Here is a 57,671-nt window from a genome sequence, read left to right on the forward strand (position 1 = left end):
CACAAAGCATCACAGCTAAGTAATCAGCACCGTTGAATGAGAAGTAAGAAGTACCTACTGTTCTCTTACCAATAGCATCTCCGTTGATGATTGCTAATTGCTCACCATTTGTATTATAGATTGCTGGAGTCATTTCAGCACCATTCACGATGATGTTATCTGATTCTGGCAATTGAATTGCTGCACCATAGTTACCTGCTTTCACAACATCTGATAGCTCAATAACTTCTGGAGTTTGAGAAACAACACCACCTGCAATCGCAAACTTAAATACTTTAGTGTTATTTACTACTGAATTCCATCCAGGGAATTCCATTGCATAAATCGCACCATCACCGTTTACGTCACCTTCTACCTCAAAGTACTCAAAACGAGCTGAAGGATCTGCAGGAGTAGTATAAGTAAGAATTACTTCTGGATCAGCATCTACCGCAGACCATTTGTAAATTTTCCAATCTCCACCATCCCAGCTCATGTTTGAAGCTACAATAGTATTTCCGCTTGCACGCACGTGAGCTAAGCCCCATACACCACCTTCAACACCTACTTTACTTAATGTTGGAGTAGTCTCGTCAAACTCTCCTGCACCACCTGCTGCTGGTAAATAATAAATATTTCCACCATCTTCTTTAGACACTAAGAATACATACTCAGAAGTTTGAGCAGCACTTCTTTGACCATCTGCAGTAAAGATTGCTGGCAACGTACCTGTTTCCTCAGTAAATTCATAAATAAAGCTAGTGTTATTAAAACCGAAAGGTACAGTTGATACCTCAGCCATATATTCTTTAGTTTCGTCACCAAAAGAAACTGTGAATGTAACAGCTCCATTTGAGAAATCTACAGTCTCACCAGAAGCTGGAGAAACAGTAGCACCTTCACTCAACTCAATTGTTGGTACGATTGCAGTCAAATCTGCAGTCTCATACATTTCGATTACAATCTTATTTTCTGCTGTAGGAACGATAGGGTTATTCAAAGCATCTTCTACAGTTACTGTAAGAATAGAACCATCTTCTGGAGCAGCAACATCAACTGTAACAGAATAAGTAGTTTTCACATCACCATTTGTAACGATCAAAGTTACTGGAGAAGAAAAATCCATTTCACCAAGGGCAGGATTCACTACAGCTCCTTCACTTACTGTTACTACAGGAGTCAATTTAGTCACATCAGTACCATAAGGAACTGTTGCTTTAACAGCGCTAGCCTCAATAACTACATCTCCTTCTCCAAGTGTTACACCCTGAAAACCAAATGTAAGAATCTTCGCTTCTTTTACTACCTTATCATCTTCATCTTCTGAACATGAGGTAAAGCCCAAACCCATAGAAAGGGTAATTAAAAAGCTAAATAGAATTGATAAGTTGCGTTTCATAAAATTTGCAATTTGTAAACTGAAAAAAACTAAAACACCTCATCCTATTTTCAGGTAAAACGCCTTCCAACAAAGTGAGTGCTTCAAAAAAGGATGTAGTTATCCACCCCAAAAAACTTCCATTTTTTGATTTTTATCTTTCCAGCAAAAAAACGTGAGTCAATTTTGCCTCTTTTTACAAGTTCAAAAAGCAGATATTCTGCAATTCGGAATAAAGAGTAAAACAGACAATTATTGTACTCATACTTTTCTAAAAAAAATTATGAAGTCAAGCTATCGAACTGATTATAAACAAAAAAAGTCTCAAAATTTGAGACTAAAGCTAGAATAAAAAATAAATAAGAAGATTAAATCTTGCTGAGTACAAACACCCCGACAGCTATTGCACAGGCAATTATAAATCCTATTTTGAGGATTTCAGCCCAATTCAGTTTTGAATTCCTCCTATGTATAACGTTTAAATTTCTTGGTTGATTTTCTAGTTTCGGGGAATTCAAACTTTTATTACTTTTTGCTTTAGACTTGAATTTATCCCACTCAGATTCTACCTCAGCTTGGTACTTCGAAAAGTTAGATGAATCTCTTAAAAGTAAAATTAAATTTTCTGCTTCCTCCATGTCTTTACTCTTTTCTGGATGTTTTACTTTCCATGTAGCCCAAAAAGCGATATCCTTTTGATCTTTCTTAAGGACATACGATTGAAAACTTTCATCTTCAACAAAATCTTCGACTTTGTACTGTTCAAGTATATTATCTTTTTTCATTGCAGAGCTAATTCTACCTCATTCAAACTCTGCATATATTTTTCCAATAGCAAGAGTAAGATTTATCTATTTTGTACCCAAAAGCAAAAATAAGTGTTTTAACAAAGAAAATCAGCTTTTCAGAATAATTTCACAGTCTTTCAAACAAATGAGATAATAAACAGAGTACAAACAATAAAAGGAACTTTCATTTTACTGAAAGTCCCTTGTTTCATAAAATATATTTTTCTTAACCTTCTATATTTTCTTCGACTAAAGCTCCTTCAAACTTAGCTAATTCTTCTTCAAATTTAGCTTTCAAAGCAGTCTCTGTGATCCCTGTTTCATTGAAATTTTGCTGAAATGATGGTAAAGAAAAGCTTCCAGTAACTTTAGCGCCCATATAAGGAAAATATGTATTTGCAGAACCTAAGACTGTCATACCCCCTCTTGCCCCTGGAGATGTTGCTAAAAGAAAAGTAGGTTTAGCTAGCCAAACTGGGCCTTCCAATCTAGATACCCAGTCAAGGATATTTTTGAATGCAGCAGAATAACTTCCATTATGTTCAGCGAAAGAGATGATAATACCATCCGAAAGACTTATTTCTTCTTTGAATGCTTTTGCCTGCGCAGGAACTCCTGATTCAGCTTCTTTATCTACACCAAAAATAGGCATTTCATAGTCATTCAGATCCAAAACTTTCACTTCTACATTTTCTACTTGAGAAGCAGCCCAAGTCGCTAATTTCTGATTGATAGAATTTTTACTGTTACTCGCACCAATAGCAATGATCTTTTTCATAATTAGTTTCCTTTTAGTTTTATAATCAATTCTTTTAAAGTCTCAACCTCTGTTTCAGTCAGATTTTTGGACATTGGTTGATGAAAGTTTTCAACTTCCTTATTTAATTCCTTTAATAGTTTTTCTCCTTTTTGAGTTATTCTTATATCAACTTTTCGTCTATTTGAAGGGCATTCTTCGCGTGTAATTAAAGACTTAGTAAATAACTTATCTATGATTCGGGATACATTACTAGACTTCTGAACCATTTTGATTTGAATGTCCTGAACTGTTACAGGACTACCATTTTGTCCTTTCAATATCCTTAATACATTAAACTGAGGCTCTGTAATATCAAACTTTTTCAAGACCACACTCACCTGATCAGTTATCCAATGTCCTGTTCTAATAATCTGTTCGATCGCTAAATAATATCCCTTACCCATATTTATTTTACTCAACATTTAATGTACATACAATTATAACGAATATTTTTTAATTTAGTTTACATGTAATTGATTTATTTTGGCAGAATGCTATTTGATAGCTAAGAATTTAGAAAGAGTCGCATTGAACTGAAGTCTTTATTGCATTACTTTGTTCATATATTAAATGTGTGAAGGCTAAGTGGCAATACGATATGGAAAATAAAGCATTTGGTAAAAGTATTTTCGGAGGATATAACCGAGATGAAGTTGATCAGTATAGGCAACAAACAGATGATTTAATTAATCGACAAAAACTCAAAATTGCTGATCTAGAAAATAGACTTCAGAAAGCAGAAAACAGAATAGGAAAGCTAGAGGAAATTGAGAATAAATTGATGGATACCATCAAGGATGCTGAAAGTGCTGGCAGTAGAGAGCTTGAGAGAGTTAAAAAGGAAGGTGTAAATATTATCTCACAATCGGAGAAAGATGCTGAATTGACCGTTCATAGTGCTAAAGAAAAAGCATCTAAGATACTTGAAGAAGCCCATTTGACCTATCAGAAAAAAATGGATGCTTTACAGGATGAAATCAAGAAAATGGAACACTTCTATTTATTGGTTGAAAATCATGCATCAAAATTGATTTCAGAGATGAGCTCTACACTAGAACTTACGCAAGATGGTTTAGAGAAAATGAAATCTGCTAGGAAGGTAGCTTACCTTGAACAAGACTTTTTCAAAAGACAAAATCAACGATTGAGTAATCTTATTCAGGAAGACATTAAAAATACAGAAGAAGACAATACTGAAAATTCAAAAAGTTTTTTTGACGAGCTAAATTAGTACTATGGATAAAATTGCACTTGAGGGCATGGAATTCTTCGCCTATCATGGATTTTACGAAGAAGAACAAAAAATCGGGAATAAATATGGGGTTGACATCGAAGTCAAGACAAACTTAGAAAAAGCTGCAGACGAAGATAATCTTGCAGAGACTGTAAATTATGAAAGTCTCTATCAAATCGTTAGTTCTGAAATGAAAATCCAATCTAAGCTTTTAGAACATATTGCTGGTCGAATCATCAAAACTGTCTTTGAAAAACATTCGGATGTAGAAAGCATACTCGTTAAGATTAAAAAGTTTAACCCTCCTATTGGAGGCGTATGTTATGCTTCTGTAATAACTATGGAAAGAAACAGGTCTTAATCATAAAATCTGTATAAAAAGAAAAAGGCAAGCCAAGCGGCTTGCCTTTTATATTTAAGAAGAGTAATAATTACTCAGTCTCGTCCAATTCGTAAGCGAATGGTGAAGCAACAGACTCTGAGAAGTTGATAGTAGAAAGTTTTACGTCTCCGTTGATCAAGTTCTGAAGAGTTACGTTATGGTGGATATCAAATCCTTTCTTGAATCCTTTAGCTACGATGTTCATGAAAGTACCTTTAGCACCTTCTCTGAATCTGATAGCAGTACCTTGACCTCCTGCAGCTGTACCATCTAAAGTAACGTTTTTAACTGTAGCGTTTGAGTAAGGAGCAGCTTCTCTGTTTTTAGAGTTGTTATCGATCTCCATACCTTTATCAGAGCTCTCGTCAGTAGCGATATAAGCACCGTCGATAGTTCCGATATAACCTTTAGCCCAGTCAATTTGGTCATCACCACATCCTGTAACAACAGCACCTGACAAGTTCACAGTACCACCGAAGAACTCGATACCATCATCAGAACCTTTGAAAGCTTGAACGTTTTCAAAAGTAGTTCCTGAACCTACACCATTAAGAGTGATTCCGTTGTGCTCTGATTCTGAATCGATAGCGAAACCAGTGTATTCAACACGAACGTAAGAAACAACACCTGAATTATCTGTAGCATTGCTACCACCGTAAGGAATTTCAGCGTTGATTTCAGTTCCTTTAGAACCGCTAGCATCTCCATCATTGATAGGTGCAAGACCATTCAATACTAGACCACCCCAAGTACTTGGCTCAGCTTCAAATGCTGAAAAAACAATCATGTTATCTGCAGTACCTTCTGCATCGATCATTGCACCTGTCTCAACCATTAGGTAAACATTACCTTTAGCTGACATAATTACTGTACCTGGCTCGATTGTAAGAGTAGCACCAGATTTAACAAAAGTAGCAGCTTCAAGATAAACAACACCACTCCAAGTAGTATCCTCAGTGATATCACCACTTACAGTCATTGTTACACTCTCCATAGTCAAGCCTTGCTCAGCAGCAACACCATTCCAATCGAAACCTTTCGCCCATGAAGGCATTGCATAACCAGTAGCAGAAGCGTCAGCGAAGTTTACATTTTCAAGAGCTGATACTACATCCAATTCAAACTGCTCATCACCTGACAATACAGTTTCATCCTCTTCACATGAAGTCATAGCAACTGAAGCAAAAAGTCCAGCTACGATCGCGAATTTGTTAAATTTCAACATTTTTAAAAAAAGATTTTTGATTTGTTTCTCAACAATAGATTATGATTACAGTGCAATATTAATGCATTTAATTTAGTTGGGTGTAAACTGAATATGAACAATTCACACCCAAATATTAATATTATTAGAAGGTATAAGACAATGATACTGAGAAGTCTAAACCCTTCTTGTATGAAGTTACAGTTTTTCTAGTCTCTCCAATTTTATCAGCCGACTCTACAAAGATTTCATTTGCAACATCATCTAAACGAGTAGCTTTTGTTGGGTCTACACCATAAGTATAATTTGTCTTTGTAGAACCGTCAGTAAATTTCACATTATAGATTCCAAAGTCTTGATAAGTGATAATATCTGGATTCAAAATGTTTCTTACTGCAAGGTTTATACTGAAATTATCTTTGATCTTATTTTTCCAAATCAAGTTTAAAGTACCGTACCCTTTCTCATAAATATCTGGAGCATCATCTGTTGCCAATGAATAGATACGATCTCCAAAAGTGTTATAAGTTAGTGTGAATATTGACTCTACTCCTGAGTTCCAAAGTGCTGAATAGCTAATATCAGCATTGATCAAATATGGAGAAGCCCCTTGAAGTTGGTTTTCAACATTTGTCAAAGTTGTCTGATCTAAGATGTTTGTTGCATCAATGTATGAGTACAAATAAGTACCATTCAAACCAACTGAAGTATTATCTAAAAGCTTGCTATCAATAGGAATAAGTGAGGCAAGTTGTTTCGTAAACTCAAATTCTAAACCTACTACTTGTGCTTCAGTCAAGTTATTATAAGTAAACAAGTTTCCATCTGCAGGAAGAGCAACCATTGCAATAGGATTCTCTAAGATCTTACCAAAAGCTCCTACTGAAATAATCTCTCCACTATTTGGGAAAATTTCGTATTTCAAATCTAGATTTTGAGAGAATGAGTTTTGTAACTCTTCATTACCTAAAATTGTAGCTCCACCAACTGCTTCTTGGTATTGGAATGGAAGTACCTCTCTGAAACCAGGTCTAGTTACTGTTTTACTTGCTGCTACACGAAGATTTGATCTTTCGTTTAACGAGTATTTCAAGTTCAATGAAGGTAAAACTACATTCTTGTCATATTCTGAGCTTAACAATGGAGCATTAGGATCACTTGTTTGAAACTCGTAGTAGAAAATTTCACGAGATTCAGACTCCATTCTAACGCCTACGTTTACTTTCAATTTACTTGGAAGAATGTCAGCATCAACTGAAGCAAAGTAAGAGTTGATATTTTGATTCGCTTCAAATTCAGTGTCATATCTATTCAAAGAAGAGATATAAAGTTCTCCCGATTCTAGCATTCCATTCAGGTCTTGATCTAGGTTAGAAAGATCTACATACTGATTACGTCCACCACTAATGTCTCTGTTGTAGAATACTTGGTAATAATTAAAGTCTCTATTTTTGAAACGACCTTGGTAACCAAGTCTTACATTGTATTGGAAGTCATCTGTTTCAGTTAATCTTTGGCCTATGCCTATTTTTGTACCAAAATTAGCAGCATATTCTACTTCATTTGATTCTGACCAGAATCTGTTGTTAAAATCAGGCTTATCTCCAACGTTCAGACGAATATTTGAAAAGTCTGGCTGCCCAGCAATCTCAGTGATATCTTCGAAGAACAATTGTTTACGATCTGGCTCAGAACCTACTGCAGTATTGTAAGCAACACCCCAATCCAACACAATTCTTTCTTCATTGAATTTATGCTCACCTAACAACTGATTTACAGTAACTGTATTTTGCTTATAAGTATTTCTGATGTTTAATACTTTACCTTCTCCATCATAGTACTTACCATAAAGTTCTTCATATTCATTAGATGTTTCATTGAACATCATGTTATTGAAACGAAGTATATTATTTCTGTTTATCTCGTAATAGAAGTTAGCAAAAGCAGAACTATTTGTATTGTAAGCCCATCTCTTTAGATCGTAATTACTTTGTCTGTAAAAACCTTGTGGGTTATATATAGTCTTAAAATCGCCTTCTCTGTAAGAATAGTCATTTCCAAAGTTAGCTCCTGCTACAAAACCTACAACTCCTTCTTCTCCAACATCATAAGATGTTCCACCAGAAATTTTCAAGTTTACTTGTGGCAATGCTGTCCCTTGGGTTGGTGCTAAGTTTGTTGAAAATAAGTCCAATGCATCCTGCTCATAGAAAGACTGGCTTCTATCTAACATTCCTTCTGGCATCGTTCTTCCGTTGCCTGACACTCCTAAGAATTCCATATCTCCGTCAGAATTCAAGTAGAAATCATTAAAAGTAGCTAACGAATTATACCCACTACCAATACTAATATTGAAGAATGGATCTTCAGCGTAATCTTTTGTTTCTATGTTCGCTGTTGCTCCAGAGAAGTCTCCATAAAGTTCTGGAGAAAATGTTTTAGAAATATTCAAGTTTCTAACGATTACTGAAGGGAACATTGATAAGTCAGCAACTTTTTTATCAGGGTTTGTTGAAGGAACAGGAAGTCCGTTCAAGAATACGTTATTGTAACGATCTCCAAGACCACGAACAAATACGCCTTTAGATCCTACTTTCGAAATACCAGTTACTTTAGTTAAGGCTCCTTCTACGTTTGAGATACCTTTCACTGACATTTCTTCAGCTCCAATACTTTGAATCATAACGTCTGCATTCTGACGTTGTACCATCAATGCTTCAGAACTTTCCCTATTTGCTTTACCTTGTACAACTACTTCATCTAGTTGCTCGGCATCTGCATCAATATCGAAGTTTAAAGTTTGAGCTTGTCCAGCAGTGATTGTAACACTTTTCTCAAGACTTTTATATCCAATATATGAAACTGAAACAGTATAAGTACCAGCGTCTAGATCAATAGTATAGTTACCAAAAATATCTGTTGCTCTACCAGTACCAAGTTCTTTGATCACAACATTTGCTCCGATGATCTCTTCTTGTGTTGAAGCATCTTTAACAGCTCCACTTAGGGTTGCTTTTTGTGCAAATGCAGACAGTCCTGTAAAGACCATCAATAACGAGGTGATAATTAGTTTTCTAAACATTTTGATATACAAGCAAAAAAGAAATAATAATATTTAAACTGTGTTTAAAGCAATTCTTAATTCGCTAGCAAAAGTATGGGAGTAATATGACAACTTGATATCCATCAAGTAAACCTTACATGAACGGAGGGATTTTCTTTTTTAACTTAAAATTAACTGTATTAACCTAAAATTACATAAAGGATAACATTCATTATATATCATATTGAAAATCTGAGCGATATGTTTTAAACATATAAACTATTAACTTTACAGCAGTTTTATAACTAAACCATGACAGAGTATGATAAAAAAGGCTTTTCTATATCCATTATTGGCTGTAAGCATTATTACTTCTTGTAATACAACAAGTGAAAAAAAGACTGTAGAAACCAAAACAGTCTCAAAACCAAAGGTTGTAAAGAAGGAATTTAAGTTTGAAAAGATATCTGATGAAAATGTTGAAATAGTATTAACTGAATACGGTAAGTTCAACAAAGCAAAATATGTAACCTTAAAAACTCGTCTAGGTGATATTAAAATCGAGCTTTATGAAGACACCCCTTTACATCGGGCTAATTTCTTAATGTTATCAGAAAGATATTTTAAAGGCACACAGTTCTATAGAGTTATCAAAGATTTTGTGGTACAAGGCGGAGACACCGATGATTTCTCTTATAAAGGAAAGAAAAGAAAAATTGGTGGATACACAATCCCTCATGAGATCAATAGAGATAAACACATTCATAAACGAGGCGCTTTAGCAGCTGCAAGAGATTACGAAGACAATCCTAGTATGCGCACTTCTCCTTATGACTTCTACTTTGTACAAGGTGTAGTTTATAATGAGGAAATGCTAAAGCATATGGAAAAAGAGGAAAATATAAGAGTCCCTCAGAAAGACCGCAAAACATATACAACTTTAGGAGGTACTCCTCACCTAGATGGTCAACATACTGTTTTTGGTGAAGTAGTTGAAGGACTAGATGTTATAGAAAAGATCTCTAAAGAAAAAGTTAGTGATGATAATTGGCCTATTGAAGAAGTCATTATTGAAGATGTAATTATCCATAAAAAGTAATCTTCTTTTTTAATAGAAATTATTCAAACCAATATAAATAGAGGCTATTGTTATGTGTTCTTCATAACAATAGCCTTTTTAGTTTAGAAAGTTATCTTTTCTAAAAATACCCTCCGAATATAAAAAATTAACAAGTATGTACTTCTTACTTAAAAGCCTCAGTTTAATTTTGAGAATCACCAAAAAGTAATTCATCTAGCAATGAAGCGATCAAATGTATTTTTAGCTCTAGCAATGAGCTTCTTAGTTTTTTCTTGTAAAACAACAACAGATAAAACTACCAAACAAGATGGAAATTCATCAATCAACGATACTTCTATAACATTTACAGAATGGCTTAAAAACCCCAAACCTTTAATTAGTGCACACAGAGGAGGTCCTTACTCCGGATATCCAGAAAATGCGATTGAGACTTTTGATCATGTAAATCAGTTCTCTCCAGTTGTAATAGAAACAGATATTTCTATGACAAAAGATAGTGTTTTGGTTATGATGCATGACAACACTTTAGAAAGAACAACTAATGGTAAAGGAGCTGTAAAAAAGGCTACTTATCAAGAGTTACAAAAACTTTCGCTGGTTGATAATGACGGTAAAGTTACATCATACAAAATTCCAACTTTAGATGAAGTTTTAGCTTGGGGAAAAGGAAAAGTGTTATTTACCCTAGATGTAAAAAGAGGTGTTCCTTTTGAAAAAGTACTAGATGCGGTAGAAAAACATAATGCAGAATCTTATGCTGCAATCATTACTTATCGAATGCAAGATGCTGAAAAAGTATACAAACTAAATGATAAAGCAATGATTTCAATATCATTAGGAGATGATGGAGCAATCAAACAATTCAATAAATCAGGAATTCCAGCAAAGAATGTACTCGCTTTTGTAGGTACAAGAGAACCTCAGAAGTCACATTACGCAAAATTAAAAGAACTAGGAGTTAAAACGATTTTAGGTACATTGGGTAACTTAGATAAAAGTGCGGTAGCTAAAGGAAATGACTCTGTATATTTAAACTATGTACAAAACGGTGCAGATATTATTGCAACGGATAGACCTTTAGAGGTATCAGCCGTTTTAGCAAAGTAGTTTTTATTTTAAGTCACTCAAAATATGAAAGTCTAGGATTGATGATTCAGTCTTAGACTTTTTCTTTACAAAAATTTGAAGACAAAAAAAGGCTTCGGAGTCCCCTCCGAAGCCAGTGATCAATCTAAGTCCGAATCGAAAATTTACTTTTTGATTCGTTTCAAAGCACGGTCAAGAATTACTTCTTGTCCATGTTTTCTTTAAGTTTAGCAAGTGCATCTAGATCTCCTAGAGTTGCTTTTCCTTCGTCCGCTTTCGCGTCTTTCTTAGGAGCAGCAGCTTTTTTCTTAGGAGCAGCGGCAGCTTTCTTCTCTTCTTTGTAAGTACCTGTGTGAGAAAGGATGATTTTCTTATCCTCTTTCGAGAACTCAGCTACTTTGAACTCAAGAGTTTCACCTGCTTCTGGAGTTGCACCGTCTTCTTTCTTCAAGCTTTTGCCCAAGCAGAAACCTTCGATACCATACTGAAGCTCAACAACTGCACCTTTGTCAGTTTTGTTCAAGATAGTACCTTTGTGCACAGAACCTACTTCGAATACAGTTTCGAAGTGCTCCCATGGGTTTTCTTCAAGTTGCTTGTGACCAAGAGCTAAACGTCTTTGTTCTGGATCGATTTCCAAAACAACAACTTCTAGGCTCTCTCCAACTTTAGTGAATTCAGATGGGTGTTTCACCTTCTTAGTCCACGACAAGTCAGAAACGTGTACCAAACCATCGATACCTTCTTCAAGCTCGATGAACAAACCGAAGTTAGTCAAGTTTCTTACAACTCCGTTATGTTTAGTACCTACAGCATATTTTGATGCCAAGTCAGCTTTTGTCCAAGGATCTTCAGTCAATTGCTTGATACCCAAAGACATTTTACGCTCCTCTCTGTCGATAGTCAATACAACCGCTTCTAGCTCATCACCAACTTTGATGAAGTCTTGAGGATTTCTCAAGTGTTGTGACCAAGACATTTCAGAAACGTGGATCAAGCCTTCTACACCTGGCTTGATTTCCAAGAACGCACCGTAGTCAGCTACGTTTACGATCTTACCTTTCACTTTAGAACCTACGTCGATAGTTTCGTCAAGAGATTCCCATGGGTGAGGAGTCAATTGCTTCATACCCAATGAAATTCTTCTCTTATCGTCGTCAAAGTCAAGAACTACTACGTTCACTTTTTGATCTAGGTTCAACACCTCTTCTGGGTGGTTGATACGTCCCCAAGAGATATCAGTGATGTGCAATAGACCGTCAACACCACCAAGATCGATAAACACACCAAAGTTAGTCATGTTCTTGATAACACCTTCAAGTACTTGACCTCTTTCAAGGTTGTTCAAGATCTCAGCTTTTTGCTTCTCAAGATCTTTCTCGATCAATACTTTGTGAGAAACTACTACGTTATCGTTAGCGTAGTTGATTTTCACAACTTTCAACTCCATTTGCTTACCTACGAAAACGTCAAAGTCACGGATAGGCTTAACGTCAATTTGAGAACCTGGCAAGAATGACTCGATACCGAAGATATCAACGATCAATCCACCTTTAGTTCTTCTCTTAACTACACCCTCGATTACTTTGTCATTGTCAAGAGCTCCTTGAATTTCTTCCCAAGCCTTAACAATTTTCGCTTTCTTACGAGAAAGTACAAGTTGTCCGTTAACGTCTTCTTGAGATTCTACAAAAACCTCAACTTCGTCGCCAACTTTCATGTCAGTAAGGTCACGGAATTCGTTCAATGGTACCAAACCATCAGCTTTGTAGCCAACGTTCAATACTACGTCACGATCAGTGATAGATACGATAGTACCTTTTACCACTTCGTTCTCGTTGATCTCACCTAATGTACCTTCGTACATAGCAAGCAGCTGCTCTTTTTCGTCTTTAGAGTAGCCTTGACCAAAGCCTGCTACTTCAAACTCGTCCCAGTTGAATTCGTTTTCCATTATTAAAGTATAGCACTTTAAATACACTCTTTTCTTAGTGCTATCTGAAAAGAGCTTTTGATTAAACATATTATTCAAATAAGAAGCTAAAATAAGACTTCTCCAAATGAACGTGCAAAGATATAAATACCACTTAGATAATCAAACAATTAAAACACAAAAAATGTCTAATAAGTGGGAACTCATTTCTTATTAAACATAAAAAAACTGCGGAAGATTGCTTATCTACCGCAGTTTAAACCAATTAAGTCTTCAATTACTTAATATATCTAAAGTCATGCCCTAACTCCAATTGCTTCAAGAATTCAAACATTAATTTGATACAGTTCTCAATATCATCTTTATGAACTGTTTCAACCGTAGTGTGCATATATTTAAGCGGCAATGAAACCAAAGCAGATGCAACACCACTTCCTGAATAAGCAAAAGCATCAGTATCTGTCCCAGTCTGTGAAGATGCAGCCTCACGTTGGAATGGAATTTCATTAGCTTTAGCCGTATCGATAACCATTTTCAATAAGTTATTCTGAACAGCAGGTCCATAAGTTACTGAAGGACCATTTCCAGATTTCACATCTCCTTGTTTTTGCTTATTGTACATTGGAGATGTTGTATCGTGCGTTACATCAGTAATAATAGCTACATCTGGTTGTAAACGCTCAGCAATCATCTGTGCTCCTCTCAACCCAATTTCTTCTTGGACTGCGTTTACTATATAAAGCGTAAATGGAAGTTCAATATTGTTTTCCTTCAGTCTTCTTGCTACCTCAGCGATCATAAAACCACCAATTCGGTTATCTAAAGCTCTTCCAGAAATATATTTCCCATTAAGCTCTCTTAATTCGTCTTCATAGGTAATCACACAGCCTACGTGTACACCCATTTCCTCAACTTCTTCTTTAGATGAAGCTCCGATATCAATAAAGATATTATCTAAGGTTGGGCTTTTTTCTTTCTCCTCTCCTCTTCTAACGTGAATTGCTGGCCACCCGAAAATACCTTCTACAATTCCGTTTTCAGTATGAATATTTACACGCTTTGAAGGTGCAATCTGATGGTCAGAACCGCCATTACGGATCACATAAATATATCCTTCAGGAGAAATATAGTTTACAAACCATGAGATTTCATCAGCATGTGCTTCAATAGCTACTTTATAGTCTTTACCCGGATTAATGACTCCAACTGCAGTGCCGTAAGTATCTACAAAATGCTCGTCAATATATGGTTTCAGGTATTCCAACCAGATTTTTTGTCCTTCAGCTTCAAAACCTGTTGGAGAAGCATTATTCAAATATTCAAATAAGAACTGCTTTGCGTTATTTTCCATTATAGTTCAAATGTTTTAATGTGATACGACCTAAACACAAAGATAGATGCTTTTTTGAATTCTTACTGATCAGACTTCAATATCAACCCAAAGACAAATTATATATATGAATTATCCTATTTCCAATTTTCAGCACTAGGTCCTTAAAAACATTCTGTTTTGAAGAAACTAGAAGTAGATATTACAGCTTTAAAACACTACTGGTCAAACCACTTTTTAAAGGCTGAAGCTTTTAACCTACTAATGATTGCATCTTCTTTTTGGGAAGGTTTAGTAAACACTGAGAGTTTTCCTCCAAAATAATTCTCAAACTTCACTACGGCATCTATGTGTAGAATTAGGTGTCTGTTTGCTCTAAAGAACTGAATCGGGTCTAATTGATATTCTAATTTTTCTAAGGTTAAATCTAGATGATGCTCTTCTCCATTGAAAAGAATAGCCTTAGTTAATCCATTTTCACTTTTAAAGAATGCAATATCTCCAACATCTATTTTGAAATAAGAATCTACATTAGAAACCATAAATCGCTTACGGTATTCCTGTTTCCCAGACTTGACTAAAGCTAATAACTCATCAAAGTCTGTTTGTTTACGCTCTGTTTCAGAATGATATTCTTCAAACTTTGAAATGGCTAGAACAAGCTTATTTTCATCGATGGGTTTCAATAAATAATCAACACTTTTGACTTCAAAAGCTCTTATTGCAAACTCGTCATAAGCAGTCGTAAAAATAATTGGAGCTTCAGACTTAACCTGCTCAAAAATACTAAAGCTTACTCCATCTTTTAACTGAACATCTACAAAAAATAGGTCTGGTTGAGGGTTTTCTTTGTACCATTCTACTGCAGTTGACACCCGATCAAAGAAATTCGTGCATACCCACGTTGGGCGAACTTTCTTAATCAAAGCTTCAAGCATTAGCCTACTATGCTTCTCATCTTCAATGATACAATATTTCATAAAATGTGCAGTTGGTAATTATTGATAAATTAAAATCAAAACTACTCATCTAACAAAGGAACAGCTACTATAAATTGCCCATTAGTTTGTTCTATGGTTATAGAACGTCCAGAAAGAATCTCGAAACGTCTTTTTAAATTTACTAACCCTAACTGAGTTGAGTATGTCGATTGCTTGAGTTGAATATTATTTGAGACCGTGAGTTGGTCGTTGTCGGAAGTGATAAAGATGTGAAGAACTTGTTTAGCATCGGCTATATTGTGCTTGATTGCATTTTCGACAAGTAACTGTAAAGTCATTGGAGGGATCGTCTTCCAAAGGTCCTCTTCTTTAATATCAAAAGAGACTTCAAGCCCTTCTTCTAACCTTTCTTGATGTAATGAGATATAATGATTTATAAATTTCAGCTCTTCTTCAAGCGTTACGGTTACCACATTACTGTGTTTTAAAACATATCTGTAAATATCTGAGAAGTCTTGTACAAAGTTGAGTGCTTTCTCTTTTTCATCTAGCATTACGAAAGACTTCAAAATACTAAGGTTATTAAAAAGAAAATGAGGATTGATTTGATCTTGTAAAGCTTTAATACTCATTTCCATTTTCTCAACTTTCAGGCTTTCTACTTCATTATTCAGCTTTTTCCATTTGTTCAATAATCGAGCAAAAAGGGTAATGGAAACTTGCAACATCATAGCCCATAAACCAATTCCTAAGAATAGAATTACTTCCTTAAAAAAGTCAAGGTTTTCGGGTTTATCAACGATATGATACATCGCTGAAAAAATGAGAAGAAAAACAATGGTATTCACTCCACCCTGCCATCTCATTCTTTTGAAAACGTTCTCTACCGAGATAGGAAAATAAGATTCGAAGATAAACTCAATGAGAATAACCGATTCATTCAGTACTAGAAACAAGCAGAGTATATTACTCAAGAAATATACTTGTTCTGAAATTGGTGGATTCAAGCCTGAAATAGACTTAATCGCATAAAATGAAACTCCTGTCCAAAATGTAGAAAGTAAAAAGCGTTTTCCTATTTCTTTCAATGAATACAGCTCCTTATAACCAAAATCTTCAACTCTTAACATAGGGGGTATCTTTTATTTGAAAACAAATGTAGCTCTAAAAATAGAGCTACACACTTGCTGAAATAGTTTGTTACTTTAGTAACAATCAAATCATCCGTCAGAATAATAAATCAAAAAGGAGGTGAAAAGAGCCACAAAAGGACCGACCAATGTTAGGTAAGGGATGAAACGCAGGTCAAATCTTTCTGCTTTTCTTTTTCACTTCTCCAATTTTGATTGATTGGTTAAATAACTGCTACAACGTCAGTTGTCCTGTAGCTTTCTTCCATGCTGTTTTCTTTACTTCATAAGCCACCAAAGCTGCTATCAGTTGGAATTGAGCATTTTGCAATTCTGTCTGTGCTGAAAGCAAATCTGAAGTAGTATTTAACTGAGCCTCAAAACTATATTTAGTTTCTTCTAAGCTTTCTTCTGCTTGAGCAACTGATCTTTTCGCTATTTGAACAGCCTTGTAGGCTTCATCTACTTCCAATGACTTTTGAGTGATTTCTAAGCTGATCAAATCTTTTGCTTTGCTATAATCATTCTCCGCCAAACGAGTTTCATGCCTTGCTATTTTTAGTTTTTCTTTCTTTTCTCCCCAATGAAATACAGGAATACTCACTTTTCCCGCTAACATCACTACAGGTGCTAAATCTTCTCCAATATCAGAGGCATACAAATACATATATCCTGCTTGCACGCCAACTTGGGGTTTATAATCTGCTTGAACAATTTTCGTATCCAAGTTTTTGACTTCTATATTTTTTTGAAGAATAGCTAATTCTTTACGGTTACTTATGCCTATTTGGGTACCTTCTGAGGTATCAAATATGACAGATTCTTCCAATTCTTCTGTTGGCAAGGTTGGAGCCTCCAACTCAAAACCAATCAATTGATTTAAGTAAACTGTTGCTACTTTTACACCATTCTCAGCCCTTAACAGTTCTAACTCAGCCTGATTTTTCTGTACACTTACTTTAAGTTTTTCACTTGCTGGAAGTAATCCTACTTCATATATATCATTCATTTGTTCTTCAAATGCAGTCAGGGTAGTCAGATAACTTTTCGCCACCTTTACGCCTTCGTGAGCTGCGGTAAGATTCCAATAGGCTTGGTCTGTTTTCTCGATTACATCTGCATAAGTCAGCTGATACTGTTCCTTGCTGACTTCCTCTCCTATTTTAGCTTGCTTATTTATTGACTTGATTTTCCCTCCTGTATAAACTGGGAGAGTCATTGTAATATCAGCGGTTGCAAGTGTGAATGATTCTTGTGTCATCGTTACAAATCCATCTGCTGGCACTCCCATGTCTGGAGGTAATAAATACCCCGGAATATCTAATTCAGCATTCAAATTAGGAATATAAGACCCAGAAGCTGAAGCATCGATATTTGGTAAATGAGCTTTCTTTGCCAGTTTCATTTGTGCTTCCGCTTTCTCAATGTTAATAGCTGCAGCTTTCAAATCTTTGTTGTAAGCTATTGCCTGTGCTCTGCATTCCTCAAGCGTCAAGTTATTTTGGGCTTGAGTAGCAAGTGCAGACAAGAAAAGTACTGCACCTGCAACATATTTGATCACTTGGTTATACATGGCTAATTTCTTTTTCTTTTTTAGAAGCTTTCAATGGGCTAATGTCAACTTTGTAGAACTGTGCATAGAACACAGGTACAAGAATCAAGATGATGAGTGTCCCGACGAATAGACCAAACATGATCGTGATTGACATGGACTTAAACATGGCATCTGCTAAAAGTGGAGCCATCCCCAAAATGGTAGTCAATGAAGCCATCATTACAGGACGCATACGCGATACGGAAGCGTCAATTGTAGCTTGTAATTGTGTTTTCCCTTCATCAATTCCCAAATTGATTTCATCTAACAGTACTACTGCATTTTTGATCATCATACCGATAAGACCTAGCGTACCGATAATTCCCATAAAGTCATAAGTAGCTCCTGTAGTGATAAAGCCCAAAACAACTCCAATAAAAGCATAGGGGAAAATCAAGAAGATAATCACGGGCTGCTTCAGGTTATTGAAAAGACCAATGATGATTACTAGCATCAATCCTAAGGCAAGTGGTAAATAAGTGGCTAACGCTTTATTCGCTTTCATGGCATTTGCTACTGTACCATCCCAACGTAATGAATAACCATCGGGTAAAGGAATTGCCTCTATATCATCTTTGATACTCGCAAAGAGTTCTTCTGGTGTATGCCCATCTTTTACATCACATTGTACTTTGAGCGCTCGTTTTCCATTGTACCTATAAACAGCTTCATTTTCCCAATCCAACTTCAAGGTATCAATAATATGTGCCAGTGGCGTACTTGCCTGACTTCTTTGCCCCCAAACAGGAATGTTACCGATATTCTCTAAATCTGATGCGAGTGGCGTATTTGTTCGAAGAACGACAGGAACCTGATCTTTACCTTCATAAATAGCTCCTATAGGCATTCCATTGGTCACTACCAAAATAGAATTTGCCATATCATTTCTGGTCAGACCAACTTTTTGAGCTTTCTCTACATCATAAATTGGCTTTAATACTTTCGATTCATTCAACCAGTTATCTGTAATTGATACGGCTAATTCTTCTTTTCGAAGTATTTCTTTTGCCTGTTCTGCCAAGTCTTTCAACACTGCAGGGTCAGGACCTGAAAATTCCATTTCTGTTTCAAAGTCAGTAAATACAGCTCCGTACTGAAGTATTCTCACAAATGATTCTGGAAATTCTTTTTCAAAGTAAGCTTCCAATTCAGGAATTAACTTCGCTACAGTTTCTTTGTCTGTTGTTTCTACAATGAATTCTGCATAGTTATTTCCACCCATTGCCATCGGACGCATCAGCAAATAACGAACAGGTGGTCTCCCAACAGAACCTGTTACTTTCGTCACTTCATCGTAAGTAAGGATATGTTTCTGTGCTTTTTGAATATCTCGTTCAACAGCATCAATATCGCTTCCTTGAGGCAAGGTGTACTCAATTAAGAATTGGTCGTAAGCAATTGATGGAAAAAATCCGAGTTTAATAAACTTGAAACCGCCAAATGAAAGTATCAGTACCAACACACTTGAGGCTACAAATAATCTTTTATGCTTCAATGACCATTTGATTGTTTCTATGAAAGCTTTATAAATGAAACCATTATACAATTCGTCATTTTCTGAATTTGATTTTGATTGTTGCTTCTTGTAAAAGTATTTCGCCATAAATGGAGTTTGAACCATGGCAAATACCCAACTAAGTGCCAGAGAAATTACAAGTACAGAAAACAAAGAACTCATAAACTCACCCGACATATCTGGTGAAAGAGCTAATGGCATAAAGGCAAGAATAGCCACCAAAGTTGACCCTAATAATGGAATGGCTGTTTTCTTGGCTGTATCTACAAAAGCAAATTTAGGCTCAATTCCTTTCTTCAAATCCATCAAGATACCATCGGCAACTACGATCGAGTTATCTACGAGCATCCCCATAGCCAGAATGATTGCAGATAGAGTCACTCGATGCAATGGAAGATCAATTGCCAACATACAAATCAAGGTTGCCAAGATTGTGAAGACTAAACCACTCGAGATCAACAAACCAGATCGCATTCCCATCGCAAATAACAATACTGCGATAACGATACCTACCGACGAAATCAAGTTCCAAATAAAGTTCTGTACAGCAGCATCTACACGCTCAGGTTGAGAGTAAACGGTGTTAATCTCGATACCTGCAGGTAATTCAGCCTTTACTTCCGCTAGTTTCTCATCAATTCTTTCGCCAAGTTCAACTACATTGATACCGGTTTCATTTGATAGCCCCAATGCCAAAGCTTGCTGATCATTGAAGTACATTGCCTCTCTTTTAGGCTCGAAATACGACTTTTGAACTTTGGCAATCTCTCCTAATCGGAATGAACTCCCCTCTTGTGTGGAGATCAAAAGGTTTTCAATATCTTCTATTTTATTGAGTTTATTCCCTACCCCTAAACGGATCGCATCTTTACCCGAAGCAATTTTACCAGAGTTTACAATTGCTCCTTGATTCTGCATTTCCATTGCAATCAGCATAGGGTTTATTCCCAATTTCGCTAGCTCTTCTGTTGAAAAACGAATTTCAATTGATTCATTTTGTTTTCCAAAAATCTGCGATCGTCGAACGCCTTCAACACTCAGTAGCTCTTTCTCAATAAACTCAGTATAATCTGTTAGTTCAGCTTTAGAATAACCATCTGCAGAAACTGCATAGAACATCCCATAGGTATCAGCAAAATCATCATTGACAATAGTCGGATAAGCTCCTTGTGGTAAATGTCCTTGTGCATCGCCTACTTTTCTTCGTAAATGATCCCATAACTGAGGCAACTCATCCGTCTTTACCGTTTGTCGGATATTCACCTCAATCATGGACATTCCAGGAGTTGAATTCGACTCTATAAAATCTATATTTTCAAGTTTTTGGATTGCCTCCTCTAGTACGTCTGTTACTTCCAACTCTACTTCATGTGCCGAAGCTCCAGGGTAAGCCGTTATGACCAAAGCTGTTTTAAAAGGAATCTCAGCATCTTCAAGTTTACCAATCTTCTGATAAGCAAACAGTCCTCCGAATAGCACAGCGATAAGTACCACTGTGATCATCGCTTTCTGATTTAATATTTTCTCTAGCATTATAGTAGCCCTCCTATGTTAGTTGACGATGCTTCTTTAATGGCTTTCACCTCTTGCCCTTCAAACAGGTAATTTACTCCTGCTGCCACAACCTGATCTTGAGTATTCAAACCTGCTTTCACCTCTACGTTACCATCTGATAAAAGCTTTCCTAGCTTCACTTCTTTCTTTTGGAGTTTGCCATCTTTAGCCTTCATAACCCACACATAATTTTTACCATTTTTGGTGAATAATGCGCTGATCGGAATAATGGCACTACTTACATCAGAGGCTTCATTATATAAGCTAATGTCTGCCGACATCCCTGCTCTAATATTTTCTTTGGCATCATTTAAGAAAGTATATCGCACTTCGTATAAGTTATCGCGCCCAGCCTTCTGACTGATGGATTTGAGCTTAACTTCTTTATCATAAATATTTTTATCCTTCAGACTGAGAAGTGCTTTCTCATTTTGCTTTACTATATCTAATTGTTTTGTTGTAGCCTTCACGACAACCTCAAAAGAAGAAATATCAATAATTCCGACAATCGGTTGACCTGGACCCACTGTCTCGAAATTATTCGCCATTGTATGTGTGATATAGCCCGAAAATGGAGTCTTTAATTGGGTATCTTTCAGTTGATTTTGAGCATGTTCATAAGCACTACTTGCCATTTCAAAACCCGATTTTACTTTATCGTAATTATTGGCTGGTAATTTTCCTTTTTCATAAAGCGTTTTCATGCGCTCAAACTCAGCTTCTACTTGTTCAAACTGTGCTTTAGCTTGTCTTACAGCAATCTCATAATCTCGTTTATCTATAGTAGCGATTACTTGTCCTTTTTGTACATAATCGCCTTCACTAACAGATAATTTTGCCAAAGGACCGCCTACTCTAAAAGATAGATTTACAGCATCTTTCTCTAAGACTTGTGCATTAAATGAAATAGCCTTTGGGCTCTGAATAGATTGAATTGTTGTTATCTTGACGAGCTTAGCGCTCTTAATTTCCTTTTCTTGGTCTGGCGAACAACTTGCTAGTAATGCTGAAGCCAAAATGATGTGAAGTACTTTTTGCATGAATTCTGATCTGATTAATGATTTGATGTTTCAAAAGTAGATCAGTGTATCCTCAGAAAGTGTCAAAAAAAATGTTGAATGCTAAAATTAGGTAATGAAATGCATCAAAGTAAAGGTGAAGTGAAAGGGGATGAAATTGTATTATTTATTTTCTACATTAGTAACACCATAAACCATAAATCACACTTTCAATAGATCTATTTTTTTATTTCACGATTAACCAACTACTATGAAACGAATTTACTTTATCCCTATCGGTAAAAAAAGGTGGTTTTGGCTACCACTTATACTCTTATCTGGCATATTTATCATCTCAGGACTCTTTGAACCCATTATTTTTGGTAACCCGAAACTATATAAATACTTTGCTACCATAGGTCACCTTATTCTAATAGGATTTTATAGCCGTATGTTTTGGCATAAAAATTCTGTTCAGTGGAATAAATTAGGAATGCATATTAGACTCAATTCGATCTTTGGAAAATCAATCTCTTTTGCAGATGTAAAGACTGCTGAAATTCGTGAAAGTGAATTAATCATAATTGAAAAAGATAATCGTAAAAGAGTTTTCAATATAAAAGATGTACAAAAAGATGATGTTGTGAAGCTTCATAAAATCATTGAAAAATACTCTTCTGTTGCGTAATTTAAATTCATCAAAATGAAGGTTTCTCAGCTAAATGAACTACATAAAAAACCTTCCTTATAGACAATCTTTAAGGAAGGTTTTTTGAGTTTGGGCAAACTTCAGATTATAGAGCTATTTATCAGATAAGTCAAGTATATTTTTTAATGTAATGATTATCAAGGATTTTAATTTGAATTCAAATATTAATTATTCAAAATATAATACCCCTTTAGATATTGAAACAAGTCATAATTTAGCTATTGGCACTGGATTTCAATACAATAATAAAATTAGTATTGAGTTAAGTTATGAAACTGACAGAAACCTTCTTATTACTTACCAATCGTGGTATACTAATTTTCAGACAACATCTATTAAATTAGGATATAGATTATTCTAATAATAAAACAACTACTATGAAACAAATTCACTTTATCCCTACCGGTAAAAAAAGGTGGTTTTGGTCACCGCTTATACTCTTGTCTTGCATATTTATCATCTCAGGACTCTTTGAACCCATTATTTTTGGTAACCCGAAACTATATAAATACTTTATAACCATAGGTGACCTTATTCTAGTAGGATTTTACAGCCGTATATTTTGGCATAAAAATTCTGTTCAGTGGAATAAATTAGGAATGCATATTAGACTCAATTCGATCTTTGGAAAATCAATCTCTTTTGCAGATGTAAAGACTGCTGAAATTCGTGAAAGTGAATTAATCATAATTGAAAAAGATAATCGTAAAAGAGTTTTCAATATAAAAGATGTACAAAAAGATGATGTTGTGAAGCTTCATAAAATCATTGAAAAATACTCTTCTGTTGCGTAATTTAAATTCATCAAAATGAAGGTTTCTCAGCTAAATGAACTACGTAAAAAACCTTCCTTATAGACAATCTTTAAGGAAGGTTTTTTGAGTTTGGGCAAACTTCAGATTTTAGAACTATTTTTGAATATAGACTTTTGAAGAATAGATCTTATCACCTATAAATACTTGGAAAATATAGAGACCAACTTCTACATCTCTTACATCAACGAGAGTTTGATTATTATCTTCTACCATAGCTTTTCCTTCTTTGATAATTCCTCCACTTAGGTCTCTCAAGAGCCATAATTTAGGAGTAGACGAGTCCAATGTTTGGAACTTTATGTATTTAGTGGCTGGATTTGGAAATACAGTAATTCCATCATTCAGAAGAATATCACTATTTGTCAATACCACAGGAATTGTCGTAAAAGAAACGACTTCTGACCATTCTCCTTTTCCTGCTCCAGAATTTGATGCTGCGACTCTCACATAATACGTTTTATCTTCTTCTGTACCTGAGAAAACATAAGTCGTATCTTTCGCATCATACTTCCAGATATTCTTTAAAGTCTTACTGAAATCTTCCTTTTCAGAAATTTGGATATTATAACTACTAGTATTTTGAGTCTCAGTCCAAGAAACCTCTAAAGCATAACCTGGCTCAACTACTAAATGATGTGTAGGTGACAGAATTTGAGGAGTTTCCGCAGGGTAATGAAGTGTTTTAAAACGGTGAACAACCCAATCTGATTCATATTCACTATTTACAACCTTCACTCTGATGTCATAATATTCTAACTCCTCTAAAGCTTCAGTGATCTGATAACTTTTTTCTGAAGCACTTACAGTCACGTCAACTAAAGGAGTATCATTTTCAAAAGTTGCAGTAGTGCTTTTGATCTGAATTTTGAAAGACTCAGCGGTTTCTAAAGCATCCCAAGTAATTGTCATTAATGGATCTACATCTTTTTCATTATCTGAAGGACTTAGTAAAGAGGGCTTTCTCAAGCGATCAATCTCAAATGAGGCTGTAGATGAATACTCACTTCCTCCTGCTAAATTTAAAGCTTGAATCCTCCAATAGTAAGTAATCTCACCATCTAAATCAATTTGAGAAATATGAAATGAATTTTGAGTAACAGTATCTGTTTCAAATACTAAATCTTGAAAACTTGATGAGGTACTTACTTCTATTCGGTAAGACATTGCTCCTAAAGAATGCTCCCAATCTAACGTTCCCGTTTCGTAAGCCAACACTACATCTGATTCCGAAGTAATAATTGGCGTTTCAGGTACTTCAAGTCCTGACCATACTTCATTTGATTGTACATTCCCGAAACGATCATAAACCCAAATACTGTAGTATTTGTCTTCATTTGTCATTTCAGATCCAGTGGCATCAAATACATTGCCATACGCTATGGCTTTCATGTCTTCAAGGCTAGGTGTTGTGCTAGGGTCTGTGGTTTCTAAAACTATAAATCTATAGTTTTCTGCATCAGGATAATCCCATGTAAGAGTGGCTGTTTCACCTTCATTTTGTTCAAATCGGATATTTGTCACACCATCCCCCGACAACTCTAGTTCTTCATTGATCATGACAGGCAATAGCACCTTTGCTTGATAAACGTCTGTTAGCATGTAATCTGAAAGACCGCTTACACGCCAAAAATCCATAGCCCTAAAGTATACACTCCCTTTCACTCCTTTTGCATCATTTGCACGGTTGATTTTTACTTGTCTTGTAATTTGACTTAACGTCCAAGCATCCGCGGATATTCGGCTATTTGAATTAGAACTTTGATCAAAATATTCCTTTTGTTCGTGTAATACATCAAGATTTGAATCACTCAAATCACTCTTGCGAGTGGCAGGACTATTACTCAATCTATATGTACCTTGACCTGTATAAATATGACTATCAAATTTATCAGACATATCTGCCCACCAATTATTCAGTGTTTCATAATCTTGCCCTCCACCTGTAGGCCAATACTGCTGAGGTGTGATATAGTCGACAGTTCCTTCTTTCATCCAAGCAAGCGCATCACAATAAATCGTATTGTAAGCATCTAAGCCAACAATTCCAGCAGGCAAGTCAACATCATAATCTGCTGCAGCTTGTGCATCCGTACTCCAAATTCCAAATGGACTAATACCAAAACGAACATATTCTTTCTTAGCCTTAATAGCTTGGTATACTTTTCTAACCATACTATTAATACTACCTCTTCTAAACTCGGCTAAACTCTGACCTTCTTCAGCATAAGCATCAAACTGCTCTTGATCTAAAGATGCATGTGTACCTCCGTATGCATAGAAATAATCATCAAAATGTACACCATCAACGTCATAACGATCTACAACATCTTCTACCACTTCCGCTATATAATCTGCCACTTCAGGTATTCCTGGGTTTAAAATCATACTACCATCATCATAAGCTATAGCCCATTCTGGATGTTCTTTGTAAACGTGACCTTCTCCAAAGTAACTATCTGAAGGATTTTTCGCTGAAGATATTCGGTATGGATTCATCCATGCATGAAGCTCCAGTCCTCTTTTATGAGCTTCTTCAATAGCAAAAGTTAGAGGATCATAGCCAGGATCAACTCCTTGACTTCCTGTAAGGAATCGTGACCAAGGCTCTAGGTCAGAAGCATACAGTGCATCACACTCAGGACGAATTTGAAATAAAACTGCATTCATATTCATCGCTTGAAAGTGATCCAACATTTCTATTAAATCTTGCTTTTGAGCTTCTGAATCCCCTTTGTCACTATTCTTTGGCCAATCTAAATTACTCACAGAAGTTAGCCACACTCCTCTAAATTCTTTCTCTGGGCTTTCTTGCGCCCAAGATGTATGTCCGAATCCTAATAGAAAGGATGATAAAATAAAAAGTAAAAATTGATTTCTCATAACATAACTCTTACACATTGACACTATAAGACTACAATTGTAAAAAATTTCAGATGGCGATATTGTGGAAAAGCCCCATGTGCAACAGTGTTACAATGGGGCTTTAATTGAGTACTAATATTTATTATTTCAAGTTGCTATCTAATGCTAGACCATAAGCCTCAACACCTTCGATATACATCTCAACTTCATCTTTATCAGTAGTACCATCCAATTTGAAACGCTTGATACCAGAAACGTTTTCTTCATCTTCTGCAGCAGCTCTATAAGCCCAGTATACATAACCTGTATGAGCATCTACTGCAATACCAGTGATACCAACATTCTCGTTATCACCACCTTCAATTTGGAATGGAGCATCATCAATAACCTCTACGTTTGAACCATCAAGATTAGCTCTGTAAAGTACACCTACACCTACACCATCTACTTTGTTTGCAGAGAAGTAGATTTTTTGATTCGCTTTATCAACAGCAAAAGCCTTTACAGTGTGATCTCTCAACAATGCACCCGCAGCTGGTACTGAAGTAGGAGGATTATCTCCATTTGCACCAGGAACGATATCGCCTTCTTCAAACTTCCAAAGGCCTCTGTGGTTTGATGCTTTTGACCACCAGAACTCTCCGCCTTCCATTACTTGGAAATCACCGTTTAGAGCACCCCATCCGTAACCGTAACCATCAACTAAACCATAAGATGAGTAGTAACCTAGTTCAGCATTTTTTACAAACTGATAGTCAGCCATATTTACAGCTGGATCCAACTCTAATGTTTGATCATTCAAAGGAATAGCATAAACTCCATCTCTACGGTCTGCAAAGTAAATTTTACCATTTTCAACATCAACATCACCAGTAAATGCATCTTTGTAGTGTGCACTTGCAGAAGTGGCTGTCGTCAAGAATTTAGCATGAATTGTTACATTTCCTTCAGCATCAACTGAAGTAATTGAACCTGGTACTTCTTGTGTTGCAGTGGTCTCAGGGTTCACGTAAGTCAAAAGACTACCTGCATCGAAAATATAAACACGATCACCTTTATATCTTACTGTAAGTGGGTGAACTCCTAATGGAATTGATGTGTCAGCCAATTCAGGACCAGCTGCTAGCATTCTTGCAGTATGTAATGTACCTTCTTTTTGAGCAATATATAGTGTTGGAGCTAATTCAGCTTTTACATCTACTTCATACTCATATACCAAAACACCATCACCAGCGGTAGATAATGCTGTATCATTCATCGTTACAGTCAAACGAACAGTTACAATCCCATCGTTTGCAAACTTTACTACTGGAGCAGCGACTGAAGAAGCATTGTTTTCTACATCATCTCCTGTTGCTACAATTGCAGCACCCGATTGAGCTGTCACAAATTCCCAGTTATAAGACTTAACACCTTTAGCATCTGGATCATAAACTGTAGCTGATAGCTCAACACCTTCTTGTGCAACAACCTCTTCTACATCCATGAAAATTTCTGGAAGTGCCTCGCCAATCGTCACATTTTTCGCTATTAGTTTCACGTCCCATCCATCAGGCACAACTGATACATTATACATTCCAGGGTACTTAAATGTATAGCTCAAATTCTTCTCATTTGAAGTATGAATTTCTTGATCATTTTGAGAGATTGTCCATACGAAAGCAGAACCACCTTGTGAGATATTTTCAAATGTAATAGCTTGACCTGCTACAGGAGAATCAACTGATAAATTGAACCCCACATCATATACTGGAGCTTGCTCTTCGTCTTCAGAACATCCGACAAAAATTGAAAGCGCCAAGATTGCAGCAAGAAAGTTCTTGCCAAATTTTAGATAATTCATAGTGTAAACGATTAAATAAAAAAATTATGTGTCTTAGTTTTACTTAAATCACATTGATGTTTGACTCTTCTGAAAAATTACTCACACCAAAAGAACTGATCCCTTCAAACTTAGAAGTGATACTGTGCTTCTTGCCATAGTTGTAAGAATCTATAAGAGTCGATATACCAATTGTTGTGTATTTATTGATTAACCATGTTTTGCCCTCCGCTGTCAGTATCCCATCTTCATTGAAAGTTTGCATAACTTCCTCTTCAGTGGCTACAGCTAATACTTCAACCAATAACTTTTTATGGTTTGCAGAAGTAGCCGATACTGCTAAATGTTCGTACATAGCGGTTTCAACTTCTGCTGGAACTACAGATATAAAATCGGCTGTAGCTACTTGAGATGGTCTTTGAGTATAAGTCTTAAAACTCAGCGGGACATCTATACCAACCTCTTTCCTGTATGTTTTTGATTCTGGATCCCAATCCGAAAAATCATATTCATAAGAAGAAAGAATCTCATAAGCTGTTTTTTCAGCAAAAACACTTGTTTTAAATGAATAAGAAATCGAAGATATTTTTAATTCGTAAGCTTCTTCGGTATCCACTTTCCACCAAAGGTGTAAGCCATTATAAACACGTTCTCCTTTTATCCAATAACTAACCTCAGTTGTCGTCATTTCTCCTGCTTTTGCTACTGGCTGAAAAGGCGAAAGATAGATACTTGGTGCTTGTTTATTTACTGCACCTAACTCTCCCACAGGGTCATTTTCCTCACATGAGGACAGCCCAATAATTGCCAAGCAGATAAATAGTAGTCTCTTCATGTTAGGTATGATTTAAAGTTCTATTTTTTTAGCCCAGAAAACAGGTTGATACATCCATGCAGGGTTTTGGAAAGCATCTCTTTTCAGAAGTTCTCCTCGGTTATAGATTTCCTCCGTTTCAGGATCATACGGAAAACGTTGTAACCAAACATGCTCTCCTGTATTATCTTCCCAGTAATACGCCAAATCCACAGGTCGTTCTAGTCCTTCATAGATATTCGTATCGAAACCATGTCTACGCATATCTGCCCAAACTTCACCCTGTAAATAAAGAGCTACAACTTTTTGCTGCATGATATGTGAAAGCCTTAGTGCTGTTCCATTTTGTGGCATTTTCTCACTTCTTAAAAAAGCTTCAGCCTCATCTGATGGAACACCTGCTCTATTCATATGAACACTTACTCCTTCTTGCAAAGCAGCTAACGACTCATTAAACTGCCCTTTCATAAATAGCACCTCAGACTTTATAAAGTGAAGCTCTTCTTCCATCAAAATGAATTGTGAAGCATCATCTCTTGTCTGATAATTTCCATACATATACGGATAAAGGTCATTATCTTTTGTCCCGTCTATTCCTTCTCCCGAGCGCATTCCGTAATAAGCAGGTTTAGTAGTACCGTCTCCCAAATCAAGTACATCTCTTGATGTCATTAAGTATGGAAGTCTTGGGTCTACATAATCTGCAGTAAGAGGGTCATAGCCCATCAAGTTATGCAAAAAGAAATAAGTTGGTCCACTCGCATCAAGTGCATTTTGCCAATAATCCCATTCGTATTTTGCCTTATTAGGTCCCCACTGACACTGCATTATTTCTAAACTTGTTTCAGCGCCATTAGTATACTCATAAGCTGCTGTTTCAAAGTTTGAAAGTGCCATTTCTACTTCACTCAAAATCTCATCATAAGGAGCACTAACGTTTGGCACATAATGCAATAACATTCTCGCTTTTACGGCATGTGCTAGAGCAATCCACTTATCCAAATCACCACCATAAATAAAATCATTATAAAGTGGCGTATTTTGATCTTCTTGAGTCTTTGCAACTTCTAAAGCTGCTATCGCTCGGTCTAGCTCTTCTCCTACCCAAGTATAGATTTCTTGATGATCATCATATTTTGGGAAAGTGTTTCCAACAAATGCCTCAGATAAAGGCATATCCCCGAATACATCTGAAGTAATGAGCGTAGACAAGGCTAGCACTACACGTCCAATCCCTTCATAATTCTCATTTTCTTCCTCTACAGAGGTTGCAATCAGGTTTGAAGCATTCACCCCAACATCATGATAATGCACTCTCCAATGCCCTATTCTGTTTACATTCAGATAATCCCAACGATCTCTACGGGTATCTCCGCCACCATAAGTTGCCACCTGTTGCGTAATGTAGGCCACAAACTCTCCATGCTCAAAAGATTGTTTTGCCCAATAGCCCAAAACAGGTGCTAATAAGTTCTTACTCGCCGATTGAGATGGCTTGTTTGGATCGTCATTTACTTCATAAAATTCATCACATGAAACAAGCATACTAAGCAAACATGTGACACTGATAATTGTACTTAAAAATCTTCTCATGTCTCAATTGTTTTTTAGAATGTTGCATTCAGATTAAATGAAAAACTACGTATTGAAGGTACACCATAGTAGTCTACACCATTTGTTCCTCCACCTCCAGTTGATGCACTTCCATAAATTGTATTTGGATCTGCTCCTGAATATTTAGTCCAAAGCCCAAGGTTTCTAGCTGTAAAACTTAGTTCTAGGTTCTTCATACCCATCTTTTCGACAAGATTTAAAGGTAATTGATAACCTAATTTGATGTAATCCAACCTCACCCAAGAAGCATCCTCTACAAAGTTTTCCCCTGCCAATAAGAAATTCTGACTGAAGTATTCTCTGTCCATCAAAATCTCTTTTGTATTTTCAGCGAACGTCCCATCTGCTTGCTCAACCACACCATCAATCACAATTCCATGGTTTCTGTATTGTTCTAGATTTTTATGTGTACCATTTGAGTACATACTGCTTGCTGTAGCATTGATTACATCTCCACCTTTTCTGAAATGGAACATAAAACCAAGACTCCAACCTTTGTATTTAAAATCGTTAGTTAAACCAATTTGCCAATCAGGCTCTCTATTTCCTAGATACTGATTGGAGTAATCAACAGCTCTAGAACCATCTTCTTCAAGAACATAGTCCCCATTTTCATCTTTTAGGTAAGCTCCAATTCTCGGATAACCATTTTCGTCAACCACTATTCTACCATCTTCATTTCGGATATAAGTAGAACCTGTAATTCCTTGAACAGGATAACCTGGTTGTGTTGCAGGTTTTGCAGTCCCTAATACTTGGCCAGCTGTCACGATCATTTCAGACATATGTGACGGTAATTCAACTAAAGTAGATTTATTTCTAGAGAAGTTGAGTTGTGTTGACCAATTAAAGTGTGGGGAAAAATCTGTTTTCTGATCAAGAATAATTTCCCATCCTCTGTTTTTGATAGACCCTGCATTAAAAGTCTGCATAATCCAACCTGAAGCTGGTGTAACTCTAGTACGCATGATCTGATTAATTGAGGTCATATCATACAAAGCTACATTGGCTCCAATCTTTCCATTAAAGAACCTTGTATCCAAACCTATTTCCCAAGACTCTGTTATTTCAGGCATCAAATCAGGATTACCAGCATAGTAGTCATATTTATAACCACCTCCATATCCAGGATATGGCTCCAATACAGCTGTAGTACTATGTGGGTTTGCATCTTTACCTACTCTAGCCCAGTTAGCCATCAACTTACCGAATGAGAGTACATTGCTATTTGGAGCAAATACTTCACTAAAAATAAAACCAGCACTAAATGATGGATAATTAAAAGGATTATTTTTTTCAGGTAATGAAGAAGACCAATCATTACGATAAGAAGCTCCTATAAAAGCATAACCGTCATAATCTACTTTTACATCAGTATATACCCCTGCTCTTATTCGATTAGATAGGTATTGGCTATATCTTTTATCAGTTGCATTAAAATTTTCTAGTGAGATAAAATCTGGATTCAGAAAATCAACACCACTAAAAGAAGTTGACCTTGTATTTGTTAGCTCAACATTATTACCAACCAAAGCGGTTACACGAACTTTATGAGCAAATTTCTTATCAAAAGTTATGTTGAATGTTGAGTTAGTACGGCTTGTAAATCTATCTGAATCTGAAATACTACCCCCTAAAATTCCTGCCGTAAGCGGCATTCTCAATCTTCTTGAATAACTATTAATTATATCTGTACCAACTCGATAAGTCAGATCAAGTTCTTTAATCGGCTTCCAACTTGCTGAAACTTGCCCAATCAAACGATCAGATTCTGATACATTAAAGTTGTTATCTTTTATCCAATACGGATTTTCAATTCCTTGAAACTGTAACTCTTGATCTATTAGCCATTTCTTCTCTCCATTTGGGAAAAGATAATCAGACATATTATTATTTAATGGCCAGTTATAGATCGTAAACATAGATGCTGCCAACCTCGTAGTATTAGATTTCACGTAATTAAGAGAAGTATTAAATGACACCCTTTCAGACATCTTAATTGTTCCCTTTGCTAGCAATCCAATACGTTGGTAATGTTCGGTAGGTACGACACCTGTTTGATCCAATACGTTTACAGAAGTATAAAAAGTTGTTTTCTCAGAACCTCCTGAAACTGACAAATCATATTTCTGCATTAAACCATCTTGAAAGAAATCACTTGTGTTATCGCTATAGATTTGATCGCCTTCTAAAAACATAGCTCCCCAAGAACTAAAAACAGCATCATTGTAAATACCATTTACACCTTGCATATACATTTCTTGTCTTGGTGCTATTCTTAATGGTTGATCAATTGTATGAGATGTAGAGAAGTTTACACGCGTTTGTCCGTTCTTCCCTGATTTGGTCGTAATCACAATCGCTCCTTGTGATGCATCGATACCATAAAGAGCTGTTGCGGCTGCACCTTTTAGTACATTCAGTGTCTCAACATCATTCATATTGACATCTAGGATTCCTCCTCCTCCAACTACAGGCAGACCATCAATTACAATCAAAGGTTGGTTATCTCGGTCGTCACTTAATGATGTAACACCTCGAATTAAGATTTGCGACGCAGCTCCAGGAGAACCACTTGCTTGCGTAATCTGAACCCCTGCAACCTTACCACTTAGTGTCTCGGCTATATTTTGCTTCCCAGATTGCACTAGGTCAGCACCATCAACTTGTTGTACCGTGTAGTTCAGTGTTTTCTTTTCATGTTCTATACCAAAAGCTGTTACGACTACTTCTTCAAGCTCTTCATAATTGGCTTCTAGTGACACATTAAGAATGGATTGGTTGACAATACTTACATCCTTAGTTTTATAACCCACCATACTAAAAGCAAGTACAGGATCCTGTGTTCCCGTAGGCAACACTAGTTTATAATTCCCGTCAAAATCTGTAACAGTACCAACACCAGCAGCCCCCTTTAACAAAACGTTCACCCCAATAAGTGGTGACTGATCTGTGGCATCTGTCACATTTCCTGATATTACTTGCTGTTGTGCTAGTGACATATTAGCTAACAGTAAAAGTAAAGTAACCACTCCTGAAAAAAATTGCCCTCTCATAGAATGGAATGTTTAGTATTAATTCAAAAACTTTATCGAATTTAACTCCAAACCACAGGCTTCATATCACAGAAAATAGGGATAAAAAAAATTAACTGAAAAATTCAAACGTACACACAACACTTATTCAATCCATAAAACACATCATAACATTACACACAAGCCCATTCTAGCGTGTTTTTATGTAGTATATCGAATAATAGCAGAATATAATTTTTAGAGTCATTTCACACCTATCGTATAGTTGCGAAACAAAAACAGAAGTGAATTCAGATAAAATTGATTTCAAAAGGAAAGAAAAAATGACTATCAAACTTCATCTTCTGAGTTCAATAGCCATCAATTTATTTAATGAAAAAAGGTGATATTTATAGAAAGAATATTCAGTGTTCTGAGTTAGGAAAATAAAGATTGTGGGCTAAGTAAATTAAAATTCAACTGTTTGATGGGATTTAATAAATTAGGTTATTAAATGCTTACTTGCTAGTGTGAAGCTCTCTCATTTTTTTGCTCATACACCGATTTTATTTTATCGTATTTACCACTTGTAAAAACACATGAAGTCACACACATCGAGCATCCTTTTGAAAATGGATCTATACATTTCAAAGGATCTATAAAAACTCTACCGCCTTGGTCATTGTAAGTTGGTTTAGTATAAATGGCTTGAGCAGGGCAATTTTTAACACAAAGATTACAACTCTCACAAAAATCTGTAATCCATTCATGCTCATTCTCTTTTGAAAAAGGTAAGTTTTCTATATCAACAAACACTGCAGCTAACCTCAAACTAGGCCCAAACTCCGGACTGATAAGTATTCCATTTTTCCCGATACAACCTAAACCAGCATCTTGGGCTGTTGGTACAGTGTTGATATCACCACCAAATGCAGGGCTAGCGTGACAGTTATATCCCTTCGATCGTAAATAGTCTGCCATAATATTCACTACTCGTCCTAAACCATCGTAAGTTCGCATAATTTCATTCATACTCTCTTGCCCTTCACCTTTTGCCATTAGGTTTTTATCCATTTCCATAGTAAGCATAATCGCATTATCATACAGGATTTCGAAGTTTTTAAAAATGTGGTTAGGATTCACTTTCGTATAACCTAGTGTGGAAACCCCATTTTCCTTTGCAATTTTCTCTAATCCCTCTAAGTCTTTCAGGCTGATTCTACGCTTTCCAATTTTAGGATTGTGAATGATGCTCTTCGCACTCTTACGCATATTCACCAATATCGACTTAAACATTTTGGCTAAGGGAAGAATCATTTTCAGTTTAGTACTGAGACTTCCATACTGCGCCTCCAAAAGAATAATATTTTTAGGGTTCCTCGCTTCTGTTCCAGCTTTAATCGGGTTATCATCTTTTCGTATCCAAGTTGATACACTGAGAAACCAAGGTGGTTTACGCATTAATCTATATAGTCTCATTGTTATTATCTTTTGAAGTTGATTACTTATGTATACTTCAAAAGTATGGACCTGTAGAAAGATATCTTTTGATAAAAGTCAAAAAAGGATTTATACCCTCAACTAAACAAAAAACGGTTATTAAACTTCGTTCAAAGCTTAATAACCGTCACAAGGCATTGGAAATACAATAAGATTATTTATTGAGAATAATTCTGTGCTGTTCTACTCTTATGAGTTTTTGTTTCAGCAAGTTCCCAACAGCCTTCTTAAAAGTCTTTTTGCTCATACCAGTGTATTGCAGTACTTTTTCTGGATCACTTTTATCAGATACAGGTAAGATCCCTCCTCCTGACTTCAATTTATCAAGTAATAATTGAGCATTTGGTTCGTCTTTTTGTCTACCCCAAACTTGAAGTGTTACATCGACTTTACCATCTTCTCGTACTTGTTTAATATATGCCTTTCTTTGATCTCCAATTCTTAAACGCTCTGGGGCATCTGTATTAAAAATCATCCCAAGGTATCTATCATTGATCAGTACATCGTAACCGATTTTATTTGGTTTCAGTACATAAATATCAACCTCTTCTTTTACCCTTAGCTTAACATTTCTGTTTCTTAAGAATAACTCCAAACGAGCAGAACCAATCAGACGGCCAGTTCTCTCATCCAAATACATATATACCCAATAGAAATTACCTTCTTGCATTTTAGGAGATTGCTCCTTGAATGGAACGAACAAATGTTTTTCCAACCCCCAATCTAAGAAAGCTCCTAATTCAGTCACTGAGACAACTTCCAAATACCCAATTTCACCCAAAATCATTTTAGGTGTAAGCGTTGTTGCTACAGGACGTTCAGAATGGTCTAGATATACAAATACCTCAATATCATCTCCCACAACCACGTTTTCAGGAACATATTTGTTAGGAAGAAGTACATCATTGCCTTCATCATCTCCTAAAAACAGACCATAATCTGTATCTCTAAGTATCTCTAAAGTCTGGTATTTCCCTATTTCGATAGGCATATTTATATGTAATTAGTTATTTCGATTTCAAATTCTTGTAGAAACAAAAAAGGAACTAATCAGTGAAGTTAAACGGACATTACTGATGAGCTCCCGAAATGAATGGTTTCTAACATAAGTACAAATATACGATATACTGCTATGGTCGCCAATACTTAAGAAAAATAATAATCATAAATAGGGTTTGATTGATGAGACTCTAGGTGATTTCACTTCAATATTCTGATCTACAAAAGTCCCTTAAAATAAAAACACTCAACCATATCTACTTGATTGAGTGCTTTCATCTATTTTTTTAGTATTCAGAATATCAGTACAATAAGTGTTAATCCTTCAACATTTTCAGATAGGTACTTTTACTATTCGCGTGTATTAACTGAAGAATGTACATTCCTTTAGGTAAACTTGAAGTCGATAACTCAATCAATTGTTCTCCTTTTGTTACGTCAAAACTTTGGCTCGTTTGCTGTTCTCCACTTAGTTTGAATATATTAATCTGTACACTTCCGCTATCTTCAGCTTCCCATTTTATTTTCACATACTCAGAAACAGGATGTGGATATAAAATAACATTTATACTCTTATTTTCATCAGAAGCTAGAATCTCATTTGGGACTTCAGAATCAATTGGAATACCGTTAAAGAAATCCATCACAGATTGCATCAAGGTTGCTCGCTCATTCTTTTCTACAGTTTCCAATGGGAAAGAAATATAAATGAGTTTTCCACTTTTAGTACCTGTTCCAAACTGCCCTTCATAACTAACACCTGCTTTCCCTCCTTGTGAATATTTCAGCACATTGTTAGCTCCATCTACCGCTGCAATAACATCGGGATAATCCTCAGGGTATACTCGTCCAAAGTTGACCACTAAATTCTCAAAGTGTGTATTTTTTTCTCCTCTTGCAGGTGTCAAGTCAGCACTACCATCATCTATAAATTCCGCTTTTAGGTAGTTTGTAAAGAATGTCTGATCAGAAGAATTTCCTTTTTGCCATAAATCCCAACCGACTTCTGAACCACTTACAAAAAGGTAGCCTCCATTCTCCAAAAACTCTTTTAGACGTAATTGTTCTTTGGCACTAAAAGTCTCATCATCTGTAGACTCATCTCCTAAAAACCAAAAGACAATATCATAATCCGTTAGTTGAATATCATCATTAGCTATCAGTTCATTTGCTACTGTTTCAATTCGTAGGTTTTCATCATCAGGAATCGCATTCAGATAAGCTGTCGCAAAATCATGAGTAGGGAATTGATAAGAACCATTACTCCCAAAGCGATCAAAACCATCTACAATCAAGGCTTTTTTCCCATTGGCATTCTCAGACCTTGAGTAAATATCACTATCCACACTTTCGAGATATTCTCCCTTTCCATTGTCCTTGATTGCTATAACTTTAAAATGTTTGGCTTGTGAAGTTGGTACTTCTGTAAAATCATTTGCGGATTCTAGTATTACTTCAAATGTAGAATCAGTTAGTGTTTCTTCATTAGCAGCCAATTTCCATGAAGTTAAATCATCATCTTCAGCATAATAAAGCCTGTAGGCTGTTGCTCCAATTCCATTTGTCCATTTGGCACTTAAAGAACTTCCTCCTAACGGATTTTGAACTGACAATAATGTAGAACCTGTTGGTGGCTCGTTCATATTGATCATTGTTACATCTGTTTTAGTATATCCACCTTCACTTACAATTACATCATGTTCTACAGTTCCATATTCTTCTTTCTCAAAACGAAGTGTATATGTTCCTTTATCTAACCAATCAAATAAATAGTAACCTCCGTCTGCATTGTCTACAGTTATGACTTTCGCTTCGGGAGTATCAGGATTGATCGTTACTTTCACGCCATTGATTGGCTTACCTAACCCGCTTCTAACTAAGCCACCTACTTCTCCATAAGGTAAAGAAGGAGCGTTAAAATAAGTGAGGAAAGATTTGAAAATTGCCCATGCTGCAGCTTTTCGATACAACGAACTCATCAATCGCTTTCCTTCTGGTTTATGATCATGAAATGAACCTTCAGAAAGTGTTGAAGGCATTTTTGTACCATTTAACACTCCCAAATGGTAAGGTAAAAAATCCTTATCTGCTCTGTTATAGGCATCAGTTGTATACATATACTCATGCAATTTTTGAGTCATGATACCTCCCATTTTTTCAGCCTCTTTCCACGCAGCCACATTGTTTTCTCCTCTATACAATAAAAGTGTATAATTAGCTGCTCCACCTCCTGCATTGGTATGAATCGAGTGCATATAATCGGCATCATAAGCATTTGCTACAGCTACACGCTCGGCAAGAGATGGATCTCTATCTTCAGCATTCGGATCATTATTCGTTTTGGTAAGCATGACATCCGCCCCTGATGCTTTGAGGATATCTTCTAATAATAAAGCCATTTCCCATACCCCTTCAGACTCCCAATAAGTAAAACCATTTCCTAAAGGCACTTCTCTATCATCTGAATCATGTCCTCCATGGCCAGGATCAATTGCTATTTTCTTCCCCTCCAATACCTGTGGAACATCATTTGGAATTTGAGCTAAAGCAGAATGTGAGCATACGATACCACACAAACAAATTATGCTTAGAAATATATATTTCGACATAGTTAATACGATTAAAAAATGAAGACTTATTGGGCAATTTCGAGTAGATAAATATCTCCTGTAGGCGTATTGAAGACCAGCTTATTTGAAACCATATCAGGGTATAATGCTATTTGATCAATGCCTTCAGTTAACTTTTGATGTTCTAGATTTGATAAGTCTACCGTATAAATATCAGCTTTGATAAAAGAATCATGATCTTCCTCTGTTTTCATGTAGACAATCTTACTGTCATCTACCCATTTTGGACTGTCCAAGTCACCTAAATCATGTAAGATATTTCCTTTCAGATCAGCTACAAAAGCCGATAAACCAACAACCTTAAAAAGTACTTTAGTTTTATCAGGAGAAAGATTTACCCAAATGTATTTCTCATTCGTACCCATCGGACTCATAGACTGTCGGCTACCATCAGAATACGTAAGTTCATACTTATTTAGACGTTCGGAAGTTGATGCCACCATTGCTTCTACTTTTGAAACTCTACTTGAAGTAGATACTTTTTGAGTAAGCCATTCGCGAGGACTCTTATCTGATTTTATAAGTACTGAATTCTTACTCAAAAGATTGTACTCTTTTAGGCGCTCAACTCCACCTACTTTTTCTTGAAATACAATTTTGCCATTATTAAAAAATGGTTGATAGCCTGCACCTATTTCTTCTGAAAGAATTTTCTCTTTCCTTTCCTTCAGATTATAATACTTGAGTCCTTTCAGACCTGTTGATGTATAAATTAGCTCATTGCCATTTGCTGATAATTTCGCTCTGTACCCTTTTACATCTAACTTTATCAGTTTGCTTGATTGTGCAAATACTGAGGTGGTCAAAAGGCAAAGCAGTATGATAAATGTGTGTTTCATAATTCAGATAAAAAAACAGTTGATCTACATGCTATCATAAACGGTATAATTCCATTTTTTTAGTGGCTGAAATATACATTTATGTAGACTTTAAATTAATTTTCTAAACTAGCTCATTTGAATACCAATTAATTCACAAGATTCTATGAATTTGTAACTGAATTCAGTGAATTCCACAAGTTTCAAAGATCTGATGTTACTTTGAGTACAAAACATAAAAAAAGGATAACCAAATAAATGATTACCCTTTCTTAGAAGACAAAAGCCTTTCTATAAACGCTCAAACTCCCCTTCTAGGTGAATTTTCACTGTTACTTCTTCCTTATGATTATTTTTAAAATACCATCCGTGCTTACCTTCAAAAGGAGCCGTAAACGTTCCAGCCATATTGTTTGAAAAAGCAATTGTATAGCTCTCATAGAATACTTCTTTTGGCGGATTGTTCTCTTTTACCTCTCCATGAAAATCAAGAAATAGATCACCCTTATCAGAAGTCCAATCATATTTTAGTTTTCCATACTTCAGCATATTTACTTTTACTTCTATGCCTTTTCCTGCAGGAATTTTGACTGTAATTTCATCTCTTTTAAATGGAAGTTGTTCTTTAGGAGCAGGATTATCGTATTCTTTTGGTGTAGCTATATTTTTTGAGCCTAACTCATCAAGTTTGATTGTTCTATGCTTTGGTACTTCAACTACTGGAGCAACTTTTTCTTCTTCCAAATATAACTTTGTGAAGCCTAAAGCTTCTCCTACTCCCGTAGGATCTTGCCCATATTCTGCAGGCATAACCGCTATCACAAGCAAAAAAGTCGCTATAATAAAAGATAAGCCGAATAGTTTTATAATCTGTTTTTTATCTAAATTTTCTGCCATGTTTTCCCTCTCTTAAAAACTCGAAATATAAGCTGTCATTTGTAGGCCGAATAATAAAAAGCCTGCCGTCATCAATACGGTATTTGTTAAAGTAGAAAACCGAAGAAAGCTCTTATGACTTCTCCATAAACCAATAATAGCAACCACAAACATTAAGGCTACAAATTGACCGATCTCTACACCAATATTGAATCCTACTAGATTTGTAAATAGACCATCTTGATTAAAATTGAACTCTTGTAATTTTGTAGCTAGTCCCAAACCATGGAAAAGACCAAAAATTAAAACGGCCCATTTTGCATTCGGCTGCCTACCAAAACAAGCCTTGAAACCACCTAAATTATCAAAACCCTTATATACAATTGATAAAGCAATAATTGCATCAATCAAAAAAGCATTTACATGTAAATTCCCCATCACTCCCAAGAGCAAAGTCGCACTGTGACCGAGCGTAAAAAAACTTACATAAATTAAAATGTCTTTTGGTCTGTACAAAAAGAAGATCACCCCTACCAAAAATAGTAGATGGTCATAACCTGTAATCATATGCTTAGCTCCGATATACAAAAACGGGATAAAAGCAGCACCCTCATTATTGGTCAAAAAAGCTTGAGTATCTCCATCTACACCATGTGCTAAAGCCACTGTGCTTATTCCGTACATCAATAGCATCAGGCTAAATGAAATTAACTGTTTCATGTTCATCTGATTAATTTGAAGTTTATACCTACGATTGTCTCATTCAAAGAAAGTTGATTTGTTGTTAGTCATGATTGTTATTAGAAAACCTCCCATTTCTATTTTACAATCAATTACAAATGTATCTATAAACTTTCAAATTGTATTATAAGTAGATCAAATAGCCCTTTTAATACATCAGTTTTTAACAGAAGTAAAGTGCATAAAACTTACTGTCCAACTTACTTATCATTTCATAAGCTCAAGGAACTTGTTTAAGCAAAAGAAAGTCAATTAGAATAAAACTCGTACACTCTTTACTTACTACAATTATATACCTCAACAAAGATATCTAAATGGCTAAGCTTATATTAATTCGTCACGGTCAATCTATGTGGAACATAAAGAATGTTTTTACGGGATGGGTAGATGTTCCTCTTTCGGCAAATGGGATTTCAGAAGCAATTGAAGCAGGAAAACAACTCGCTGATATTAACTTTGACGTCGTCTATACTTCAATGCAAATCCGTGCTCTAGAAACTGCGATGATCGCACTAGCTCAAAACAATAGTGATAAAACACCCATCTTACTTCATACAGAAGCAAAATTGAAAGAGTGGACAACCATCTACGACGATGAAATGAAAAAAAATATGATTCCTGTTCATCATAATTGGCACTTAAACGAGCGATATTACGGCGAGCTACAAGGAAAGAACAAAACAAAAACAGCTGAAGAGTTTGGTGAAGAACAAGTTCACCTTTGGAGAAGAAGTTATGATGTTCCACCTCCCAATGGTGAATCATTAGAAGACACAGCTAAACGCACCATTCCATTCTTTAAAGAAAGTGTGATTCCTGAGCTTAAAACTGATAAAAATGTCTTGATTTCAGCCCACGGAAATAGTCTTCGTTCTATCGTTATGTATATCGAGAATTTGAGTAAAGAGGAAATCGTTCAACTAGAAATCCCAACAGGCAAACCTATTTTATATGAATATGAGGAGGATAAATTGATTCGCATATAGTTAGGATATTCTGTTCTGACTTAATTTTAAGAATTGGCTAAACTTAGGCTTAATTGATAGAAATTAATAAAAATGAGTCATCCTAAATGAATATTCGGGATGACTCAGTTTTTTTGATCAGAAGGCTTTCAATTTTTAAGCTACAGCTACATTTACCTTTCTGTAATAGAAGTAAGAAATAGATGCTAAAATTAGTGCGATCAAAGCACCATAGTATTCTCCGTCAGCAACATTTAGATGAGCTGATATACCTAAGAGTAGATTAAATGCAAAACCTGCATAAGCCCATTCTTTGATTGTTTTTGGAACTTTCACCCAAATAGCAATGACTCCCAAGGTTTTCATCACTCCCATTGGGTAAATCAAATATGATGGAAAATGTAATTGCTCAAACATTCCCTTCACCATTTCATAATTGAAAAAATACTGGCTTACGCCTAACATTATAAGTAAAGAGAACAATACAGTTACAATACGGTAGATTAATAATTCTTTGTTTTTCATAATTGTAATTAGTTTTTGATTATAATTTTCAATTTTTAAAATCCATGGATATATTTTCCATGGTAAATATTGTGGTAAATTTTTTTAGCTTCTAAGCTTATCTAAAATTTCACTAAACATTCTAGCTTCTTCTTCTGTGATTTTATTTAAAAACTCAATTTGCTCTCCGTTATCAGCTTCGTCTATAGCCTCTAACAAATCTTCTCCAGCTTTATCAATTGCTAAATAAACAACTCTACGGTCTTCTTCGCTCCTTTTTCTCTTAACCAAGCCTTTGTCTAGCATTTTGTCAGATAATCTAGTTGCATTAGGAGCCTTATCAATCATCAAGCTTTTGATTTGATTCATAGAAACCCAATCATTAGCTCCTTTCAATATTCTTAAAATATTCATTTGTTGAGGAGATATTCCAAAAGGTCTCAAAAATTCGATAAACCTATTTTGAAACCAATTTGATGTAAATACCAAATTGGCAATAAAACGGTGTCTATCGTTTTGAAAGTTGGTTTTTATTTCCTCGTCTATTCCCATGATTATCTCTATTTGAAAACAAATATATAAATAATATTTACCATGGAAAATATTACCTAGTTTTTTTTTATCAAATATACTCATCGATAATCCTAAGTGATCATGATTAAAACAAACTTGCTAACTCAAATTATCAGTCACTGTAGCACTCATACCTGCAGGAAATACCCCAATTAAAATGCGCTTAAATGCAAGATCAAAGTCTGTCATAATTGGACATTTATTTATAATAGTCAAAAGAATACCAACGATAAATGCAGAGACTACAAAAGTTACAAATACGCGTTTCCAAAACTCCAAACGATACATCTTCAGATGTTTTCGGTATGCCTTGAAATACACAAAAGAAGCCATAAACAATACAGCTATGACATCTAAAAGAAATACCCTAGTCCATGAAAGTTCTTGACCCAGATTCCAAACTTCTTCTGTAAAAGCAATAGGAACTGCCAAAATACTTGCACCTACCATAATCTCAAGCAAATCTTGAATTCTAAGCTCGACTTTAAGTGGTATATCAAAGCTTTGTACTACATTTCCTTCATCATCATTTATAATCAGAGTCTCATAAAGCTCGCCATCTATACGTTTTATCTTTTTTTCTACTTTGTGTATTTCTTCGTTTGCCATTCTCTTTCTTAAAAACTAATTATTACTCTTCTGATCATGAAAACATATTCCTTTTGTAAAGTAATTAGCATTTAACTTATGATTTATGTACTCTGATCACATACCTTACTTGAATGTAAAATTCTAAAAGCTTTCAATTATTAATTCTTAAGCCTGACTACCATACAAACAAAGTTTAGTTTGATAGAATATAAAATAGCCTCAAAAGCTTTTCAACTGATGAGGCTACAAAATGATTTTTTAAATAAGTGATGATAGGTTATCTATTTTATAAAATTTCAGATTTTACTTTTTCAATATCCGGAAGTATCCACTCTCTTTCAACTACAGACTTTTCTGGAGAATAAAAACGGAAGTATGGAAACCATGCACGTCCTTTTTCAGTTTGAATCCAGTTATTTTCCATTCCTTTCGGACATTTCGGTCCAAAATAAAGATCGATTGAACCGTCTTTATTTGTAATAAAATTGTGACGTGACGAGATATCTGCCTTTTCTGATGTATTATTAATGATTGTTCGAGTATTCACTTCATACAATGTTATGGACCAAAATGCTTCTGCTGGAGGAGTGCTCGGTAAATGTAGTCTATAACTTTCATCACCATCAAGCCAATCTCCGTCATGATCTTTATAGGTTGTCAGATAAACCTGTCCCCATCCGCCATTTACAAGACCATGCATCGCAATATCATTTGTTACAGCTTCATAAAACCAAGCTGCACGTCCATCTAAAGCATCATAATTTTCACGTCTCTGATCTGGAGGAGAAGTTGTTGCGTTTTCCCACATCGAACCTTCTGAATACAACGCATCAACGATTCGTTCTGTCCCAGCAAAATCAATTGCTTTTGTCATCGCTTCTCCAACTATAGCCGCTTCTTGCAAGATTTCTGCTTGCTCGGGTGTAGGATTAAATTCTTTCCCCCTTTCAATCCCTAGAGGTCGAAGCATAGCCATATATAAACGATCACGTTCATGGATAGGACCATTGATATTTATTCCTTTTGACAATAATTCAAAATATTCAATTCCTCTAGGTGCAGCTCCCATCCAAGGACGTTCATCAGTTCTAATATATCCTCTAGGGTTCGGATTTGGCAATTCTGAATATGGATAAACCTTTATGTTTTCCAAAACTTGTTGGCGTACTTTAGCATCTTTAGACATCAAGCGTACCCCAGTCAAAACTGTATTTGTGTTAGAATTGATAATGATATAACCATCCTTTTCTGCACTGTCAGGTATTTTGGTCTCTGGTCCTACAAACATATACTTTCCTGGCTTTGTGATGGCGTATAAGCCTATTTGCCAAGAATTTGAAGCAGAACCTCTTACTCCTCCCTCTGGAATTTCCATAATCCAGGGATCTTCATGAATTTCGATAAAAGTTAAGGCATAAGGAGTAGTCGTATTGTAAGTAAGTCCACCCAATTTGTCTTTATATGTTTCTTGAAGAATGATCTGACCATTTTTTAGGCCTAATTCTTTCTGAAAAGACTCTTGCCAAGCAAGGAAAGATACATAAGGAGTAGCCCAAATGTAAGCTTGGGTTGCACGTTGAAAATCCATTTCATTGTATAAAAGATCTACAGTTTCATTTGTAGGATATCCCTTTTCAAAATCATGCGTAAATTCTAGGTCTCCTATTCGTGTCGATACTACTTTTTCATCTAGACTTTGAGTTGTATTTTCTTGTGCAATTGCATTTGGTGTTAGGTTTATAGAAAGTATCAAAGCTGTAAACCCTTGAACTAATTTCATCTTGACATTTTTCATATTAGGCATTTGAATAAGGTTAATTACTGATTGACAATACAAAGGTCATTGATCTAGCCAAGATTTAACTATAAAAAAATACATGGTATTTATAAAAAAGTACATTCCAGTGTTATAGTCATATGAAAGTCTATTACGTAAGACACACCATAACTAAAGAAACCTTTGAAGACATTTCAAGACAAGCACCCGATTATATTTTTGACGGAAGGGCTTTTAATATTCATAATGAACATATGAAGATGAAGTCACGCTTGTATTATGAACTTCCAGGGATAGGTATTGCGGTAAATGAAGCTTGGTCCGACGAAGATGTACTGCTAAAAGATGTGGATAGTAAAGAACCTATTATACTCATTCGATTTATTATAGATGAAAACCTATACCAAGAAAGTAGTGGAAAGTCATTAGGAAAATCAAGTCCACTAGGAGCTCAAATGTATCATACACATAATACCTTAGATGTACGAATACCAGCAAACAAATGGGTAAGATGGATTGGAATTCGAGTGACTGCAAATACTTGGGATCAATTTACTCATGGGCGATGGGAAGAATTAGATAAACTGATGCACAATAAAGAAAAGTGGGTTATCTATGAAGCACTTACTTTTCAGATGGAAGAATACATCCGTAAAATATTTAAAGCACAAGAAGAAGATGAAGGAATGATCGGAGAAACCTTGGGAAATACGATTTTATTACTTTCGGATTTCTTTCTTCAAATCTTAAAACGAAAAAAAGAGAATAGAAAACTTGGCGTACTCACTGCTGATATGGAAGTTCTTTTTGAAATGAAAGAATATTTATTGAACCAACTTACTGAACCTCCTACAATTGCTGTACTAACTAAAAAATTCGGAATGAGCAGAACACGCCTTCTTAATAACTTTAAGAATGTTTTTGGTCTTCCTCCTCACCAATTTGTACTCAGAGCTAAATATAAAGAAGCCTATAGACTTGTGAGACAAACAGATCAAAGCCTAACAAGTATTGCACATAATTTAGGTTTCTCTAATATTGGACATTTCACAAATGGTTTTAAGAAAGAATTTGGACTTACTCCTTCAAAACTTAGGAACGCAAAATGAGTTATTGAAAAACAATATTCCTCCCCTTTTCTTCTACTCAATCTTTATTTCACCACTTATCCAGTCTGGCAAATAAAAATTCATACCAGTTTTTTTCTCGATCTCTACCAACTTATTCCGCTGTTCAACTGATCTCAAACCTACATTTTGACGTAATTGATCTGTCTCTAAAAGTGTAGATTTTAAAGGTGAATTAAGAAAACCATATCCTGTTTGTTTTCTGTTTGAACTTACAGCTATGTACCAATCATCAATTAAAGCAAACTCATATGGTGACATCTCACCTTTTTCAATCGCTTTTAATAACTTTGGTTTTATGGAGCTATAAAGAGTATCATTCTTGACATATTCTGTTGTAATAGAATTATGATGACTTAAAATCGTTGACATCCAATAATTATTACCGATAAGCTGTTCTCCTGGATACCCTTGTGTATCAATGATTTTCAAAAACTTCTGATATTGATTTTCGCTGTGAGGAGCAAATTTATTGGTTAAATACTTATTCTGAGCCTTCTCTCCTATCCTAAACAATGTACCAAAAGCCATCTTTTGATCATCTTTAAACATCTCATGTACATTACCTCTAGTTATCTCATCAAGTCTAGAAAAGTATTTTTTTCTGAGATCGGGATACTCTTCTTCAATCAATTTCCATTCAGGTTCTTTCGTAAATTCTGATAAGAATTCATTCTTCTTTATGCTTTTCAACTCCCAACCTGCTTCTATTCCATTTCTTATGATATCATATGCATGCTTAGTTTCCCCTAAATAAAAAGCGATCTGAGCGGCTGTTTTGTAATCTTTCAAAAACACAAAATCATAAGAACTGAATACCTCTCGAAATATGCTTAATGCTTCTTCAAATTGCTCGTCACAGATTAGTTTCTCTGCTTCATCTATTCGTTCATGATATTTCCAGTAATTCTTAGATTCAGAAGAATCAAGATTACTAAAACCAAAGATTGGTAATAATAAAACTAAAGTGATCAACTTTTTCATTTCTTGAGTTTTTGGGAATACGATCAATCTAAATCTAATTTTTAGAGTAATAGGATTGATTCTATTTTCAGCTATTTTTTTGAATATAAAATACAGAGGGGGGGAATACTTTATTGATTAATAAATTTTTCATGTATTTCATTTCTTTTAACTATGAAACCCCACCAATTAGAGTTAGTACATTAATTATAATTTCACTTAGAACTAAGTGTATAATTCATTTCTAAACCCTAGATGATCTCAAATACAATTTGAATGGATGTAGCTTAAAGAATTGACTTGATAGTTACGTTAAATCAGATTTGATCTACCGTTTATGTTGTTCGAAATATTTGAATTGATAATCCTAACATACTGGAAGCATTTTCATAATGTTAGCGTACTTCAAAAGTATATTTATATACTAAAGAAAAATGAAAATTTTCAATGTAAATAGTGAAAAAAAACATGTAAAAGATGCATGCTTTTAAAGTGCTAATTTGAAGGCATGTTCATCGAAGATCTTGTGGAAGAAAATGCTTTTCGATGAAAAAAAAGCCCTAAATCGCCATTTTAGAGGCATTTTGGAGCTAAGTGGTACTCGGGGCGGGAGATTATGTAACTATTAATCATCCAACAATATAGTTTAAAGAGCTATCACTGATGGAGATCTGCGATTTTATAGACAGAAAAAAGTCAAAGTTTTACATCACAATTTTCATCGAAAATCGTCATCGAAAATTCATATCACATGCAATTATCGTGATAGATATAAAATTGTCAAATCTTCATCTCCTATTCTTTGACCTGTGCATGTTTAACTACAAAATGTTATAGCACATGGATATTAAAGTGCATTTCCAATTAGGTGGCAAGAAAGACAAAAAAGGCTTAGATTACATTAGAGTGATTATTTACCTTGATAAATTCCATCAGCTTTCTCTCACTACGGGGTACAAGATTAACCCAAAATACTGGAACCCTAAAAAACAAGAGGTTCGAAAAACCTTTTCTGACGCAGAGGTAATCAACACTTTCTTAGCCAGCCGAAGCACACTAATCAAAAACCTTTACTTCCAAGAATATAGAACACGTGAAATTGACTGGGAAACCTTCAAGGAGAAGGCCAAAGCTCTCAGCTACCATAAGCAGAAGACAAAAGCAATGCCTGAACATATAGCCCCAAAAAAGAAACTGAGCTTTTATCAAGTTTTTTCTATGTTTCTTGAAGCTCAGTCTTCATCCTATGCACGAAGTACCTACAAAAACTATTTGGTTACCTTGAGGAACATTAAGGAGTTCAACCAAAGTCAACATAAATCAAACCTTCGCTTTGAAGACATCAACTTGGGATGGTTTGATCAATTCAAGAACTACTTGGTCTCCCAACAGCTCAGTAATGCAACGATCAACCAACAAACTAAGAATACAAAGGCTTTCTTGAATTGGGCGAGGGAACGAGAATACCATGCCATATCACTTGATGGTAGCAAGGTAAAATCCTTAAAAGAGCATGACTTCGATCCAATTGTACTGACCAAAGAGGAGTTGAAACGCCTATATGAAATGAAGTTGGAGCCTTTTTCTACAGAAGACAATATCAGGGACGTCTTCTGCTTTCTATGTTTTACTCTCCAGCGTCATGAGGCATTAAAGAACTACTCACCCGTTCAGGTTGTAGACAAAAAACAAGCTTGGGAATTTACCTCACAGAAGACTCGTAAGAAAACCTATGTCCCATTCTCACTCTTTGGAGGGAGGGCAAAAGAAATTTTGGAAAAATATGATTACCAATTACCCCTACCATCCAAGAATCTAATCAACAAGATGATCAAGAAGCTCTGCTTTAAGGCAGGGATCACAACACTTGTCTACAAACCCAAGTATATTGGAAGCAATGACCTTGGAGAGTATACAGAGAAATACAAGGCCGTAACGACTCATACAGCTCGCCGTACGGGGACAACTCTTGCCGCTGAACAGTTATCTCTACAATTCATCCAGAAGATCACCAATCATTCGTCACTGAAGACACTGAAGAAGTACATTAAGGTACACAAGGATGTGATGATAGAAAAGTGTTCAGATGTATCCTTGTAGGGCTTCATTGCATTCATTTTTGGGTAACATGACAAACCTACAGGAAGTCATGTTCCTTGTATTTATAGAGTCTTCTTCAACCTTTTTTTGTAAGCCTGAAGACAATTCTTCTTTAAGTACCGACTAAAGTAGCAGTAATCAGAAGCCTGTGCTCAAGGAATTGTAGGTAGAATGAGTGCCATCATTCAGTATTATTACTATTTGTATATTTAGTTTCAAATAATAAAATTTCAGATGACTAGAGATAAAAAGCAGATTTTCCGTATCATTCGAATGATTCAGGACTTGTCTCGTTCTGAATACACAAGGAAAGAGTTAGAAAAACGCTATGGGGTAGGCAAGACACAAATACATAATGACTTCTTAACCATTGAAAAACTTCTTTACCCCGAATGTATCCAAAGCAGAACAATGTCAGGTTCGAGGGCTTTTTTATACAGTATCGATGACAAATACAAACTGAATATAAATACTTTCTTAAGTAGAGAAGAAGAGAAAGTCTTGTTAAGTGCTGTTCACCAACTAGAGCAGGAAGAGGTATATCATAGCATTAAGCGAAAACTCAAACAGTTTTCCACACAGATATGGACACAAATCACGACAGACTTAGACAAAGAAAATAAGATAGCCTTTGCCGTGACAAAAGGCTATTGTATCTCTCTGAGAGATTATGAAGCTCCTTCAACAAATACAATAGAAGATTATGAAATAGAACCTATAAAGCTATTTGATGGAGGAAGAAGATTATATGCTTATGATTTAAAAAGTAAGCAACTCCTAGACTTTAAACTGACAAGAGCCGGTGCCGTAGAAATAACAAAACAGGAGATCAAACACCAGCATTTATATCAAGACCGTTTTCACGATGCCTTTGGCTGGTCTTGTGAAATAGGAAAAGAAATACCCATACAATTTGAAATGGACAGGCTTGCTGGGCGAATGATTCAAGAAAACTACCCTGATGTAAAGATCACTTCAATTCATAGGATTGATGGTGTTTTTATCTACCAGTATAAAGGAAAAGTAGCAAACTATAAAGGTGTTGGTCGTTTTGTTCTTAGTCTACCGAGTCACATTCGAAATATACAGCCACAAAGTCTCAGAGACTACCTATTAGACCAAATGGGAAAGTATTTAGTGTGAAGGGAATTTGTTTGCAACTTAACTTTATTTAATTTAAGATTAAAATATATGCTGACGCACTTTTAGAAGGTGATACCTTATTTTTTTTATAGTTTTTTTAACTGACCACTAATACTGAACAGTTAGCAAAGATCTTTACCTGTGTTAGGTAAAACTTATCAGACCAAAATATTTTTTTAACCACGAAAAACAAATTTAAGCTTATGACAGAATACAGCATTTTGTTCAAGCAAGTGAAAGGAAGTCATTGCATTAGCTATAACATAGCATTTGTATTATCCCAAGCACTGAATAAAAACATTGGGAAAGTTGATCCTAAAGCGGGAGATTTTGCACATAACGAAGGACATAAAGGCGGACATCGCAACTTCAAGCTTTGGACACATAGCATCATGCCAAAAGCCTACGATGTATTGACAGAAGGAATGCTTTTACAAGGTGAATATTTATTGGAATGGAGGGTCCGTTTCTATGACAGATACTTAGCTAAAGCTTTTGAAAAAGCACTAATCCTTTGTCCTGAGTGGGAGATTGTAGATAGATTTGGGATACATCATTGGCAAATTATCAAAAGTGAACCTGTACTTCATCAGCCTTCTTTTAACCCTGTGATGTCTTATAAATTGATTACACCTGCGGTGATTTCTATACCACATCAGAAGACCAGAAAACCATTTTATCTGACTTTCAGAGATCATAAGGAGCTTATTCCTGCACAAATTCAAAAGCATTTGCAAAATAAGGCACAGACACTCTACAATTTGGGTGCGGCACGAGATGGAATGGAGGAAGGCTTAGAAGACATGAGCTTTAAACTCTTGAATACTCCAAAGACAAAAAGGCTCACCTTCAAAGAAACACAGAATTACTCTCAAAAGGTATTTGCCAATCAATTTGAGTTTGAATTGATAGCTCCTGTGGAGGTTCATAAACTTATTTACTATGGCGGTTTTTTAGAAAAAACAGCTCGGGGATGTGGATTTTTAAAAATACGAACATCATGAATCAGCACAAGAAATTAAAATTTGAGACAGGTACTCCCCTGTTTACAACAGAGCTATTCAATAAGGTATTTGATGATTTTCTTGATAAAGTCATTCTTGCTCTAATCGAGGAAAAGGAAGGAAAAAAGATAGGTGGAATCATTGAGGCAAAAGGCTATTTTGAAAAGAATGGAGTCCGTTACATAGGATATGACCAACCTTATCATATCCATATCCTGCAAGGTATGATTCCCGCGATGTTTCTTCTGGAGCATACGTTTAAACACAATGGATGGATCAATACAGAAGAAGGAGAATTGTATTTGAAACTCTTTGTGTTGGGCTTCTTTTGCCACGATGCGAATAAACTGATGTCGTCCTTCAATAAGGACGGAGAAGACGAAAAGAGCCTAGAACAAGCCCTAAAAGAAATGAAAGGTGAAGAGTTTATAAGTTCTTTAGGGATGGGTGACTTCTTCCCTGAAACGTCTTCCTATTTGGAAGATATTGAATACCTCGCCTTGATGGCGGAGCATCGAACGTCTATGATCTCATTTGGTAAAAGTACCAAACTTTCCCAAACTCAGCTATTAGATAAATTAGCTCCGTATGTGCGCATAGCGGATAGAATTGCTTCGGCAGGTGGTTCGGTTATTGAATATTGGAACGAGAAAAAACAAATTTGGGAGCAGAAAGACAGCAAAGGGCATGATGATCAATATCAGAATATTAGTACGCTCTATCAGTACATCAAAAAGGAAGTCGATACACTCGGAACAGATTTTCCTCCTTTGTCTTATGTCCGTATTCAGCAAAATCCTTTTAGCCTGCTTTCAGATCTGATTCTAAGACAAACAGCAAAGATCTTGGAAGCTGATGGCATACATACTTTCTCTTTTATGAGAGATGGCTTTTTATATTGGGGAGAAGCTTTGACAGCGAGTCAAATAGAATGTATTAGAGGAACTCTAACAAAAGCTACAGAGAAAGGGGTTGATGTTATAAAGTTGACAAAAGTAGATTCTCAATCCTGTAATTTCGGATTTATTGGTGATATCCCTTTCTCCAAAAAAGTTTGGGAAAAGCTAATCAAGACTAAGGCTGATTCATTCTTACAGATTGCACCCAACGGTTTGGATAAGCTTTCTGATAAAGCAATGAAAGATCTTATTAGTTGTATTGAGCAGTTAACAGAGCTATATGACTTACCTATACAACAACCCAAGCTTGATGATAAAGGGAAACTGTATTTACGCTTTTCTGAAGACTGGGATGAAGACGAAGAGACTTTTAAATTTGTCAATTTATTTTGTTTGGTTAAATCTCGATGGATGAATGCCAAGATAAATAAAGCTTGGGATACGGAATTCAAAGAAAAATTAATCTCAGGTACTACATTCTATGAGGAACATGCACTCATCTTCGAAGAAGCCGAGCAGAAGGTGATCACCTATTCAAGGTTAAATGCTCACTTTGGAGGATTGATTGACAGACCCGCCAATATTTTGAAAATGTTATTGGCCTTGGTTGAAGCGATTAAAGCCCTTGAAGATGATGAAGGAAACTGTTCTGAAGACTGGTTCACAGATCTAGTAGGTGTCTTAGATAAGCCTTCTGAAAAAGTACAAAGCACGCCAATTATTGAAGTATTTGAACACTATTTTGATTACAATGGGAATTTGTTGAATCGAAATTGGATAGATCAAATTGCGTCAATTCCTACTTCAGACAAAATTTGTGTCTTTACGGGTAGGCCTGCTACTAAGCCTTATAAAGAAGTCAATGCTTATGGGTTAGGTGCAAGAGGTTTTACAAAAAGGAGTAATACGACATTAAAGAATACAATTTCCTACGTCTCTGATGTTGCTGATGCAGAAAACAAGGCACGAAAGAATTTCTCGGACCGAGTGAAAGCAAACTCAGCGATCTATATGGACTTCTGTGAATCTTTTGGTGGGACAGTCTTCGATTGGAATTTTTTCAAGGAAATCGCCAAGAAAAAAGGTTTTAAGAGTGAACTAAGCAAAACCAATAAAGAGGAAGTGATCATGCTCAATAAGTCTGCTCAACTCAATCAAAATAAGTTTGCTTATGAATTGACTGAGGTGGGACGAGATTTAAAGAGTCAGGTTTTCTTGGTGAGAAATCACCTTGAATTAGCTGTCAAAACAGGTCTGCGGACTTATATAACTTCGATTATGGGGGAGTATAGACCACATAAAGAAATCTTTGTCTATGAACAGGCTCCCGCCTTTATTCAAAACTTAGGGTGGAACCGAGTACACTTGGTACATGCTTCAGCCATTTTCAAGGAGGTTGCAATGTGTTTAGAACTGTTTAAGCACGGAAAAAATTTGGATACGGGTCTGATGACTCATTATTCAAATGACCGAAATATCATTTTCCAAGCCTACTATCAATTTGTATCGGGAAATGAAAAATCCGCAAAATCCATAAAAGAGAAAATCAACAATTTTATAGAAGAAAATCCTTTAAAACTGAAGTATATGAGTGTTGTATCAGAATTAGCAGAAATCGCCTTGAGAATCCGTACAGCTAACAAAAACTTTAACCAAGAAAGTGAGCTTTTCCGATTGGCATTGGATACGATGAGGGAGGAATTGAGACATGAACAATCTAAAGAAGATGTGATTGAGCGTATCACTGGTGAACTCTTCAAAAAAGAAAGGTTGGAGTATATGGGCAAAGACAAGAAACAGGCTTGTTCAGATTTTGCAACAAAGATGTACGAAGGACTTTTAGAAAAAGAATGGAAAGGGCAATTCCCATCACAAAACCGTGAACGTAGAATTTTGTATCAATTTGCTTATCTCTATAGTGTCAAGGTCGATAAACTAAGAGCCCAACGAGCAGAAGAGAAGAAGCATCAGAAAGTACAGGATGCGAACTAAGTCTTTATCTGCATTAATATTCACATTCTTATTTTTTTAAAATTAAACATTCAGAAAACATGCAATCTATATTTGAAAATATTCCAGCTCAATTATTCCGTACAAACCTAAAAGAGAACAAAACAGGTGTGTTCAAAATTGCTTTGGTCAGAGAAGTGACAGGCACTCTTATCAATCGAAGTAACTTTGCAGATGAAACCATCACTTTTCGGACACAAGAAGGAAAAACATTGATAGAAATCCCTGCACGGAAATTAAAAGCGCCTGAAAAATTGACAGGTCTAAAGTTGTGTCGCCAAACAAACTCAGTAGATGAAGAAGTACGCTACAATGTCATAAAAGACAGTAAACAACTTGCAAACCCAAACTCTATTCTATTTGGAGATTCTGTAACGGCTTCAGGTGATGCCGTCGGTATAAAATCTCGTGTAATTTATGATTGGACATATTCGATCCGTCCTTGTGATGATTTGGTAGATACTCTCCAACACAATGCCCTTAGCGAAGGAGGAACCATGTATGATGAGGAAGAAGGTAAGCTCAGACAATCCTTGTTTAGGGTGCAATATATCATGCCTCAAACCTATTTCCCTCATTTTATTACAATCGAAAATGCAACACCCGAGCTATTGTTCCATTTACTCTCATCGATTGTCTTTACGCAAAGGTATGGTGCGCAAACAACAACTACAGGCAGTAATATCCGCAACCATATTGTAGCCTTAGGTTATGATGCCACAGAAGCTCCATTAAATAGTTTTACCTTTTCCAATGAGTGGAACCAAGAAGAGGCTGTCAACTTAGAGAATGTCAAAGAAAAGATGCTTTCGAAGATGCAAAGCTATTACGGCAAACAACTGATACAAGGTGAAGAATTGGAAAGCCAAATCAGAGGTGCATGGAAAGAAGATCTTACAGAAAAGTATCAAATGCTTCAAGCTAAGTGTGAGGAATATCTAAAAGAGATCAAGGTGATTTCAACAGCAAAAGGAAAGAAAGGCAAATAATATAAAGTCAGGATTTTATGAAAATATATGCATTAAAACTGACACTCCTCAATCACCTGTTCTATTTCACGGAGTCTACCAATGGTTCCCGAACAGGTGATTTTATAGGTGATTTGGCACTAACTTATGCTTTCCGACCTTGGCTTGCTCCAACTGATGAAGCAATTCCATTTCGGGCTAAACCCGAATATGAAGAAATCGCAGATTGGGGATTTTACTGTACACTGGCGATACCGCAAAAAACGAAGCCAACAAATGTATACGCTCGGAATACGCTTTTCCATGCAGATGGCATGTATGATAAGCCTAGTTTTGAAAGTGCGGCTAAATCCCCTTTCAAAAGCTTTTTCCACGTACAGGGTATCCAAGCCACTTCAGAATTCCATTGTTTCTTGATCGCAAAAGAGGAGGTTAAACTCCCCCCAACTATCCGAGTAGGCAATGGAAAGGAAACCTTGGTCAAGGTCGAAGAAATTGATAGGGATAAGCAATCATTTTGGCTTAATGCTTTTACCCACAAAAAAGTATTCAACAATCTGGAACAGGTCGCTGACTTGATGATTGACAAAGGCATACACGACAGGCAATATGTTTTAGAAAACTATATCCTGTTGAAGGGTTTTGATCAATCCTATTTAGAGGAAGTTTTTGAGCCATTATTTAGTGCTTAGAGAAATTGAAGGGCTGTCATTTGGATTGCCCTTCTTCCAAGAATCTAAAAATTGGCAATAAAAACATGGAGCAATTTCAAATTACCATACCGCCTCAATATGTACAACAAGTACAACAAACCGCCTTGTTCAAGCGTCCTGACTCCCCCGAATTTGAAGGGAGAATGCACGAGATACAGCGTGTTATGAGAGACGATTTTGACAAATTACCTCTTATTACAGAAGTAATAGCCCCGACAGGAACAGGTAAATCCTATGCCTTTGCCTTTCCGACTCTGAAAGCCAAACAAGAAAGACAAGTACAAAGAAAAGCACTGCTTGTATTGCCTACGAATGTTCTGATTGATGAGCTGTATGAGGCTTTTTCTGCGATGTTCACAGAACTCAAAATAGTCAAGGCGACAAAAGAAACTTTGGATAAGATGGAAGCTAAAGGAAGTTACAAACGTTGGCAGGCAATTAGTGAAATGGCAGAAACGGCAGATATCATGATTACTAACCCTGATATTCTCAATTATGCTATGCTGGGGGGGTATGATAAGCATATCTTCAAGGACAGTAAACTATCAGGAGGAAATACTTATTGGCATTTCCTAAAGAATTTTCAGTATATCATTTATGATGAATTTCACCTGTACCGTGAGGAACAGATCGCATCCATTTTCACAATGATTGAGTTGAGAGAATGTTTTATCAATGATTCGGCTCGATTCTTTTTTGTGACGGCAACCCCTGAAGAAGAAATTACACATTTTCTGACAGAGCGAAATTACCGTTACCAAAGTATCTCTGAATGCCTATCGTCTTCGCCAACAATGGAAGCGAAGCTTCCTGCAGTCTTCACAAGATTGGAAGAAACCGTTACGCAATCTCCAGAAGAATCACGTTGTATTCATGGAGAATTGACCATAGAATTTGTCTTGTCCGATTCTGTGGGAGAGGTTTTGACATATAAAGAAGAAGAGCTGAAAGCCCAGAAGGAACAAGATATCCGTTCCTTATTAATTCTAAACTCATTGGTAGATATACAGCGTCTGTATTTTCAATATAAGCCTAGTTGGCAAAACACCCACAGGCTGAGCGAGGTTTCCGGTTATTTCGATGAGGGTTATCAGCAGGCGGACATTATTTTCTCGACTAGTAAATCAGAGGTCGGGGCAAACTTTGGGGT

At 35.8% G+C, this 57,671-nt stretch carries 44 protein-coding genes (2 of these 44 only partly in view); 15 read left to right on the forward strand and 29 right to left on the reverse strand.

Annotated features, from left to right (window positions below):
- The 4 genes from BC781_RS00845 to BC781_RS00860 all read right to left on the reverse strand — a co-directional run.
- Positions 1-1,378: the 5' portion of a DUF4623 domain-containing protein gene (locus tag BC781_RS00845; protein WP_109615358.1), read on the reverse strand. Its footprint begins 257 nt before the window's first position; only the first 1,378 of its 1,635 coding nucleotides appear in the window; it begins with the start codon at positions 1,376-1,378; its stop codon lies beyond the left edge, outside the window.
- Positions 1,379-1,725: 347 nt separating this feature from the next.
- The gene (locus BC781_RS00850; RefSeq protein WP_109615359.1) at positions 1,726-2,142 is read right to left on the reverse strand and encodes a hypothetical protein; all 417 of its coding nucleotides are present in this window, start codon (positions 2,140-2,142) and stop codon (positions 1,726-1,728) included.
- Positions 2,143-2,371: 229 nt separating this feature from the next.
- Positions 2,372-2,923, reverse strand: coding sequence for an NADPH-dependent FMN reductase (locus BC781_RS00855; RefSeq protein WP_109615360.1), 552 nt, complete (start codon positions 2,921-2,923; stop codon positions 2,372-2,374).
- A gap of 2 nt (positions 2,924-2,925) precedes the next feature.
- Positions 2,926-3,348, reverse strand: coding sequence for a MarR family winged helix-turn-helix transcriptional regulator (locus BC781_RS00860; protein ID WP_158281358.1), 423 nt, complete (start codon positions 3,346-3,348; stop codon positions 2,926-2,928).
- A 194-nt stretch (positions 3,349-3,542) separates the two neighbouring features.
- On the opposite strand from BC781_RS00860, the gene BC781_RS00865 reads away from it, so the two are divergent.
- Positions 3,543-4,175: a DivIVA domain-containing protein gene (locus tag BC781_RS00865; RefSeq protein WP_109615362.1), complete on the forward strand. Its 633-nt coding sequence runs from the start codon at positions 3,543-3,545 to the stop codon at positions 4,173-4,175.
- A 4-nt stretch (positions 4,176-4,179) separates the two neighbouring features.
- Positions 4,180-4,539, forward strand: coding sequence for a dihydroneopterin aldolase (folB, locus tag BC781_RS00870; RefSeq protein WP_109615363.1), 360 nt, complete (start codon positions 4,180-4,182; stop codon positions 4,537-4,539).
- A gap of 70 nt (positions 4,540-4,609) precedes the next feature.
- On the opposite strand, the gene BC781_RS00875 is transcribed toward folB, so the two are convergent.
- Positions 4,610-5,785, reverse strand: a complete 1,176-nt coding sequence (locus BC781_RS00875; RefSeq protein ID WP_109615364.1) for a hypothetical protein — start codon at positions 5,783-5,785, stop codon at positions 4,610-4,612.
- A 124-nt stretch (positions 5,786-5,909) separates the two neighbouring features.
- Positions 5,910-8,846, reverse strand: coding sequence for a TonB-dependent receptor (locus tag BC781_RS00880; RefSeq protein WP_109615365.1), 2,937 nt, complete (start codon positions 8,844-8,846; stop codon positions 5,910-5,912).
- A 283-nt stretch (positions 8,847-9,129) separates the two neighbouring features.
- Between BC781_RS00880 and BC781_RS00885 the strand changes: the two genes are divergently transcribed.
- Together BC781_RS00885 and BC781_RS00890 are read left to right on the forward strand one after the other, a co-directional pair.
- A complete protein-coding gene (locus BC781_RS00885; protein ID WP_109615366.1) occupies positions 9,130-9,906 on the forward strand; it encodes a peptidylprolyl isomerase in 777 nt (258 codons plus the stop codon).
- Positions 9,907-10,107: 201 nt separating this feature from the next.
- Entirely contained in the window at positions 10,108-10,995 is an 888-nt protein-coding gene (locus BC781_RS00890; RefSeq protein WP_109615367.1) for a glycerophosphodiester phosphodiesterase family protein, read from the forward strand.
- Between the two features lie 178 nt (positions 10,996-11,173).
- On the opposite strand, the gene rpsA is transcribed toward BC781_RS00890, so the two are convergent.
- The 7 genes from rpsA to BC781_RS00925 form a co-directional block, all read right to left on the reverse strand.
- A complete protein-coding gene (rpsA, locus tag BC781_RS00895) occupies positions 11,174-12,928 on the reverse strand; it encodes a 30S ribosomal protein S1 (protein WP_109615368.1) in 1,755 nt (584 codons plus the stop codon).
- Between the two features lie 256 nt (positions 12,929-13,184).
- Entirely contained in the window at positions 13,185-14,258 is a 1,074-nt protein-coding gene (locus tag BC781_RS00900; RefSeq protein ID WP_109615369.1) for a M42 family metallopeptidase, read from the reverse strand.
- A gap of 197 nt (positions 14,259-14,455) precedes the next feature.
- Positions 14,456-15,217 (reverse strand): LytR/AlgR family response regulator transcription factor, encoded by a 762-nt coding sequence (locus BC781_RS00905; protein WP_109615370.1) that lies wholly within the window; start codon positions 15,215-15,217, stop codon positions 14,456-14,458.
- Between the two features lie 41 nt (positions 15,218-15,258).
- Positions 15,259-16,308 carry a sensor histidine kinase gene (locus BC781_RS00910; protein ID WP_109615371.1) on the reverse strand — a complete coding sequence of 350 codons (1,050 nt, stop codon included), beginning with the start codon at positions 16,306-16,308 and terminating at the stop codon, positions 15,259-15,261.
- A gap of 235 nt (positions 16,309-16,543) precedes the next feature.
- Positions 16,544-17,881, reverse strand: a complete 1,338-nt coding sequence (locus BC781_RS00915) for a TolC family protein (RefSeq protein ID WP_109615372.1) — start codon at positions 17,879-17,881, stop codon at positions 16,544-16,546.
- Complete coding sequence (locus tag BC781_RS00920; protein WP_109615373.1) at positions 17,874-20,951, reverse strand: efflux RND transporter permease subunit; 3,078 nt, start codon at positions 20,949-20,951, stop codon at positions 17,874-17,876. Before BC781_RS00920 ends, BC781_RS00915 begins: the two co-directional genes overlap by 8 nt.
- Positions 20,951-22,012 carry an efflux RND transporter periplasmic adaptor subunit gene (locus BC781_RS00925; RefSeq protein WP_109615374.1) on the reverse strand — a complete coding sequence of 354 codons (1,062 nt, stop codon included), beginning with the start codon at positions 22,010-22,012 and terminating at the stop codon, positions 20,951-20,953. The genes BC781_RS00920 and BC781_RS00925 overlap by 1 nt, the downstream gene beginning before the upstream one ends.
- A gap of 229 nt (positions 22,013-22,241) precedes the next feature.
- Between BC781_RS00925 and BC781_RS00930 the strand changes: the two genes are divergently transcribed.
- Together BC781_RS00930 and BC781_RS00935 are read left to right on the forward strand one after the other, a co-directional pair.
- Positions 22,242-22,658: a hypothetical protein gene (locus BC781_RS00930; protein ID WP_109615375.1), complete on the forward strand. Its 417-nt coding sequence runs from the start codon at positions 22,242-22,244 to the stop codon at positions 22,656-22,658.
- A 398-nt stretch (positions 22,659-23,056) separates the two neighbouring features.
- The gene (locus tag BC781_RS00935) at positions 23,057-23,473 is read left to right on the forward strand and encodes a hypothetical protein (protein WP_109615376.1); all 417 of its coding nucleotides are present in this window, start codon (positions 23,057-23,059) and stop codon (positions 23,471-23,473) included.
- A gap of 114 nt (positions 23,474-23,587) precedes the next feature.
- Here the strand turns inward: BC781_RS00935 and BC781_RS00940 are convergent, their stop codons facing one another.
- The 11 genes from BC781_RS00940 to BC781_RS00990 all read right to left on the reverse strand — a co-directional run bounded on the left by BC781_RS00940 (position 23,588) and on the right by BC781_RS00990 (position 41,163).
- Positions 23,588-26,374: a family 10 glycosylhydrolase gene (locus BC781_RS00940; protein WP_158281359.1), complete on the reverse strand. Its 2,787-nt coding sequence runs from the start codon at positions 26,372-26,374 to the stop codon at positions 23,588-23,590.
- 124 nt (positions 26,375-26,498) lie between these two features.
- Positions 26,499-28,199: a hypothetical protein gene (locus tag BC781_RS00945; RefSeq protein ID WP_109615378.1), complete on the reverse strand. Its 1,701-nt coding sequence runs from the start codon at positions 28,197-28,199 to the stop codon at positions 26,499-26,501.
- A 43-nt stretch (positions 28,200-28,242) separates the two neighbouring features.
- A complete protein-coding gene (locus BC781_RS00950; protein ID WP_109615379.1) occupies positions 28,243-29,013 on the reverse strand; it encodes a hypothetical protein in 771 nt (256 codons plus the stop codon).
- 12 nt (positions 29,014-29,025) lie between these two features.
- Positions 29,026-30,585, reverse strand: coding sequence for a SusD/RagB family nutrient-binding outer membrane lipoprotein (locus tag BC781_RS00955; protein WP_109615380.1), 1,560 nt, complete (start codon positions 30,583-30,585; stop codon positions 29,026-29,028).
- Positions 30,586-30,599: 14 nt separating this feature from the next.
- Positions 30,600-33,662, reverse strand: coding sequence for a SusC/RagA family TonB-linked outer membrane protein (locus BC781_RS00960; RefSeq protein ID WP_109615381.1), 3,063 nt, complete (start codon positions 33,660-33,662; stop codon positions 30,600-30,602).
- A 483-nt stretch (positions 33,663-34,145) separates the two neighbouring features.
- Positions 34,146-35,099 (reverse strand): 4Fe-4S dicluster domain-containing protein, encoded by a 954-nt coding sequence (locus BC781_RS00965; RefSeq protein WP_109615382.1) that lies wholly within the window; start codon positions 35,097-35,099, stop codon positions 34,146-34,148.
- A 175-nt stretch (positions 35,100-35,274) separates the two neighbouring features.
- Positions 35,275-36,111, reverse strand: a complete 837-nt coding sequence (locus BC781_RS00970) for a CvfB family protein (RefSeq protein WP_109615383.1) — start codon at positions 36,109-36,111, stop codon at positions 35,275-35,277.
- A 325-nt stretch (positions 36,112-36,436) separates the two neighbouring features.
- Positions 36,437-38,728, reverse strand: a complete 2,292-nt coding sequence (locus tag BC781_RS00975; RefSeq protein ID WP_109615384.1) for an N-acetylmuramoyl-L-alanine amidase — start codon at positions 38,726-38,728, stop codon at positions 36,437-36,439.
- Between the two features lie 26 nt (positions 38,729-38,754).
- Positions 38,755-39,588 carry a TolB-like translocation protein gene (locus tag BC781_RS00980; RefSeq protein WP_146201587.1) on the reverse strand — a complete coding sequence of 278 codons (834 nt, stop codon included), beginning with the start codon at positions 39,586-39,588 and terminating at the stop codon, positions 38,755-38,757.
- Between the two features lie 270 nt (positions 39,589-39,858).
- Positions 39,859-40,464 carry a hypothetical protein gene (locus tag BC781_RS00985; RefSeq protein WP_109615386.1) on the reverse strand — a complete coding sequence of 202 codons (606 nt, stop codon included), beginning with the start codon at positions 40,462-40,464 and terminating at the stop codon, positions 39,859-39,861.
- A 12-nt stretch (positions 40,465-40,476) separates the two neighbouring features.
- Positions 40,477-41,163, reverse strand: coding sequence for a HupE/UreJ family protein (locus BC781_RS00990; protein WP_211323656.1), 687 nt, complete (start codon positions 41,161-41,163; stop codon positions 40,477-40,479).
- Between the two features lie 335 nt (positions 41,164-41,498).
- On the opposite strand from BC781_RS00990, the gene BC781_RS00995 reads away from it, so the two are divergent.
- Complete coding sequence (locus tag BC781_RS00995) at positions 41,499-42,170, forward strand: 2,3-bisphosphoglycerate-dependent phosphoglycerate mutase (RefSeq protein WP_109615388.1); 672 nt, start codon at positions 41,499-41,501, stop codon at positions 42,168-42,170.
- Positions 42,171-42,305: 135 nt separating this feature from the next.
- Here BC781_RS00995 and BC781_RS01000 read toward each other — a convergent pair whose 3' ends face one another.
- From BC781_RS01000 to BC781_RS01015, 4 genes are all read right to left on the reverse strand, one after another.
- Complete coding sequence (locus tag BC781_RS01000; protein WP_109615389.1) at positions 42,306-42,674, reverse strand: DoxX family protein; 369 nt, start codon at positions 42,672-42,674, stop codon at positions 42,306-42,308.
- 84 nt (positions 42,675-42,758) lie between these two features.
- Complete coding sequence (locus tag BC781_RS01005) at positions 42,759-43,289, reverse strand: MarR family winged helix-turn-helix transcriptional regulator (protein WP_245935558.1); 531 nt, start codon at positions 43,287-43,289, stop codon at positions 42,759-42,761.
- Positions 43,290-43,325: 36 nt separating this feature from the next.
- Positions 43,326-43,835 (reverse strand): DUF2391 family protein, encoded by a 510-nt coding sequence (locus BC781_RS01010; RefSeq protein ID WP_109615390.1) that lies wholly within the window; start codon positions 43,833-43,835, stop codon positions 43,326-43,328.
- A gap of 268 nt (positions 43,836-44,103) precedes the next feature.
- The gene (locus BC781_RS01015; protein WP_158281360.1) at positions 44,104-45,597 is read right to left on the reverse strand and encodes a DUF1214 domain-containing protein; all 1,494 of its coding nucleotides are present in this window, start codon (positions 45,595-45,597) and stop codon (positions 44,104-44,106) included.
- 137 nt (positions 45,598-45,734) lie between these two features.
- Between BC781_RS01015 and BC781_RS01020 the strand changes: the two genes are divergently transcribed.
- A complete protein-coding gene (locus BC781_RS01020; RefSeq protein ID WP_109615392.1) occupies positions 45,735-46,703 on the forward strand; it encodes a helix-turn-helix transcriptional regulator in 969 nt (322 codons plus the stop codon).
- 33 nt (positions 46,704-46,736) lie between these two features.
- On the opposite strand, the gene BC781_RS01025 is transcribed toward BC781_RS01020, so the two are convergent.
- Positions 46,737-47,705, reverse strand: a complete 969-nt coding sequence (locus tag BC781_RS01025) for a hypothetical protein (RefSeq protein WP_146201588.1) — start codon at positions 47,703-47,705, stop codon at positions 46,737-46,739.
- A gap of 819 nt (positions 47,706-48,524) precedes the next feature.
- Here BC781_RS01025 and BC781_RS01030 point away from each other — a divergent pair.
- The 7 genes from BC781_RS01030 to cas3 all read left to right on the forward strand — a co-directional run.
- Entirely contained in the window at positions 48,525-49,784 is a 1,260-nt protein-coding gene (locus tag BC781_RS01030; RefSeq protein WP_109615394.1) for a tyrosine-type recombinase/integrase, read from the forward strand.
- A 234-nt stretch (positions 49,785-50,018) separates the two neighbouring features.
- A complete protein-coding gene (locus BC781_RS01035; protein ID WP_109615395.1) occupies positions 50,019-50,927 on the forward strand; it encodes a helix-turn-helix transcriptional regulator in 909 nt (302 codons plus the stop codon).
- A 203-nt stretch (positions 50,928-51,130) separates the two neighbouring features.
- The gene (locus BC781_RS01040; RefSeq protein ID WP_109615396.1) at positions 51,131-51,931 is read left to right on the forward strand and encodes a CRISPR-associated endoribonuclease Cas6; all 801 of its coding nucleotides are present in this window, start codon (positions 51,131-51,133) and stop codon (positions 51,929-51,931) included.
- Complete coding sequence (locus BC781_RS01045; RefSeq protein WP_146201589.1) at positions 51,928-54,822, forward strand: hypothetical protein; 2,895 nt, start codon at positions 51,928-51,930, stop codon at positions 54,820-54,822. The genes BC781_RS01040 and BC781_RS01045 overlap by 4 nt, the downstream gene beginning before the upstream one ends.
- A 59-nt stretch (positions 54,823-54,881) precedes the next feature.
- A complete protein-coding gene (gene cas7d, locus BC781_RS01050; protein ID WP_109615398.1) occupies positions 54,882-55,829 on the forward strand; it encodes a type I-D CRISPR-associated protein Cas7/Csc2 in 948 nt (315 codons plus the stop codon).
- 17 nt (positions 55,830-55,846) lie between these two features.
- The gene (cas5d, locus tag BC781_RS01055; RefSeq protein WP_109615399.1) at positions 55,847-56,500 is read left to right on the forward strand and encodes a type I-D CRISPR-associated protein Cas5/Csc1; all 654 of its coding nucleotides are present in this window, start codon (positions 55,847-55,849) and stop codon (positions 56,498-56,500) included.
- A gap of 65 nt (positions 56,501-56,565) precedes the next feature.
- Positions 56,566-57,671, forward strand: partial view of a type I-D CRISPR-associated helicase Cas3' gene (gene cas3, locus BC781_RS01060; RefSeq protein WP_109615400.1) — the 5' portion only. It continues 925 nt past the right edge of the window; only the first 1,106 of its 2,031 coding nucleotides appear in the window; the start codon lies at positions 56,566-56,568; the stop codon falls past the right edge of the window.

Source organism: Sediminitomix flava (assembly GCF_003149185.1).
GTDB lineage: Bacteria > Bacteroidota > Bacteroidia > Cytophagales > Flammeovirgaceae > Sediminitomix > Sediminitomix flava.

Bases quoted from the DNA above. Each gene is read 5' to 3' on its own strand.
- BC781_RS00850 (WP_109615359.1), bottom strand. From the start codon at position 2,142: ATGAAAAAAGATAATATACTTGAACAGTACAAAGTCGAAGATTTTGTT.
- BC781_RS00855 (WP_109615360.1), bottom strand. From the start codon at position 2,923: ATGAAAAAGATCATTGCTATTGGTGCGAGTAACAGTAAAAATTCTATC.
- BC781_RS00860 (WP_158281358.1), bottom strand. From the start codon at position 3,348: ATGGGTAAGGGATATTATTTAGCGATCGAACAGATTATTAGAACAGGA.
- BC781_RS00865 (WP_109615362.1), top strand. From the start codon at position 3,543: ATGGAAAATAAAGCATTTGGTAAAAGTATTTTCGGAGGATATAACCGA.
- folB (WP_109615363.1), top strand. From the start codon at position 4,180: ATGGATAAAATTGCACTTGAGGGCATGGAATTCTTCGCCTATCATGGA.
- BC781_RS00875 (WP_109615364.1), bottom strand. From the start codon at position 5,785: ATGTTGAAATTTAACAAATTCGCGATCGTAGCTGGACTTTTTGCTTCA.
- BC781_RS00880 (WP_109615365.1), bottom strand. From the start codon at position 8,846: ATGTTTAGAAAACTAATTATCACCTCGTTATTGATGGTCTTTACAGGA.
- BC781_RS00885 (WP_109615366.1), top strand. From the start codon at position 9,130: ATGATAAAAAAGGCTTTTCTATATCCATTATTGGCTGTAAGCATTATT.
- BC781_RS00890 (WP_109615367.1), top strand. From the start codon at position 10,108: ATGAAGCGATCAAATGTATTTTTAGCTCTAGCAATGAGCTTCTTAGTT.
- rpsA (WP_109615368.1), bottom strand. From the start codon at position 12,928: ATGGAAAACGAATTCAACTGGGACGAGTTTGAAGTAGCAGGCTTTGGT.
- BC781_RS00900 (WP_109615369.1), bottom strand. From the start codon at position 14,258: ATGGAAAATAACGCAAAGCAGTTCTTATTTGAATATTTGAATAATGCT.
- BC781_RS00905 (WP_109615370.1), bottom strand. From the start codon at position 15,217: ATGAAATATTGTATCATTGAAGATGAGAAGCATAGTAGGCTAATGCTT.
- BC781_RS00910 (WP_109615371.1), bottom strand. From the start codon at position 16,308: ATGTTAAGAGTTGAAGATTTTGGTTATAAGGAGCTGTATTCATTGAAA.
- BC781_RS00915 (WP_109615372.1), bottom strand. From the start codon at position 17,881: ATGTATAACCAAGTGATCAAATATGTTGCAGGTGCAGTACTTTTCTTG.
- BC781_RS00920 (WP_109615373.1), bottom strand. From the start codon at position 20,951: ATGCTAGAGAAAATATTAAATCAGAAAGCGATGATCACAGTGGTACTT.
- BC781_RS00925 (WP_109615374.1), bottom strand. From the start codon at position 22,012: ATGCAAAAAGTACTTCACATCATTTTGGCTTCAGCATTACTAGCAAGT.
- BC781_RS00930 (WP_109615375.1), top strand. From the start codon at position 22,242: ATGAAACGAATTTACTTTATCCCTATCGGTAAAAAAAGGTGGTTTTGG.
- BC781_RS00935 (WP_109615376.1), top strand. From the start codon at position 23,057: ATGAAACAAATTCACTTTATCCCTACCGGTAAAAAAAGGTGGTTTTGG.
- BC781_RS00940 (WP_158281359.1), bottom strand. From the start codon at position 26,374: ATGAGAAATCAATTTTTACTTTTTATTTTATCATCCTTTCTATTAGGA.
- BC781_RS00945 (WP_109615378.1), bottom strand. From the start codon at position 28,199: ATGAATTATCTAAAATTTGGCAAGAACTTTCTTGCTGCAATCTTGGCG.
- BC781_RS00950 (WP_109615379.1), bottom strand. From the start codon at position 29,013: ATGAAGAGACTACTATTTATCTGCTTGGCAATTATTGGGCTGTCCTCA.
- BC781_RS00955 (WP_109615380.1), bottom strand. From the start codon at position 30,585: ATGAGAAGATTTTTAAGTACAATTATCAGTGTCACATGTTTGCTTAGT.
- BC781_RS00960 (WP_109615381.1), bottom strand. From the start codon at position 33,662: ATGAGAGGGCAATTTTTTTCAGGAGTGGTTACTTTACTTTTACTGTTA.
- BC781_RS00965 (WP_109615382.1), bottom strand. From the start codon at position 35,099: ATGAGACTATATAGATTAATGCGTAAACCACCTTGGTTTCTCAGTGTA.
- BC781_RS00970 (WP_109615383.1), bottom strand. From the start codon at position 36,111: ATGCCTATCGAAATAGGGAAATACCAGACTTTAGAGATACTTAGAGAT.
- BC781_RS00975 (WP_109615384.1), bottom strand. From the start codon at position 38,728: ATGTCGAAATATATATTTCTAAGCATAATTTGTTTGTGTGGTATCGTA.
- BC781_RS00980 (WP_146201587.1), bottom strand. From the start codon at position 39,588: ATGAAACACACATTTATCATACTGCTTTGCCTTTTGACCACCTCAGTA.
- BC781_RS00985 (WP_109615386.1), bottom strand. From the start codon at position 40,464: ATGGCAGAAAATTTAGATAAAAAACAGATTATAAAACTATTCGGCTTA.
- BC781_RS00990 (WP_211323656.1), bottom strand. From the start codon at position 41,163: ATGAAACAGTTAATTTCATTTAGCCTGATGCTATTGATGTACGGAATA.
- BC781_RS00995 (WP_109615388.1), top strand. From the start codon at position 41,499: ATGGCTAAGCTTATATTAATTCGTCACGGTCAATCTATGTGGAACATA.
- BC781_RS01000 (WP_109615389.1), bottom strand. From the start codon at position 42,674: ATGAAAAACAAAGAATTATTAATCTACCGTATTGTAACTGTATTGTTC.
- BC781_RS01005 (WP_245935558.1), bottom strand. From the start codon at position 43,289: ATGAGTATATTTGATAAAAAAAAACTAGGTAATATTTTCCATGGTAAA.
- BC781_RS01010 (WP_109615390.1), bottom strand. From the start codon at position 43,835: ATGGCAAACGAAGAAATACACAAAGTAGAAAAAAAGATAAAACGTATA.
- BC781_RS01015 (WP_158281360.1), bottom strand. From the start codon at position 45,597: ATGAAATTAGTTCAAGGGTTTACAGCTTTGATACTTTCTATAAACCTA.
- BC781_RS01020 (WP_109615392.1), top strand. From the start codon at position 45,735: ATGAAAGTCTATTACGTAAGACACACCATAACTAAAGAAACCTTTGAA.
- BC781_RS01025 (WP_146201588.1), bottom strand. From the start codon at position 47,705: ATGAAAAAGTTGATCACTTTAGTTTTATTATTACCAATCTTTGGTTTT.
- BC781_RS01030 (WP_109615394.1), top strand. From the start codon at position 48,525: ATGGATATTAAAGTGCATTTCCAATTAGGTGGCAAGAAAGACAAAAAA.
- BC781_RS01035 (WP_109615395.1), top strand. From the start codon at position 50,019: ATGACTAGAGATAAAAAGCAGATTTTCCGTATCATTCGAATGATTCAG.
- BC781_RS01040 (WP_109615396.1), top strand. From the start codon at position 51,131: ATGACAGAATACAGCATTTTGTTCAAGCAAGTGAAAGGAAGTCATTGC.
- BC781_RS01045 (WP_146201589.1), top strand. From the start codon at position 51,928: ATGAATCAGCACAAGAAATTAAAATTTGAGACAGGTACTCCCCTGTTT.
- cas7d (WP_109615398.1), top strand. From the start codon at position 54,882: ATGCAATCTATATTTGAAAATATTCCAGCTCAATTATTCCGTACAAAC.
- cas5d (WP_109615399.1), top strand. From the start codon at position 55,847: ATGAAAATATATGCATTAAAACTGACACTCCTCAATCACCTGTTCTAT.